Below are 56,103 nucleotides of genomic sequence, written 5' to 3'. Positions count from 1 at the left end.
CGTGCTGAGCCACGCGCCGCTGCCCGATCTGCGGTCGGCGCCACGCAGCGTCGGTGCAGGCGCACCGCCGGCATGGACCGTCACGTTCTGAACGGCGGGCCCGCGCGCGCCTGCCATTTCCGCTAGAAACTGATCGTCGCGGTGATCGTATCGCTGTAGTTGCCGGGCGCGGGTGTGGTCTGCGCCGGCACCGCGCCGTACACGGTCACGACCTGCGACGTACCCGTGCCGACGCCCGTGACGGTCGAACTGCCGCTCGTGCCGTCGCCCCACGCGATCGAGCGTGCGGCATCCGTATAAAGCCCGTAATTGATCGTGCCGCCACCGCCGCTGCGCTGCATCTGGCGCGCGGTCACGCTGCCGGTGCCGCCGCCGTTCAGCGCGATTTTCCACGCGTCGCCGTTCGTGCACTGCGCGGTGATCGAGCCGGTTGCCGTGAGCGCGCCGGACAGCACGCTCGCGGTGCCGAAGCTGACGTTCGTCGCACTGATGTTGCAGTTGTTGATCACGTTCGCCGTTGCGCTGAACGGGAAGGTGCCGTTCGACGTCGTCAACGACGCGCAGGTCGGCGCACCGAGCAGGTAGAACCCCGCGTTGATCGATGTCGTGTTGCCGCCGAACGTCTGCGAATAGGTCGTCGTGTTGTTGCCCGTCGTCGGCACGGTCGGCTGGTTCGACGTGATCTGTCCGTAGATCGTGACCGTCGCGCTTGCGCTCGTGCCGAGCGCGGGTTTGACGAGCGTGACGGACGCGGGCGTCGTGCCGGAATACACGGAGCCCCATGCGACCGAATGGGCGGCATCCAGGTACAGGTCGTACTGCATCGCGTTGGTGCCGTTGACGAGGCTGCGCGGGCTCGTGCCGCCGAGATTCAGGCAGACGAGCACGTTCGGCGTCAGCGTGATGGCCGACCACGTGCACGTGATGCTGACGGTGCCGGTCGCGGCGACCGATGCGCGCGAGATCGGGCTGACCGAGCCGAAGCTCACCGTCGACGCGGTGGCCGTGCACGATTCGGCCTGCGCGTGACGCGGCACGCCGCACCACGCGGCGAGCGCCAGGACGAGCAGCAGCACGACCCTCATGGCGCCGCCCGGCAGGTGAGCGGGCCGACGGTCGGCAGCGTGCCGTTGCCGGGTGCGGTGAATGCGAATTCCGCGGTGCAGCGTTGCGTGCCGTAGTCGATCACGAGATGGTTGTCGTCCTTCAGCCCGTCGATGAACGTGAGCCCGTCGTAGCCGACGATCGTGTCCGCGCCGCTTTCGGCGTGATGCACGCGCGCGCCGGCCGGCAGCGGATTCCCGGCAGCGTCGCGCAGGATCACCGATGCCGCGCGGTAGCGCGACACGCCGAAATGCGCGACGACGCCCGATTGCGCCTGCGGCACGATCGTCATCGACGTGCGGGCGATCCGCGCATCGGCCGGCAGCTTCATCGAATCGATCGCCACCTGGTTGTTCTGGTACGCGTTCAGGTCGGGCACGAGCAGATGCCCCGCGCGATCGGTCGTGCCGATCACGCGGTTCTCGTGCAGCACCGGGATGCCCGCGACGCCGTCGGTCGACACCAGTGCGAAGCCGTCGTCGATACGGCGCGACAACTGCAGGCTGCTGTCCATCAACACGAGTGCGCCGCTGACGTCGAGCGACGCGCCGGTCTGCCGGTCGATGTTCTGCGCAGCCGCGATGACCTCGCCCGCACGGCCGAGATAGCGCAACTGCGCCTGCCGGTAGGGCACCGCGCCCGTGCCGCCGGTCTGCACGCCCCAGCCCCAGCCGCCGTCGTAGTCGGGCGGACGGCTCGCGTCGACGCTGTAGTTCGACTGGCCGCGCTGGCGACCGACGGTCGCGTTGATCGACGTGTTGCGGCCGAGCCCGATGTTCAGCGACACGAAGGCGCCGCTCGCGCCCTGCTGCGCGAAATCGCGGTACGCGCTGACGCTGACCGATGCGAGATCGCCGAAGCTCAGCGTGTACGACACGGTACCGATCCGCGCACTCGGGCCTTGCGGCAGCCGGTAGCCGATATAGCTGAGCGACAGGGTCTGACGGTGCATGAACGGCAGCGCGAGCGTCGCCTGGTCGGTTGCCGACGGCACCGGTGCGCCGTCGCGCGATGCCAGATCGCCGTAGCGGCCGAATGCACGGATCGTCTGCGCGTTGATCGAGAAGCGCGGTTCGATCAGCTGGTAGCCGACGCTCACCTGCGTGCCCGGATAGCGGCCGACGCTGCCCGCGACCGCGCCGCTCACGACGCCCGCGTAGCCGAGCCGCATCAGCGCGCCGACGCCGGCATTGAGCACGCCGCCGGTCGCTTCTGCATGCCCCTCGACGGTCAGCGCGTCGCTGACGCCGCGCCGCATCGAGCCGCTGACGGCCGGCCGCGCGTCGTAGTCGAACGACTGCAGCGCATAGTTGCGGCGCAGGAAGCCGGCTTCGAACGAATAGCTCGACAGCCCGGCCGAGAGCATGCGCGTATCGACGTAGAGCGGCACCGACGTCGCGACCGTGCGCCCGAGCGCGTCGCGGGTGATGACGGTCGCCTGGCCGGCGCCGGTGATGCCCGGCACGTCGTGGATGATGAACGGGCCGCTCGGCACGTTGCCGGTGTATTGCCGCACGTTGTTGATGTACAGGTCGACCGCCGACGGCACCGCGGCGGAGCCTGCGAGCGACGGAATCGGGAACGTCACGAGGTCCGGCCGCAGCGCGAAGTTGCTGCGCCACTGGAAGCCGCCGAAGCGCACCGAGCGCGTCCACGCGAGCGATCCCGAGATCGCGTCGCCGATCTGCGTCGTGCTCGGCCGCGCCGGGTCCGAGCGGCTCCACGACGTATCGAAGCGCGTGTAGCGCCGCTGGCCGTTGTAGAAATACGCGGTGCCGGTGGTGTTGAACACGCCGTTCGGATCGAAGTAGCGTACGTCGGTGTAGAGCGAGAACTGCCGGTCGCCGATCGTCTGCGCGTACGCCTCGTAGTTGATCGCGAGCCCGCGCGACGCGGTGGCCGCCTGCGTGGCCGGTAATGCGCGGCTGTCGACCGCGTACGGGCGGCGCAACGTGTCGGTCATCTGCAGATCGACGCTCTGGCGCGCGGCGTCGTAGCGATAATGCAGGCCGGGAATCGTGTCGAGCTCGACCGTCGCCGCGTCGGCGATGCCGAGCCGGTCGGTCGCGAAGCCGATCGTGCGCAGGTCGGCGCCGGTCGCGGACAGGTGGCCGTCGCGTTCGCGGAAATGCGCGAGCAGCGCCGTATTTTCGCCGTTGACGCTGACTTCGAGGATCACGTCGTGCGTGCTGTCGGTCATCACGAGTGCCGCCGGTTCGTCCGCGCGAGCACCGCCGGGCACGAGCAGGCGGCCAGCCACGACGGCCGCGAGCACGATGCGCCGGGTGCGTCGCGACGTTCCGCGTCCGTTGGCCAGGAGCGCGCCGGCGCGTGGCGAAGGGGAAGAGGCCGGGCGGCGCACCGGCGGGCTAGCCCGGCGGCTCCACCGCGACGATCGCGCTGGCCGGCTGCGAATTGACGGCCGCTCGCACCGTGATCTTGCCGCCGAGCGTGACACCGGCCGGCAGCGGCACGCTCCACTGGCCCGTGCGGCCGGCGAGCGCATAGCCGAGCAGCCCGTGCGTGAGCGGGTACGCATGGCCGTCGCCGGTCACGAGCTCGACCGATGCCAGCTGCGCGCGCCGCGCGCCACCGTTGCGCACGCGCAGCACCCAGCCGCCGTTGCTGCGCGCGAGCGCCCAGTCGAGCTGCGGCGCCCCGTTGGTCGGCGGTTCGACGAATACCGGAATCGAATAGCGCAGCCGGATCGACACGCCGTTGGTCGGCGCCTCGCCGGGCTGCGGCAGTTCGTCGATCAGCAGCCGGTAGCTCTGCTCGATGCCGGCCGTCGTGCGCGATGCGCGCACGACGCGGATCAGCTGTTCGGACTGCGTGCCGACCTCGATCAGCGGCGGGCTCGCGACGAGATCCTGCGTGGGCGTCAGCGTGTCCTGGCCGTCGGCCTGGTCCCACCGGAACACGCGCACCTGTCCGTAGACGGGCCGCTCGCCCGGATTGCGCAGCGTGATGCCGGTGGCCGTGTCGTCGGTGCCGAATTCGATCGTGACGGGGGAAATCTGCAGCGACGCGGCGTGCGCGGCGCCGGCCGCGCACAGCAGCGCGGCGAGCGTTCGACGTAATGCGGTCATGCGATGCGGCGCCGGTCAGAAGTAGACGGTTGCGGTGACGGTCGTCTGATAGGTGTCCGGCTTCGGCGTGGCTTGCGCGGGCACCTGGCCGTAGACGGTCAGCGCCTGCGCGGCGCCCGAGCCGGTGCCGGCCACGGTGTTCGTGCCTTGCGTGTTGCCCCAGATCGTCGTGCGCCCGGCGTCCTGGTACAGCTGGAAGCCGACGGTCGTCGTCGTGTTGCCGGTCGACGTACCGGCCATCAGGCGGCTCGCGACGCTCGACCCCGTGACCGTACCGGCATCGAGGCCGACGTTGTACGGCGTCGTGTTGGTGCAGGTGACGCTGACGGTCGTCTGCTGGTTGATCGCGGTAGCCAGCACGCCGTTGGTCCCGAAGGCCAGCGGGTTCGCGGCGATCGTGCAGTTCGGCTGCAGCGTCAGCGTGACGTTGAACGTGGCGGTCGCAGTGCCGTTCGAATAGGTAGCGGCGTCGGCGGCGGGCGTCGAAAGGCCGATTGACAGCGCGAGCGACAACGTCGTTGAAGCGATGGCGACTTTCACCCTGATCCCTCATCGGTCGGTTTTTTCATTGGATTTATGCCGCGCTCCGCGTGCCGCAGCATGGTAAATGCTGATACGAATCGATGAGTCTTTCAATCTTAAAGTTTGGCTGTTTCATTTTGTTACAGTTTGATCGAATAATGATTGAATAAAGCCGGAAAATGTTGCGCTTTTCGATTTTGTCACGCGCAAGCAGGGCGGAATATTTTCCGGTGGTGCGGAAATTGCAGCGTGGTTCGTGCGGGGTGCGACTCGATTTTTCCGATTGGCGTAGTGAATTGGATCGACTGGTGCGAAATGAATAATTAATGCGTGTCGCGAAATGAAAATGATGAAAAGTGAATCAATTCGGAGGACTGAGTCGATCTCGGAAATGCGTTAAGGAATTCAATTCGAGCGTTGAAGGAGGGTGGCGATTGGCGGGATTTTCTCCGATTTAGGAATCGACGAATCCGGACTGACGGCTTAAAAAGAAAACGGCCGCATTGCGCGGCCGTGGGAGTCGGTACGTCGAATTGCCTGGCTTGCGATTACGAATTCGCGGCGGCCGGTGCGCGGCGGCGTTGCACGATCTGCAGCATGACGAGCGCAAGTCCGGCCGCGGCGATCAGCCCGCCGACGAGCGGCACGGCCGTGTAGCCGAAGCCTGCCGAGATCGCTGCACCGCCGGCAGCCGCGCCAACCGCATTGCCGAGGTTGAACGCACCGATGTTGACGGCGGACGCGAGGCCCGGTGCTTCGTGGGCGGCGCGCATCACGCGCATCTGCAGTGGCGGCACGACCGCGAACGTGGCGACACCCCACACGAGCAGCGTGACGGCGGCGCCGGCATGCGTGCTGGCGAGCAGCGGGAACGCAGCCATCGTCGCGATCAGCAGCAGCAGGAAGCCGATCAGCGTGCCGTCGAGCGAACGGTCGGCGAGGCGGCCGCCCGCGATGTTGCCGATCGAGAAGCCGACGCCGATCAGCACGAGCATCGCGGTCACGAAGCCGGGCGTCGCGCCGGTCAGGTGTTCGAGCGTCGGTGCGACATACGTGTAGAGCGTGAACATCGCGCCGGCGCCGAGCACCGTCGTCCCGAGCGCGCCGAGCACGACAGGGCGCGTCAGCACCGAAAGTTCGGCGCGCAGATTGGGCATCTTGCCGGGTTCGCCCTTCGGCAGCGCGGCGAACAGGCCGGTGATCGCGATCAGGCCGAGGCCCGCGGTTGCCGCGAACGACATCCGCCAGCCGATGATCTGGCCGAGCCAGGTCGCGGCCGGCACGCCGCCGACGTTCGCGATCGTCAGGCCCATGAACATCGTCGCGACCGCGCTCGCCTGCTTTTCACGCGGCACGAGGCTGGCCGCGACCACCGAGCCGAGCCCGAAGAACGCGCCGTGGTTGAGGCTCGTCACGAGGCGTGCGAGCAGCAGTGTCGTGTAGTCCGGTGCGACGGCCGACAGCAGGTTGCCGATCGTGAAGATCGACATCAGCGCGATCAGCGCCGAGCGGCGCGACCAGCGCGCGAGCAGCAACGTCATCAGCGGCGCGCCGACCATCACGCCGATCGCATACGCGCTGATCAGCATGCCGGCTTGCGGAATTGACACGTGCACGCCGTCGGCGATCACGGGCAGCAGGCCCATCGGCGAGAACTCGGTCGTGCCGATGCCGAACGCACCGGCGGCGAGCGCCAGCAGCGGCAGCGCGGCGCTGCCGCCCGGGCGGGAAGGAGAGGAAGTCGTGTTGTTCACGCGATGGGCTCCTGTAATCGAGGGACAACGGCACGGGACCGTTGAGGACAGGGCGAAGTGTGCCTGCATTACTTTTGTGGAAAAAGCCGCATGCGGGCGAAATTATCTTGATTTCATGTCAACAATACAGAGCGCGGGCGGCATGCCTGCGGAGCCCGTGGGCGTTGCGCCGGCGGGGCGGGCGAACGACGGTGCCTTTTGTGAAAGGCATTGGTAAGGCAGAAGCCGGGTTCTCGGGCCGCGAGCCGCGATTCGGCGACGGTTAGCGGCGGACGGGGCGTTCGGCACGGCACGCCGGACGTTGTCCGGGGGGCGGCCATGCGGCGACATGCAGCCGGGTGATTCCGACCCGTCGCCCTGGCGCCTTCCATCACATGAAACAGGTATCGCGCAACGGCCGGAAACCCTTTGCCGGCAACGCACAAGCGCAAAAAAGCCCCGACCACAGGGGGACCGTGGCCGGGGCGGAAACGCATCCTCTCTTTGGCACGAGGGTTGGATGCGGGCGCAGTATATTTCGGCCCGCGACAATTCGAATCGGCGTTAAACGGCCGTTTTTGGTGCCAATTTAAGAATTCCGGTGCTGCGGCATGAGTCGTCGGGCTTTTGAAAGATTTTTCGCCGGCACGGCAGCCTCGTTTAGCGCGCTGAAGCAGCCGAAACGACGCATCGGCAGAGCGTGGATTCAACGCATCGGCCGGTGGTGCGGATTGCGCCGCCTGACCGGACGCCGGACGCCGGACGCCGGGCGCCCCGTCGCCCGGTACCCGATCAGCCCGCCTCGCCGGCCGCATCGCGCACGGCCGCGAGAAATCGCGCGACGATCGGCGACGGTGCCGCCGCCGCGCCGTCGAACACGAATTCGATGTCGAAGCGGCTCGCGAGCTCGTCGAGCGCGACGAGCCTGACCGTGTGCGGGCAGGTCGGCGACGCGCTTTCCGGCACGAACGCGCAGCCCATCCCGGCCGCGACGAGGCCGATCAGCGTCGGGATGTCGCTGCCGACCTGCGCGATGCGCGGCGTGAAGCCGGCCTGCTGGCACTGCGTCATCAGGAACCGGTGGTGCGCGGCCGAGCGCTGCGCGTCGAACCAGACGAACGGTTCGTCCGCGACGTCGGCCAGCGTGCGCGGCGCGTTGAAGCGGCCGCCCGGCGGCGCGGGCATCGCGAGCACGAAGCGGTCGCTCAGCAGCCGCACGCCCGACAGGTGCGGCGCCTCGTCGCGACGCCACGCCATGATCCCGGCGTCGAGCTGGCCGCGGATCAGCGCGCTCGCCTGTTCGGCCGACAGCATCGGCGCGATCGACAGCTTCACGTCCGGGCATGCGTCGCGAAACGCCTTGAGCACGTTCGCGACGATCGGCAGCGGCAGGCAGTTCGGCAGCGCGCCGAGCCGCAGCTCGCCGAGCTGGCCGGCCGCGCTGCGCAACGCGCGTTCACGGCTGTCCTGCAGCGTCGCGAGCAGGCTGGTCGCATCCTTCAGGAAGCTCGCGCCGGCTGCCGTGAGCGTGACGCCCGTCGCGCGGCGGATCAGCAGCGGCGTGCCGATCGCGTCCTCGAGTTCGCGGATCTGCCGCGACAGCGCGGGTTGGACGATGCCGGCCGCACGGGCGCCGGCCATCACGCTGCCGGCTTGCGCGACGGCCACGAAGTAGCGCAGGTGACGCAGTTCGATCTGGCGCATACGGTGTTCGTCCGGGTTCGTTGATATACCTGTGGAGCATAGCAAACGCCATTCGATGGTATTGGAAAGCATGGCGGGCCTGCCGTACGATGACCGTCATTTCCGCATGCGCTTGCTCGCGAGTCGCATGCGCTTACTCCGTTTCCACTGCGCCCCGTCCCATGCCGCTTCATATCCCGACCCCTTATCTCCGCTCGCAAATCGCGTCCCGCCGGCTCGGCAGGACCATCCGGCTGAAGCTCGATGCGCTGCAGCCGTCGGGCTCGTTCAAGCTGCGCGGCATCGGCGCCGTCTGCGAAGCGCGGCACGCGGCCGGCGCGCGGCGATTCGTGTCGTCGTCGGGCGGTAACGCGGGCATCGCGGTCGCGTATTGCGGCCGCGAACTCGGCGTGCCGGTGCTCGTCGTCGTGCCGGAAAGCGCGTCGGCCCGCGCGCGCGAGCTGATTCGTGTCGAAGGCGCCGAGGTGGTCGTGCACGGCGCGAGCTGGGCCGAGGCGAACGCGTTTGCGCAGTCGGCGCTCGGCGAGCACGACGCGTTCGTTCACCCGTTCGACGATCCCGTGCTGTGGTGTGGCCACGCGACGATGATCGACGAGATGGCCGCGGCCGGCCCGAAGCCCGGTGCGGTCGTGCTCGCGGTCGGCGGCGGCGGGCTGCTGTGCGGCGTGCTCGAAGGGCTGGCGCGCAACGGCTGGCACGACGTGCCGGTCGTCGCGGCCGAAACGGAAGGCGCCGACTGTTATGCGCGGTCGGTCGCGCAAGGGCACCCCGTCGAACTGGCCGCGATCGCGAGCATCGCGACGTCGCTCGGCGCGAAGCGGCCGTGCGATGCGGCGGTCGAATGGGCGACGCGGCACGAGATCCATCCCGTCGTCGTGTCCGATGCGCAGGCGGTGGCGGCGTCACTGCAGTTTGTCGACGAACACCGGATCGTCGTCGAACCCGCGTGCGGTGCGGCGCTGGCAGCGCTCGAGCGGCCCGTGCCGGTGCTCGAGGCGGCGTCGGACATCGCGGTGATCGTCTGCGGCGGCGTGACGGCGTCCGTCGAGCATCTGCAGACGCTGCGCGCGACATTGCGGTAAGGCGGGGGAACCGGCGGGTAGCGCGGTCACGCCCTCGGATGGCGGAAGCTGCTGCGGTGAACGACGTGGAAGGTGTGCGTTTCGTCGCGCCGAGCCGTGTGCGGCCGGCCGCGACGATACTGGCGTTCGGTCAGTTCGCCGCCGGTGCGCTCGCGCCGGATGGCGCCGACGATGCGACAGGGTTGGCCGTGGCCGGCGCGGGCGATGCGCTCGACGGTGCGGATGCCGATGCGGGTGCGGAGGTGGCGGATGCAGGCGCGGGCACGGCCGATGCCGGTTTGGCAGCGGCCGGAACCGAAACGGAGGATGCCGATGCCGCGGCGGCAGGCGTTGCCGCCGGGCTGGAAGCCGATGCAGGCGCGGAGACCGGCGCGGCGGCCGAAGCCGATGCAGGCGCGGAAACCGGCGTGACAGTCGAAGCCGATGCAGGCGCGGAAGCCGGCGCGGCGGCCGAAGCCGGTGCAGGCACGGAACCGGAAGTCGCCGCCGGCGCAGCAGCCGACTGCGAACCAGATGCCGCTACCGGCGTGGCAGCCCGCATCGCAGCCGGTACGGCGACAGCCGACGCCGCGCCAGGCACGGCATTCGCACCCGACTCGGGCGCGATACCGGGCACCGACAGCGGTACGGGCGCCGCAGGCGGCGTCGGCACGACCGGCGTCGTCATCTTCATCGGTTCGCCTTGCGGCGTCGGCGCGGGTTCGGGCAGCGGCGTGACGGCTTCCTTCTCGGCAGCCTTCACGGTTGCGCGATCGCGGCGCGCCGGGTCGATCTTCAGGAAATGGTCGACGAGATTGAAGAAGCGTTCATAGAACACGCCGGCCGGAATGGTCTCGCTCGCGGTCTTGACGAGCGCATCGTCGCTGGACCCGATCGGCAGCGACAGCGAGCCGAACACACTCAAGCCGACGCTGGCCGACGTATTCGACTTCTTCAGCGTGTAGCGGTCCTGCACGGCGTTCACGTACGCGATGCTCGACGTGCCGTCGGCATTCGCCTCCGCGCACACGACGTGAAATTCGATCACGACGTGCATGTCATTGTTCGGCTGGAAGTTCTTGCTGCCGTCGACCGCGTCATTGCGTGATGACGACACCACATAACCCTGGCTCAGCAGTGCGCGCCGCGCGGCCTCGCAGGTCGCGTCGGATTTCGAGTGGAACGTATGCGCATACGGGCTGCTGGTCGCGTCGAACTGTTCCTGCTGGTAGATCGGCTTGGGCGGCGACGAGCACGCCGTCAGCACGGTCGCGGCCGCGAGCGCGCACGAAACGGAAAACAGGCGAAATCGGTTGTGCATGGCGTCTTTCAGAAGGCTTGGCGAGAGGCCGCGCAACGGCGGCGCCTGGATGAGGCGTGCGGCAATCTCGTAAGGCCGGGGCGTCATTATAGTTTCGTTTGATGTCGCGCTCGCTTCAGTCGGCCGGCGCAACGCGCGCCGCGGCCAGCAATTGCGACGTCAGCGGATGATGCTCGCCGCGCCGCGAGCGGATCGCGTGGATCTCTTCGGTCACGTCGCCCGCGCGCCCCAGGCGCCGCAGCCCGCGCAGCAGCGACGCATCGTTCGCGCCAAGTTCGCTCAGCGGAAACACGCCGAGGCCGCGCGCCGCGAACACGGCCATCAGCGCGCTGTCCTCGAATTCGCCGGCCACGCGCGGCACGATCCGCTCGCCTTCCAGCCACAGGTCCAGGCGTGCGCGCAGCGCCGAGTGCGCGGTCGGCAGCAGCACGGGCAGGTCGGCCAGGCAATGCGGAAAGCGCTGCCGTGCGGCCGGCGTGACGAGCGCCGCGGGCCCGTACCAGTCGACCGGCGACGCGACGAGCCGCTCGCTCGTCACGCGCAGGTTCGACCCCGACGGCGCCCCCTGGCCGGCCAGCACGAGATCGAGGTGATGCAGCGCGAGTTCCGCCAGCAGCGCATCGTGCTCGCCCTCGTGGCACAGCAGTCGCAGCGTGGGCGTGTCGAGCACGGGCGCAAGGATCGCGTGCGCGGCGAGCTTCGAAATGCCGTCGGCGAGCCCGACCGCGAGCCTCACGGTCGGCTGGCTGGCCGCCGCGCGCACTTCGTCGGGAATCAGCCGCCCCATCTCGAAGATGACCTCCGCACGCGCAAACGCGGCCTGGCCCGCGTCGGTCATCGTGACGCCGCGCCCCGCCGGGCGCAGTAATTGGTGCCCGAGCGACTTCTCGAGTTCGCGCACCTGCGCGCTGATCGTCTGCACGGCCATGTCGAGCCGCCCGGCCGCGCGCGCGAAGCCGCCTTCCTTCACGACGACCCAGAAGTAGTACAGATGTCGGAAATTGAGCATCGGATCGATATATCGTAAAAACCGAACCTAAAATCAGATTCTCTCTGATTTTTCCGAAGTTCGGGGCGGCATATCATCTGGCTTTCCACTTTCGTATCGGCCCATTTCATGGACTACCTGCTGACGCTTGCCGCCGACCCCGCCGTCTGGGCCGCGCTCCTGACGCTCGTCGTGATGGAAGTCGTGCTCGGCATCGACAACCTGATCTTCATCTCGATCCTCAGCAACAAGCTGCCCGAAGCGCAGCGCGCCCGCACGCAGCGCCTCGGCATCGCGCTCGCGCTGGTGATGCGCCTGGCGCTGCTCGGCAGCGTCGCGTGGATCGCGAGCCTCACCGAACCCGTGTTCACGCTGTTCGACCATGCGTTCTCGTGGCGCGACATGATCCTGCTGTCCGGCGGCCTGTTCCTCGTGTGGAAGGCGACCACCGAGATCCATCACCATGTGTCGCACGATAGCGACGGCGCGGGCGGGGCGGGCGGTGCGGCCGGCCTGACGGTGTGGGCCGCGATCGGCCAGATCGTGATGCTCGACATCGTGTTCTCGATCGACAGCATCGTGACCGCGATCGGCATGACCGAGCACATTCCGATCATGTTCGTCGCCGTGATCGTCGCCGTGGCCGTGATGCTGTTCGCTGCACAGCCGCTTGCACGCTTCATCGACCGCAACCCGACGATCGTGATGCTGGCGCTGTCGTTCCTGGTCGTGATCGGCATGACGCTGATCGCCGAAGGTTTCGGTTCGCACGTGCCGAAGGGTTACATCTACGCGGCAATGGCGTTCTCGGCGTTCGTCGAGGGCATGAACATGCTGGCGCGGCGTGCGAAGGCGAGGCGCGCGGCACACGTGGAAGGCGACTGAGCTACCGCGCGTGACGCCGGCTGCCGCGGCGGCCGGCCCGCGCGCCTCATACGGAATCCAGACGAAATTCGCCCGAAAAGGAGAAACGCGATGAAATGCCCTGTCTGCAAGACGCCCGACCTGCTGATGGCCGAGCGCCAGTCGATCGAGATCGACTACTGCCCGACGTGCCGCGGCGTGTGGCTCGATCGCGGCGAGCTCGACAAGCTGATCGCCCGCGAAACCGGCGATGCGCCGGCCCGCCGCGACGATGCGCCGGCTCAGCACAATGCACAGGCGCCGCGCGGTCGCGACGATGGCTGGGGGCGCGACGGCCGCTCGCACGACGATCGTTACCGGCACGACGGTCAGCGTCGCAAGAAGTCGGTGTTCGACCTGTTCGATTTCGATTGAATCCGGATACGGCGTGCCTGCACGGGCGCCGGCCGAATCAGGAAGAAAGCCTCGCCCGGCATCGCGCCGGGCGGGGCTTTTTCTTGTGTGTCGCGTTGCGTCGCGACACGCGCCAACGCTTACGCGTTGCCGGCCGTGACGTCGATACGGCGCGGGCGCGTTTCTTCGCGGCGCGGAATCGTCAGCGTCAGCACGCCGTCGCGCAGGTTCGCGTCGATTCGCGACGTGTCGAGGTCGGGACTCAGCACGAATGTGCGTGCATAGCGTGTCGCGCGCACTTCGGCATGCCGCACGCGCAGGTCGGACGGCGTGTCGACGTGTGTGGCGGCTTCGATCGTCAGCGTGTTGTCGTGCACCTTCACGTCGAGGTTCTCGCGCGGCACGCCGGGCAGGTCGGCCCGCAGCGTGACGCCGCGATTGTTCTCGACGATGTCGACGGTCGGCGTGATCGCGGGCCGGCGCGCGGCCTCGGCGGCGGCAGGGTGAACGGTATTCGTTTGGCGTTCGGCCAGGGTCGGGTTCGTATTCATGTCGGTATCCTGAAGATTACTGAACGGTGATCGCACGCGGCTTCGAGGCTTCGCGCCGGCCGACGCGTATCAGCAGGCAGCCGTTTTCGTAGCGCGCGCTGACCTGGTCGGGATCCGCGTCGCGCGGCAGTTCGACGACGCGGCGGAACGCGCCGTGAAAGCGCTCCTGCGCGTAGGTGCGTACGTTTTCGTCTTCGCCTTCGGCACGCGGCGCCGGTTTGCGCTCGCCGCTGATCGTCAGCAAGTCCTTGTCGATCGACACGTCGAAGTCGCCCGCGGCCATGCCGGGTGCGAACGCAACGATCTCGATGGCTTCGTCGGTGGCGCCGACGTTGAGTGCCGGGAACGCGCCATGCCGCACCGCACGGATGCCGGTCGGGCGTTCGCCGAGCAGATTGGCCACTTGCCGCTGCACGCGGGCGAAATCGTCGAACAAGTCGTTGCCGAAATGGATACCGCTCATGTTGGTCCTCCTGAACAGGGAACGCGGGAGACGTGACGGCGCGACGCCTGCGGCGGGCGCGACGGGTGGCTCCACTGGATCGAAACGGGGGCAGTGCAACGTATGAAGCACGGCCCGACGACGCGTAATTAGTGGCCGCCATCACGCATTTCAAGAGGGAATCTGCAATCTGCGTCAACGCATGCGCGCAGGATTCGATGCGACAATCGCCGCGAGATATCTGCAGACCAACCACACGGGACAACCATGGATATTCGACGTATCGCGATCGTCGGCGCCGGCGTGATCGGCGCGAGCTGGGCGGCTTTCTATCTGACGCAGGGTTTCGACGTCGTCGCGACCGATCCGGCGCCGCAAGCCGACGCGCGACTGCGCGACGCGCTGGCCGCGTTTCTCGGCGAGCGGGCCGCCGAACTATCTGCGCGACTGTCATTCGACGCCGATCTCGTGCGCGCGCTCGACGGCGTCGACTTCGTGCAGGAGAACGGCCCCGAACGGCTGGACCTGAAGCGTGCGCTGTACCGCCAGATGGACGACGTGCTGCCCGCGCACGTTCCGATCGCATCGAGCTCGTCGGGCCTGAAGATGTCCGAGATCCAGACCGCATGCGCGAAGCATCCGGAGCGCTGCCTGATCGCGCATCCGTTCAATCCGCCGCACCTGATTCCGCTCGTCGAGCTGGTCGGCGGCGACGCGACCGGCCAGGACGTGATCGCGCGCGTGAAGGCGTTCTACGATGCGCTCGGCAAGCAGACGATCGTCCTCAACAAGGAGATGACCGGCCACGTCGCGAACCGGCTCGCGGCCGCGCTGTTCCGCGAGGTATATCACCTCGTCGGCGAAGGCGTCGTGAGTGTCGCCGACGCGGACAAGGCCGTCGCATGGGGGCCCGGCCTGCGCTGGGGGCTGATGGGGCAATGCCTGACCTATCACCTCGGCGGTGGCGCGGGCGGGATCGCGCACTTCCTCGAACACCTGTCGGGGCCGATCACGAGCTGGTGGGACGACCTCGGCACGCCTTCGTTCGATCCGGACGTCGATCGCAAGCTGAACGACGAATTGCGCGCGATCCAGGGCGAGCACTCGATGCAGGAGCTGGCGGCCGAGCGCGACCGTTTGCTCGTCGAGCTGATCGACGCGCGGCGGCGCAGCTTCCTGCCGTGAGCGCGCCGCGGCGGAGCGTTTCGGTCGGGCCGCGATCGGTCGGGCCGCGCTCGGCTACTGCTGCGCTGCCGTTTGCGGTACCTGCGGCGTCTGGGCAAGCCACGAGGGGCTCGCGGCCTGCACGAGTTCACGGTTGCGCGCACGCGTCGCGGCATTCGGCGGGTAGTTGCCGTCGTTCGTCGGCAGTTCGCCGTCGAGATAGGCCTGCTTGAGCTGGGCGATGACTTCCGCGCGCGTCAGGCCCTGGTCAGGCGCGGCGGTATCGGTCTGGGCAAAGGCGGGGGACAGCAGGGCGGCTGCAGCGGTCGCGACGACGAATCGCATGACGTTCATGGCGTGCTCCGATCAAGGGGACGGGACACCGGATGCGCGCGGCGGCTGGCCGTGCGTTCCGATGGGCCCCATTGTCGCGAGCGGGTGCTGCGCGGACGATGACGCGTTCCGGGCAAAGCTGTCAGGTGCGGGCGCGGCCGTGCATGCAAGCGGCGCGCCCGGTGCGGTTACAACTCGGCCGCCGCCGTGATCAGCGTCGCTTCGAGCGCGAGCGTCGAACGCGACGCGGCCGCCGGCCGGTCGATCACGTATTCGAGTTCGCCGAGTTCGGGCAGCCCCGCGTCGAGCCGCGCGAGCCCGGCCGGGATCACGTAGCCGGCGAACGCGCTGACGCCGAGCCCCGCGCTCGCGGCCGCACGCAACACCGCGACGCTGCTGCTGACCACCGCGATCCGGTATGGCCGCCCGACGGCCTCGAGGGATTCGAGCACGCGGCGACGAGACACGCTCGGTTCCGGATGCATCGCGAGCGGCAACACGGTTTCATGGCCGGTGATCCGCGATTCGGGGCCGGTGCACCAGTACAGCGGTTCGCTGCGGATCACGCGACCGCGCCGGCTGCCCGCGATGCGCTTCGCGAACACGAGATCGTGCCGGCCTTCGTCGAGCGCGTCGAACAGGTCGCCCGACAGCCCGGTCGAGATCGCGAGCTCGACCTCCGGATTGCGCTGCACGAAGCTTGCGAGCGCGGCCGTCAGGTGCGCCGACGCGAAATCTTCCGACATCGCGAGCCGCACCTTGCCCGACAGTGGCGGCCCGCACACCGACGTGACGGCTTCGTCCATCAGTTCGAGGATGCGCACCGCGTAGCGGAACAGCGCGTCGCCGTGCTGCGACAGGTGCACGTTGCGCGTGTCGCGCTCGAACAGCGGCCGGTCGAGCAGCTCCTCGAGGCGGCGGATATGCTGGCTGACGGTCGACTGCGACAGGCTCACGCGCTCGGACGCGGCGGTGAAGCTGCCGGACTGGGCGACGGCGACGAAGCTGCGCAGCAGCTCGGGCGGTAACGGACGCATTGCTAAATCCACTGAATCGGTTTCGACAACTTCATAAATGGCCGGATGGTGCGGCGCTAGTATCGGATCACGCGCCAGTGCGTGCCCGCAACGGGTGCACCGGACGCGTAGCCCGCGTCGTGCCGGCGGCTGCATCGTTCAGTCTACGGCATCCGGCGTCCGGCCCGAAACCGCATCATTCCATCGACCGCCCGAGAACAGGCCCGCCAGACGGGCCGCCGGGCCGCGGCGCACCGCCGCAGGAGACAAGTCCGCGCACGGGATCGGCGTGCGGGGCCGGTTCCTGTACGCGTCCGGCGCCCGTCACGAAGAGACTGGAGACGACTCATGATCATCTACGGAACCGCGCTGCTGGCGTTCTGCCACCTGGCCGGACTGTTTCTCGGCGACCTGCTGGGCAGCGCAATCGGCGTGAAGACCAACGTCGGCGGCGTCGGCATCGCGATGCTGCTGCTGATCTGCCTGCGCCTGTGGCTGCACCGGCGCGGCTGGATGCCGAAGGAAACCGAGGCCGGCGTCGGTTTCTGGGGCGCGATGTACATTCCCGTCGTCGTCGCGATGGCCGCGAACCAGAACGTCGTCGCCGCGCTGAAGGGCGGCCCCGTCGCGCTGCTCGCCGCCGTCGGCGCGGTTGCGATCTGCGCATGCTGCATCGCGGTACTCGTGCGCACCGGGCGCGACGACACGGCCTTCGCGGGCGTGCCGCAATTCGAAGAACAGTAACGGAGGCCGCCATGCTGCAGATGCTCGAAAAAACCGTCGCCCACAACGGGCTCGTCGCGTCGTTCGCGCTGGTCGGCCTGATCATGTGGCTGTCGTCGATCGCGTCCCGCAAGCTCACGTTCGGCCGCGTGCACGGCTCCGCGATCGCGATCGTGATCGGCCTCGCGCTCGCGTACGTCGGCGGCGCGTTCACCGGCGGCGAGAAGGGGATCGCCGACGTGCCGCTGTTTGCGGGCGTCGGCCTGATGGGCGGCGCGATGCTGCGCGATTTCGCGATCGTCGCGACCGCGTTCGAAGTGCAGCCGACCGAGGCGCGCAAGGCCGGGCTCGTCGGCGTCGTGTCGCTGCTGCTCGGCACCGTGCTGCCGTTCATCGTCGGCGCTTGCATCGCGCGGGCATTCGGCTACACCGACGCGGTCAGCATGACGACCATCGGCGCGGGTGCCGTCACCTACATCGTCGGGCCCGTCACCGGCGCGGCGATCGGCGCGAGTTCCGACGTGATCGCGCTGAGCATCGCGACCGGGCTCGTGAAGGCGATCATCGTGATGGTCGGTACGCCCGTCGCGGCGAACTTCATGGGCCTGAAGACGCCGCGTTCCGCGATGATCTTCGGCGGCCTCGCGGGCACCGTCAGCGGCGTGAGCGCGGGGCTCGCCGCGACCGACCGCCGGCTCGTCCCGTACGGCGCGCTGGTCGCGACCTTCCACACGGGTGTCGGCTGCCTGCTCGGGCCGTCGGTGCTGTACTTCGCGACGCGCGCGCTGGTCGGCGCGTAGCGCGCTGCGAGGCGGCCCGCGCGTGCGGGCCGCATCCATCGCGGTGTCCTCTGAGTCGCATTCGTCAACATCATCAATCGGCGGCGGCGTCAGGCTTAGAATGCCGCTGAACCATCGAAGCGGGAGAACTGTTCATGACGGGATGGAATCACGCGCGGCAGGCGCGCGATGCACGGCTCGCGGCCGGTGCGCGTTTCGCGCAAGGCAAGCGGGTCGATGCGCGCGACACCGTCGCGTTGCTCGAAGCGGTGCTGCGGCCCGGCGACCGCGTCTGCCTCGAAGGCGACAACCAGAAGCAGGCCGACCTGCTCGCGACGGCGCTCGCCGACGTCGACAGCGCGAAGATCCACGACCTGCACATGGTGCAGTCGGGCGTCGTGCTGCCCGAGCATCTCGACGTGTTCGAGCGCGGCATCGCGAAGCGTCTCGATTTCGCGTATTCGGGCCCGCAGTCGCAGCGCATCGCGAAGCTGCTGTTCGGCGGCAAGATCGCGCTCGGCGCGGTGCACACCTATCTCGAGCTGTTCGCGCGCTACTTCATCGACCTCACGCCGCAGGTCGCGCTGATCGCCGCGGTCAGCGCCGATCGCGAAGGCAACCTGTACACGGGCCCGAACACCGAAGACACGCCGACCGTCGTCGAAGCCACCGCGTTCAAGGACGGCGTCGTGATCGCGCAGGTCGACCGCATCGTCGACAAGGTGCCGCGCGTCGACATTCCCGGCGATCGCGTGCATTTCGTCGTCGAGGCCGGCCGGCCGTTCTATGTCGAGCCGCTGTTCACGCGCGATCCGGCCGCGATCACCGAAACGCAGATCCTCACCGCGATGCTCGCGATCAAGGGCATCTACGAGCCGTACGGCGTCAAGCGCCTGAATCACGGGATCGGCTTCAACACGGCCGCGATCGAGCTGCTGCTGCCGACCTACGGCGAGAAGCTCGGGCTGAAGGGCAAGGTCTGCTCGCACTGGGCGCTCAATCCGCACCCGACGCTGATTCCCGCGATCGAATCGGGCTGGGTCGAGCAAATCCATTGCTTCGGCTCGGAAGTCGGGATGGACGACTACATCCGTGCGCGTTCCGACATATGGTTCACGGGCCCCGACGGGTCGTTGCGCTCGAACCGCGCGTTCTGCCAGACGGCCGGCCTCTATGCGTGCGACATGTTCATCGGCTCGACGCTGCAGATCGACTTGTCCGGCCATTCGTCGACGGTCACGGCCGAGCGGATCGCAGGCTTCGGCGGCGCGCCGAACATGGGCAGCGACGCACGCGGCCGGCGGCATCCGAGCGAGCCGTGGCTGAAGGCCGGCGCGGAAGCCGACCCCGACACGCCGGCGGCGCTCAGGCGCGGCCGCAAGCTCGTCGTGCAGATCGGCGAGACGTTCGGCGACAAGAACGTGCCGATGTTCGTCGAGAAGCTCGACGCGCTGAAGCTCGCCGACAAGCTGCAGCTCGACCTCGCGCCGATCATGGTCTACGGCGACGACGTCACGCACATCGTCACCGAGGAAGGCATCGCGAACCTGCTGATGTGCCGCGACAAGGACGAACGCGAACACGCAATCCGCGGCGTCGCCGGCTATACGGAGATCGGCCGCGGCCGCGACCGGAAGATGGTCGAGCGGCTGCGCGAGCGTGGCGTGATCCGCCGCCCCGAGGATCTCGGCATCGATCCGCTCGACGCCGACCGCCGCTGGCTCGCCGCGCGTTCGATCAAGGATCTCGTGCACTGGTCGGGCGGCCTCTATGCGCCGCCGGCCCGGTTCCGCAACTGGTGAGGAAGAGGGCATGGAACAGTTGAACTATCGCTTCACCGCGCGCGAACGCGCGAAGGGCGAGCAGGCCGCGGCGCTCGTCGGCGTGGTCGCGTCCGGCAATCTCGAGGTGCTCGTCGAGCGCGTGCTGCCGGGCAACGAATGCGAGATCGACATCCGCACCGCGGCGGTCGGTTTCGGCGCGGTATGGCAGGCCGTCGTCACCGATTTCGTCGAACGGCGCACGCCGGGCGGCCTGAGGCTGTCGATCAACGACGGCGGCGCACGGCCCGACATGGTGTCGTTGCGGCTTGCCCAGGCCGTGCGCGCGATCGAGGGGGACGCATGATGAGCGACGTGATCCACGACGCACCGGCGTTCGTCGCGAACGGCGCGAGCTGGTACGAAGCATCGGCGCGGCAGCGCATCGACGGACTGCTCGACGCGGGCAGCTTTGGCGAATTCCTCGGGCCGGCCGAACGCGTGACGAGCCCGCACTTGCCGCTGTTCGACCTGCCGCAGCAGTTCGACGACGGGATGGTGGTCGGCCACGGCCGGCTCGACGGCCGGCCGGTGTTCGTCGCCGCGCAGGAGGGCCGCTTCATGGGCGGCGCGTTCGGCGAAGTGCACGGCGCGAAGCTCACCGGGCTGCTGCGCGCCGCGCGTGAAACCGGCGAGCCGGTGCTGATCCTGTTCGATACGGGCGGCGTGCGGCTGCAGGAAGCGAACGCGGGCGAACTCGCGATTGCCGAGATCATGCGTGCGCTGGTCGATGCGCGCGCGGCCGGCGTGCCGGTGATCGGGCTGATCGGCGGGCGCGCGGGTTGCTATGGCGGCGGCGGGTTGCTCGCTGCGTGCTGTTCGGCGCTTGCCGTGTCGGAGCAGGGGCGTATCAGCGTGTCGGGCCCCGAAGTGATCGAGACCAATCGCGGCGTCGAGGAATTCGATTCGAAGGATCGTGCGCTGATCTGGCGCACGATGGGCGGCAAGCACCGGCGGCTGATCGGCGGCGCCGATCGTTACGTGGCCGATACGCCCGATGCGTTCCGTGCGGCGGCGCTCGAGCTGATCGGCCGCGCGCCGGCGTTCGATGCGGCGATGCTGCGCGCGGAGCAGGCGCGCCTTGAAGCGCGTGTCGCACGATTCGGCGACTGCAAGGATGCGCGCGACGTGTGGCGCACGCTCGGGGCCGACCAGCCGGAAGCGATTCCGGGCATGCCCGACGACGAATTCGCCAAGCTCGCCGACCAGTTACAGGAGCCGCAGCATGACGCTCGATGAAGTACTGAATTCGCTGTTTCCCAAGGGGCATTCGATCGCGCGTAGTGGCGGGCTGCTGACGGGCCACGCGGAACTGGCCGGCACGCGCGTCGACGTGATCGGCGTCACCGACCGCTTGCCGTTCGGCATCGACGAAGCGCTGACGCTTGCATCGCGCGTGCTCGACACGATCGCGCGCGGCGGCGACACGCCGATCGTCGTGCTCGTCGACAGCGACAGCCAGCGGATGAGTAAGCGCGACGAACTGCTCGGCCTGAACGAAGGGCTGTCGCATCTCGCGAAGTGCCTGATGCACGCGGATCTCGCCGGACACCGGACGATCGGCCTGCTGTACGGCCACACGGCCGCCGGCGCGTTCATCGCGACCGCGCTCGCGACGCGCACGCTGCTTGCCGTGCCGGGCGCCGAGCCGGAGGTGATGGACCTGCCGTCGATGTCGCGCGTGACCAAGCTGTCGATCGACGTGCTGAAGGAGATGGCGCGTTCGACGCCGGTGTTCGCGCCGGGGCTCGACAATCTCGTGAAGATGGGCGCCGTCGACGCCGTGCTCGATCCGGCCCGCGCGCTCGACGCGCAGGTCGGCGAATGGCTCGGCAAGCCGGCCGACCGCATCGACCGGCGCGCGGCGCGCGGCCGGCCGGTTGCGACCGACGTCGCGCAGCGCGTCGAGGCACTCGCGCGTGCCGCACGCTGAGTTGCCGCTGCGCCGCCACACGCTCGTCACGCTGACGGCGGCCGGGTGGCGCGCGGCCTTCGCGCGCGACCCTGCGCTCGCGGGCGATCCGCTCGTGCGCGCCTGGGCCGAACGCGGCTGGCCGCTGATCGTGCGCCGTGCGTCGCCCGATGAAGCCGACGCCGGCCGCGTGCCGCTCGGCCTGCCGCTGCCACCTTCCGCGGGCAAGCGGCGCATCGCGCTGAACGCAGCCGCAGATGCGCTCGAGACGGTCGGCCCGCTACCGACGCTGGCCGACGTGCTCGCCGCAGCGCCCGACGCATGGCACGCGCCGTTGCGCGAGCTCGACGCGCTCGGCGCGCGCTGCGGCGTGCAGGGTCGTGTGTTCGGCAGCCTCGCCTGGCAGGCGTTGACGGGCGAGCCGTACCTGGGCCCGTCGTCCGATCTCGACATCGTGTTTCCGTTGCCGGAGGCCGCGTCGCTCGCGCCGCTGCTCGACGGCCTCGCGGCGATTGACGCGCGTGCGCCGATGCGCATCGACGGCGAATTGCTGCGCGCCGACGGCGCGGGCGTCAACTGGCGCGAACTGCACGCGCGGTTGCCCGAAGTCGCGGTCAAGACCGCGATCGCCGTCGAATTGATGGCGGCCGACGCATTCACCGGAGGCGCGCAATGAGCGCATGGGCTGCCTGCCGCGTACCGGCGCCATCCGATGCCGAGCGCATCGCCGCGCTGGCCGAACGCAGCCTCGTGCTCGAGATCGAGACCTACCCGAAGCCGGGGCTCGTCAGTCACGTCGACACCGGCAGTCACACCGACATGGATGCGGCGACGTTCGCGCGCAGCGCCGCCGTGCTGCGGCCTTACTTCGCCGAACTGGCCGACGCAGGCGAGCGCGATGCGGACATGGCCGTGCTGCGCAAGATCGGCCTGCGTGCCGAACACGCGATGCTCGCCGCGACCGGCGGCGTCAATACGCACCGCGGCGCGATCTTCGGGCTCGGGCTGTTGTGCGCGGCCGCGGGCCGGCGCACGATGCCGGGCGCAGTGCCGGACGGCACGACGCTCGGCGCGTTCGTCTCCGCCCGCTGGGGCACCGATATCCTTGGCGGCCCGCGTTTGCCCGACAGCCACGGCGAGCGTGCGAGCCGCCGCTACGGCGTCGGCGGCGCGCGTCGCGAAGCGGCCGACGGCTTCGCGACCGTGTACGCGGTTGGCTTGCCTGCGCTGCGCCGCGCGCAGCGCGATCTGCCCGGCGATCCCGAAGCCGCGCGCGTCGAAGCGTGCTTTGCGCTGATCGCCGCGCTCGACGACACGAATCTGTTGCACCGGGGCGGGCAGGGCGGCCTCGATTTCGCACGGGCGACCGCCCGTGAGTTCGTCGCACGCGGCGGCGTGCGGGCGCGCGACTGGCGGCTGCGTGCGGCTGCCGCGCACCGTGCGTTCGTCGCGCGCCGGCTGAGCCCCGGCGGCGCGGCTGACCTGCTTGCGATGAGCGTATTCGTCGATGCGCTCGAAGCCGACGGGAATTCGCAATGACGCTGGCCATCCTCTGCTCGGGACAGGGCGCGCAGCGCGCCGACATGTTCGACCTGACGGGCACGGTGCCGCAGGCCGAGGCCCTGTTCGCGCACGCGGGCCGGCTGCTTGGCGACGACCCGCGCACCTGGGTCCGGCAGGCCGGACCGGACGCGCTGCGCGAGAACCGCGCCGCGCAGATCCTCTGTACGGTCCAGGCGCTCGCGGCCGCCGCGCTGCTCGATGCGGCGTGGCCGCGCCGGCGTTGTGTCGCCGGCTACAGCGTCGGCGAAGTCGGTTCGTGGAGCGTCGCGGGGATGATCGCGCCGCATGACGCGCTCGACCTGGCCGACACGCGCGCCCGCGCGATGGATGCGGCGAGCGGCGGCGACGAGCGGATGGTGTTCGTGCGCGGCCTGACGCGCGCGCAGCTTGCGCAGCTGTGCGACGGTCGCGATGCGGCCATCGCGATCGCGAATCCCGGCGACGCGTTCGTCGTCGCGGGGCGGCAGGCCGATGTCGATGCAGTGGCCGACGACGCGGCCCGAGCCGGTGCGCTGCGCGTCGCGCCCGTGTGCGTGCGGATCGCGTCGCATACGGGCCGGCTCGCGGCGGCCGTGCCGGTGTTTCGCACGGCGCTCGCCGCCACGCATGTGCGGCGGCCACTGCCCGGCACGCGGCTGTTTTCGGGGATCGACGGCGCGTCGATGCTCGACGTCGACGCCGGCCTCGACAAGCTCGCGCGGCAGATCGCCGAGCCGGTCGAGTGGGCGGCCTGTCTCGCTGCCTGCGTGGAGGCCGGCGCGACGGCGTTTCTCGAACTCGGCCCCGGGCGCGCGCTGGCGGAGATGGCCGGTGGCGCGTACCCGGCGTTGCCGGCGCGCAGCCTCGCGGATTTCCGTTCCGTCGACGGCGTGACGAGCTGGCTCGCGCGCGTCGCGGCCGGCTGACCGACGGGCCGAAAAAACAGGCTGAAACACAGTCGTCAGGCCCTCGTTCCACACTGTGTGTTGCGCCGGCGCAGCAGCGTCGCAGCCGGTGCTTGCCACGCGAATTGGCATCGCTACAATGGCGCCCGCCATGAGACCAGCCGCCATCCTTCTCGCCGCGCTTTGCTGCGCGACGAGCGCCCACGCCAGCCAGATTCCGTCCGACGCCGCATCGGTCGGCACATACTTTTCGTATGACAATGCGGCGGCCGATGCGACCGTCGACCTGATCGAACAGGCACAGCGTCGCGTGCTGCTGGCCGGCTATACGCACGTGCCGCCGGCGGTCGCGAGCGCGTTGCGCGCGGCCCGCTCGCGCGGGGTCGAGGTCCGTGTCGTGCTCGTGCGCTCGCCGCGCGCGGGCCGGTACAGCGGCGCCGGCTATCTGAAATCCGCGGGCATCGACGTCGCGATCGATTCGCGGCATGGCGATCCGGCACCGCGCTTCGTGATCGTCGACGACAGCGTCGCGCTGACGACGCTGTCCGACGGCGCGGCCGCGCATGCGGAAACGGTGAGCGTGTTCCAGCGCGCGCCCGAGCTCGCGCAATCCTACGCACAATCGTTCTGGCGGCTTTACCGGCAGGCCGGCGGCCTCTGACCCTTTCCTTCGGCGTCGCGTCCGCCGGTGTGACCCTGCTTGCATCGGCGCGGCCGATGAACCATGCTCGTTGACAGGCGCCAGCGCGGGATTCGCGCATCCGGCGCAACGGCAGGGAGCCGATCTTGACCGAGTGTTTTGCCGATCGCGCCGATGCCGGCCGCCAGCTGGCCGACGCGTTGCGCGATTACGCGGGGCGCAGCGATGTCGTCGTGCTCGCGCTTCCGCGCGGCGGCGTGCCCGTCGCGTATCCGGTCGCCTGCGCACTGCGCGCGCCGCTCGACGTGCTGGTCGTGCGCAAGCTCGGCGTGCCGTTCGATCCCGAACTCGCAATGGGTGCGATCGCCACCGGCGGCGCGATGCATCTGCAGCGTTCGGTGATCCGCTCGATGGGCGTGTCGGATGCGCAGCTTGCCGACGTGATCGTGCGCGAGACGGCCGAGCTGCATCGTCGCGAAGCGCTGTATCGCGGCGCCATGCCGCCGCTGCCGGTCGACGGTCGCACCGCGATCGTCGTCGACGACGGCGTCGCGACCGGCGCGTCGATGCGCGTCGCGCTGCAGGCGCTGCGCGAGCGCCGCCCTGCACGTATCGTCGCGGCGGCGCCAGTTGCGCCGGCGAGCGCCCGGCACGCGTTCGACGATCTGGCCGACGCATTCGTCACGGTGTCGCAGCCGCTGCGGTTCTTCGGGATCAGCCAGTTCTACGTGCGCTTCGAGCAGACGAGCGACGACGAGGTGCGCACCCTGCTCGAAGCCGCGCGGCCCTGACGCCGCCTCACGGCCGCCTGGTGCGGCGCGGGCGCGGGCGCGGGCGGGCCGCTTCCGCCAGCGCGAACACGCGCTGCAGCGCTGGATGGACCTCGCCGCGCCAGCGTGGCCCTGTAAACAGCCCGTAGTGATCGCAATCGTCGATGTCGACGCGATGGCGCTCGCCGGCCGCGAGGCCGCGACAGAGGTCCAGCGCCGCATGCGTCTGGCCGGCGCCCGTGACCGCGTCGCATGCGCCTTCGACGGTCAGCAGCGCGACGCCGCGCAGCGCGGCCGGCTCGACGCGTGTGTCGCCAACGTTCCACGTGCCGGTCGCGAGGCACATGCGCTGGAACACGATGTCGACCGTGTCGAGGAAATAATCGGCCGGCATGTCGAGCAGCGCCGTGTATTCGCGCAGCGCGCGGCGCGCGCCGGCGAGCCCGGCCATGTCGAAGCGCGACGCGGCGAGCGCGTAGGCCTCGATCAGCGTCAGGAAACGCTGCGGATACAGCAGCGCGATTTCGCCCTGCTGCAGATAGGTCGGGAACACATGGCGCCCGTGCCCCGTGAAGCCGGGCGGCACGATGTCGATCAGGTGGCGGCGGCACCAGTCGAGCGAGCGGGCGGCGGCGGCCGTGCCGAGTGCGCTCGGATTCAGGCGCGCGTCGAGCGGGCCGCCGATCAGCGTGATGCTCGCAGGCGGTGCAAGGCCGCGAGCGGCGCGCAGCGCAAGCGCGCCGAGCGCCGGTACGGTCGCCTGGCACACGGCGACGACGTGCAGCGGCCGGTCGTCGTGCGCGAGCCCGTCGACGAAGCCGTCGAGCATCGCGACGTACTCGTCGAGCCCGAAGCGTCCCGCTGCGAGCGGCACGTCGCGCGCATTGCACCAGTCGGTCACGCAGACATCGCCGTCGGCGAGCAGCGTCTCGACGGTTTCCCGCATCATCACGGCCGCGTGCCCGGCGAGCGGCGCGCACAGCAGCACCGTGCGCCGCGCGTCGGCACGCGCGAAGCGCCGCAGGTTGCAGAACGGCGTGCGCGCGGCGATCCGCTCGTCGACGCCCGGCCGCCCGATGTCGAAGCCTGGCGGCCCGGCCGACGGCCCGAGCAGCGGTTCGAACAGGTCGTCGTAGCACGACGACGCGGCGTGCGGCAGCGTGGCCGCGGGCCACGCATCGAACGCGTGCCGCGTCGCCGCGCGCCAGGCGCGCATCCATTCCCGCTGCTGCTCGACGAGGGCATACCACATGGCGAACCTAGGGGCGGAAGGGGCGTGAATCTGCATTATGGTCACTGTGGCCGCGCAGCGGGAGCACGAATGCGCGACCGTCTGCTGCGCATCAACCCTGCGGGCACGCTAGCCGATGCCGCGCGACGCTGCTACAGTCGTCGGTCCCATTCCCCCGAAGCGGAGCGTTTGCGATGAAGCTGATCGGCATGCTGGATTCCCCGTTCGTCCGCCGCGTCGCCATTTCGGCGAAGCTGCTCGACCTGCCGTTCGAACACGAGTCGATCTCGGTGTTTCGTCATTTCGAGCAGTTCAGCACGTTCAATCCGGTCGTCAAGGCGCCGACGCTCGTGACCGACGACGGCTCGACGCTGATCGATTCGTCGCTGATCGTCGACTATCTCGATCATCGCGTTGCGCCCGAGCGGCGCCTGCTGCCCGACGCCGCCGATGCACGACTGCGCGTGCTCGTGCCGGTCGGGTTCGCGCTGGCGGCGGCCGAAAAGACCGTCCAGGTCGTCTACGAGCAGGCGCTGCGCCCGGCCGACAAGCAGCACGCACCGTGGATCGAACGCGTGCTGAGCCAGCTCGAAGGCGCGTACGGCGCACTGGAGCCGCTCGTCGCGGCGGCAAATGGCTGGTTCGGCGGCGCGCGGCTGCTGCAGTCCGACGTGACGGTCGCGGTCGCGTGGCGGTTCACGCAATTCATGGCGGCCGATTACCCGGTGCTCGCGCGGATCGATCCGGCCCGTTATCCGGCGCTGGCCGCCCATTCGGCGCGCGCGGAAGCGCTGCCGGCATTCGTCGAAACGCCGCTCGTCTAGGCCGGGCGGCGGGGCGTCAGGCTGCCGCGAACCGCTGTCGGCTGCTCGCCTGGCCTTGTCCGGCAAGCGTTTGCCGATTGTTCTCGGCGGCTGACAAGTGACTTCGCATTCGCGCGGTTTATCCGGGAGGCGCCGATCCCTAGAATCCACTCCATCGAATCACGCATTGCCAGATGGAGCCGATGATGAAAGCCCTGATCGAATCGAGCCTGTATCACCCGTCCGTGCTGTTGCCGCTTGCCGCGCTGACGCAGTTGATGGTCGAGCGCGATTTCAATCTCGGCCAGGTCGGGCTGATCGTCGCAGCTCGCGGCGCGCAGGCTGCCGTGTCGCGCTCGCGTGCGCTGATCTTCTGCCGTCATTGCGAAGCGCGCGCATGAAGGCGTCCGCATCGAAAGGATGAAAAAAGCCCGGCCGGCGCAAGCCGGTCGGGCGGATCGGGTTCGATCGGGCCCCGGCTTCGGCCGGGGCTTTTTCATGGGGCGACGCTCACGCGCGTGCCGGCGTCGCGACGCCGTACATGTCCGGCGCATCGTCCTCTTCGCGCAGCTTGCGCGCGAGCTGGTGCGCCTCACGGCGCGTCGCGACGGCCGGCGGCGAGCCCTTCAGCGGCTGGCGCGCGGTTTCGGCGAGTGCGATCACCGACACGATGCCGATCACGGCGGCGCCCATCATGTAGTACGCGGGCATCATCAGGTTGTGCGTCACGTCGACGAGCCACGCGGTCACCAGCGGCGTCGTGCCGCCGAACAGCGATACCGACACGTTGAAGCCGATCGCGAGCGCGCCGTAGCGGATCTCGGTCGGGAACAACGCCGGCAGCGCCGACGGCATCACGCCGGTGAAGCACGACAGCAGCACGCCGAGGATCAGCAGGCCGCCGAACACCGACGCCGTGGTGCCGGCGTGAATCAGCATCATCGACGGGATCGACAGCACCAGCAGGCCGACACAGCCGGCGAGCATCACGGGCTTGCGGCCGACCTTGTCCGACAGGCGGCCGGCATACAGCGTCATCGGCATCATCAGCACCATCACGATCAGCACGAGCACGAGGCTGTGCGATTCGTCGAAGTGCAACGTCGACGACATGAAGCTCGGCAGGTACGACAGCACCATGTAGTCGGTCACGTTGAAGATCAGGACGAGGCCGACGCACAGCAGCAGCGCACGCCAGTTGCGCAGCAGCGTTTCGCGGAAACGCGTCTTCGGCACGGCCTTGTCCTGCGCTTCGCGCTCTTCGGCCTGGCGCTTGAACGCGGGCGTTTCCTCGAGCTTCATCCGGATGTAGAGACCGATCAGCCCGAGCGGGCCGGCGATCAGGAACGGCACGCGCCAGCCCCACGACAGCAGCGCTTCCTGCGACAGCGACGCGGTGAGCAGCGCGACGACGCCGGCGCCCATCACGTAACCGATCAGCGTGCCGAATTCGAGGAAGCTGCCCATGAAGCCGCGGCGCTTGTCGGTCGAGAATTCGGCGATGAAGGTGGCGGCGCCGCCGTATTCACCGCCAGTCGAGAAGCCCTGCACGAGGCGGGCGACCAGCAGCAGCACGGGCGCCATGATGCCGATCGACGCATAGCTGGGGATCAGGCCGATCGCGAAGGTGCCGACGGCCATCATGATCATCGTCGCGGCGAGCACGCGCTGGCGGCCGATGCGGTCGCCGAGCGGGCCGAACACCATGCCGCCGAGCGGGCGCACGAGGAACGCGGCCGCGAACGTGCCGAAGGTCGCGAGCAACTGCGCGGACGGGCTGCTGGACGGGAAGAACACCTTGCCGAGCGTGACGGCGATGTAGCTGTAGACGCCGAAGTCGAACCATTCCATCGCATTGCCGATGGCCATCGCGCTGACGGCGCGCTTGAGCAGGCTCTGGTCGACGACGGTAATGTCATCCGCAGCGAGCGGGGCCTCGCCGGACGGCGAAGCGGAGGAAGAAGCAGCGGTCGGGCTGACGTGTGTTGCGGTCAAGGTCATGCACTCCTTTGACTGCGCCGGAACGGGCGGGCCGTCCGACACGGTTTGCCGGCGAGCGCGATGTCGGATGCAGCGCGTCGAGGCAAACCATTAAGCACTTACTGCACAAAAGGCGGTAAAAGGCCGTCAGGGGCTGCGTCGACGCGGGCCCGATGGGCCGTCGCGACAGTGCGCTCATGAAGAATGGGCCGCGTGATGCAGGCGGCAGATGCCGGTGCGGACGGTGTGTCCGGCGTTCCGGCAATGCCCCGGAGGGGCAACGAAACGAGAAAAGCGGGCCTGTCGGGCGGGCTTTCCTGTGGGTGTAATTTCGGTCGAAAGGCCGGCCACGCAACGCGTGGACAGACTTCCTTCGAAATTGAATAGACAGGGATTGAATGTCGAAACAGGCGACATGATAGCACGATGACGGATGATCGCGCAAATTGCCGGGAGAGGCCCGCCTGGTGGGGCGTTCGGCAAGGCCTGCTCGGGTATGATCGGCGGCGCACGGCGGGGCCGTGCCGCGCCCGGTGGCGGGGGCTGAATTCACGAGGAACCGGATGACCGAACTGATCAGGATCGCGGCGTTGTTCGCCGCTACGGCGCTGGCCGAAATCGTCGGCTGCTACCTGCCGTGGCTCGTGCTGAAGGACGGGCGCCCGGCCTGGCTGCTGGTGCCGGCCGCGCTGTCGCTCGCGCTGTTCGCTTGGCTGCTGACGCTGCACCCGAGCGCGGCCGGGCGCACGTATGCCGCGTACGGCGGCGTCTACATCGCAGTGGCGCTGGTCTGGTTGCGGGTGGTGGACGGCGTTGCGCTGACCCGCTGGGACGTGGCCGGCGCGGTGCTCGCGCTCGGCGGGATGGCCGTCATCGCGCTGCAGCCGCGCGTGTAGGCGCGGCCGCAGTGCGAGTCGTGGGCGTCAGTTCGTTTCGGCGGCGCCCGCGTCGGCCGACTTGCGCCACACGCAGGTGCCCTTGACCGACTTGTCGAGCTCGTCGAGCTGCGCCTGATGCGCGGCGAGTTCGTCGTCGCTCGCGGCCACCACGGCCAGATCGAGCGCGGCGAGCGACACGCGCTGACCGTTCGCCGTGCCGCCGTCGGCGCCGCCGTCGTCGAGCATGTCGATCACGAGGCTGTCCTGGCCGCGCGTCATCGCGAGATACACCTCGGCGAGCAGCTCCGAGTCGAGCAGTGCGCCGTGCAGTGTCCGGTGTGCGTTGCTGATGCCGAAGCGGTCGCACAGCGCGTCGAGCGAGTTGCGCTTGCCGGGGAACATCTGCTTGGCCTGCACGAGCGTGTCGATCACACCGCCGCACTGTTCGGTGAACGGCGGCTGGCCGAGCCGCGCGAATTCGGCGTCGAGGAAGCCAAGGTCGAACGGTGCGTTGTGGATGATCAGCTCCGCGTCCTTCACGAAGTCGCGGATCTGGTTGGCGACTTCCGCAAATTTCGGCTTGTCGCTGAGGAATTCGGTCGTGAGGCCGTGCACCGCCAGTGCACCCGGGTCGCTGTCGCGCTCGGGGTTCACGTAGAAGTGCAGGTTGTTGCCGGTGAGCCGCCGGTTCAGCAGCTCGACGCAGCCGATTTCGATGAGGCGGTCGCCCGTGCGGGCGTTCAGGCCGGTGGTTTCGGTATCGAGAATGATCTGGCGCATGTCGGGGAAAGCAAGGAAAACAGGGGAGCGGCCGGCGATCAGGCCGTGAGCGATTCGACGCCGCGATTCGCGAGCGCGTCCGCGCGCTCGTTTTCGGGATGGCCCGCGTGACCCTTGACCCAGCGCCACTCGACTTCATGCTGCGCGACGAGCGCGTCGAGCCGTTTCCACAGGTCGGCGTTCTTCACGGGCGTCTTCGCCGCGGTGATCCAGCCTTTCTTCTTCCAGCCGTGGATCCACTCGCTGATGCCTTTCTGCACGTATTGCGAGTCGGTATGCACGACCACCTGGCACGGCCGCTTCAGCGCTTCGAGCGCGGCGATCACGCCCATCAGCTCCATGCGGTTGTTGGTCGTGTTCGGCTCGCCGCCGAACAGCTCCTTCTCCTGGTCGCCGTAGCGCATCAGTGCGCCCCAGCCGCCGGGGCCGGGGTTGCCCTTGCAGGCGCCGTCGGTATAGATGTCGATGGTATCGGTAGTCATGAATGTTCTTGATGGGTGGTCGGGGAGGCCGCCGGCGTCAGGCCCGGTGCGAGCACGGGCTTCTTCATCTTGATCTGGCCGACGAGACGCATGCCGCGCACGCGCTTGACGGCCGTCACCATGTAGACGGCGCCGAAGATCGGCCACCAGCGGTCGCCGGCGGCCTCCATGAAGCCGTAGCGGGTCAGCCACTTGTCGGTGACGAGCGGCGGCCGGTAGCAGCCGAAGCGGCCGCGTTCGAGATCGAAACCTAGCAGCTTGATCCAGTCCTTGAGCCGGATGAACGCGATCTGGTCACGCGTGGCCGGCACGAAAGGGTGGTTGGCCATGCGCCCGAACGATTGCCGCATGCCCCACAGGCTGAGCGAATTGAAGCCGGTGATCACGAGCTGGCCTTCCGGCATCAGCACGCGCTCGGCCTCGCGCAGCAGGCGGTGCGGGTCGGACGTGAATTCGAGCGTGTGCGGCATCACGATCAGGTCGACGCTCTGCGACTCGAACGGCAGGTCGAGCAGGTCGCACCAGGTCGTGCTGCGATCGGCGGGCGCGTGCTCCGGCGTGTGCGCTTCGCGTGCCCACGGGTACTGGTACGGCGCGCTTGCGCCGCTCGCCGGGTCGAGCACGAGGCCGCGATACGGCATGCGGTTCTCGCGCAGCGCGTCGAGCTGCGGCAAGCCGAGCTGCAACGCGTGGAACCCGAAGACGTCGGACACGATCCGGTCGAGCTGCGCCTGCTCCCAGCCCAGCACGTAGCGGCCGGGAGGCGAGTCGGTCCAGGCGGGCCAGTCTATAATTTGACGGTCAGACATAACGATGATTGCGCGCCCATGAACGAGCTGGAATACGTGCCGGTTCCGGCATTCGAAGACAACTATATCTGGCTCGTCTCGGACGGCCGCGATGCAATCGCCGTCGATCCGGGTGAAGCCGCGCCCGTACGCCGGGTTCTTGCCGAACGAGGCTGGCGGTTGACCGCTATTTTACTCACGCACCACCACGCCGACCACGTCGGCGGTGTCGATGCGCTGCGCAATAGCCAACCGGCCGATGTGCCGCTCGCCGTTTACGGCCCCGCGGCCGAGGCGATCGGCGTGGTCACGCGGCCGCTGACGGGCGGCGATCGCGTGACGCTCGACGCACCGGCCGTCGCATTCGACGTGCTCGACGTGCCCGGTCACACGCGCGGCCACATCGCCTATTTCCAGGCGGCCGGGCCGCGCAACGCGGCGCCGCACGTGTTCTGCGGCGACACGCTGTTCTCGTGCGGCTGCGGCCGCCTGTTCGAAGGCACGCCCGCGCAGATGCTCGCGTCGCTCGACGCGCTCGCGGCGCTGCCGGGCGACACGCGCGTGCATTGTGCACACGAATACACGCTGTCCAATATTCGCTTCGCGCTCGCATGCGAGCCCGGCAATGCGGCGCTCGCCGCGTGGCGCGACGAAGCACAGGCGCTGCGCGCGCGGGGCGTGCCGACGCTGCCCACTACGATTGCTCACGAGCGTGCCGTTAACCCGTTCATGCGGGCCGACAGCGCGGCGATTCATGCCACGCTCGAGGCCGAGCTGCACGAAACAGTGCCGGATCGTCTGGCGGCATTCACGCTGATGCGCGAGTGGAAAAACCGGTTCCGATGACGATTTCCGGAGGACTCCAAAGCTCAAGCGGTGTCTGTAAAAATTGCTCCAAATGTAGGATTTCGCTGAGTTTTCGGTGTTTTTATTGACGTGAAGCACGCACTTCCGTAGTATCGCCTGCAATTTCCAGCCGTCGGAAGCCGAGATTTTCATGCGACTTATATTGAGTGCGATGGTGGTCCTGCTACTCGCCGCTTGTGCGAGCCAGGCCCCTGTCGCCAACAACGCCGCCGATTCGCAGGCGACGTCCAACTACCTCCGTAAATCAGCCACCGCGAAAGAAACTGTCGATGTCGACAAGCAATCCGTCGGCGACCTGACCAGTGCCGACTCCGATCTGTGGGGGCGCATTCGCCGCGGCTTCCAGATGCCCGACCTGCAGAGCGACCTCGTCGACATGCAGACGACCTGGTACACGCAGCGTCCCGATTACGTGCAGCGCATGACCGAGCGCTCGCAGAAGTACCTGTATCACATCGTCGAGGAGCTCGAGGCGCGTCACATGCCGACCGAGCTCGCGCTGCTGCCGTTCATCGAGTCGGCGTACAACCCGCAGGCGCTGTCGGTCGCGAAGGCGGCCGGCATGTGGCAGTTCATGCCCGGCACCGGCCGCACGTACAACCTGAAGCGCAACATGTGGCAGGACGAGCGCCGCGACGTGCTCGCGTCGACGAGCGCCGCGCTCGACTACCTGTCGCGCCTGCATGACATGTTCGGCGACTGGTATCTGGCGCTGGCCGCGTACAACTGGGGCGAGGGCAACGTGCAGCGCGCGATCGCGCGCAACCAGGCGGCCGGTCTGCCGACCGACTACCAAAGCCTGCGGATGCCGAACGAGACACGCAACTACGTGCCGAAGCTGCAGGCGGTGAAGAACATCATCGCGAGCCCGCAGCAGTATGGCCTGACGCTGCCGGAGATCCCGAACCACCCGTATTTCGTGACGGTCACGACGTCGCGCGACATCGACGTCGCGGTGGCGGCAAAGCTCGCGAACCTGCCGCTCGACGAATTCCGCTCGCTGAACCCGTCGTTCTCGAAGCCGGTGATCCTCGGCGCGACGGAGCCGCAGATCCTGCTGCCGTTCGACAATGCGTCGGCGTTCGAGAAGAACCTGAAGGCCTACAACGGCCAACTGTCGACGTGGACCACCTATACGGTCAGCGAGCGTGCGCGCCCGGCCGCGATCGCCGAGAAGATCGGCGTCGACGCCGATACGCTGATGTCGGTCAACAAGATTCCGGCCGGCATGCGCCTGAAGCCGGGCTCGACGATCGTCGTGCCGCGCGGCGATGACGACGACGAGGACATCAGCGCCGACGTCGCCGAGAACGGCGCGCTTGCGATGGAACCCGATGTACCCGACACCCGCAAGATGCTGATCCGCGTGCGCCGCAAGCAGTCGATGGCGGCGATCGCCGGCCGCTACGGCGTGTCGGTCGGCCAGCTCAAGGCGTGGAACCGCACGCACCGCGATCTCGCGATGCCGGGTCAGGCGCTCGTGCTGCACGTGCCGGTCGGCCGTTCGGTGCCGGCGGAGCCCGGTCCGGAACGGATCGCGACGTCGGCCGGCGGGGCGCACATCGAGCGTGCGAGCCTCGCGGTGGGCGGCAAGTCGCACGGCGCGAAGCGCGGTGCGGCGAAGCCGGCCGCCAAATCGGCGAAGGCGGCGCCTGCGAAGGCTGCTCCGGCCAAGGCCGCTGCGCACAAGGGCAAGAAGAAGTAACGCAGTCGCGAGCGCATCGCGCGGCCTGCCCGGTTCGTGCGATTGCGTTATCATCCGACGAAATGCGACGAAACGCCGTCACCGAGGTGACGGCGTTTTTGTTTGTGCGCGGCGCGGGGGCGCTGCCGTGACTGTCTTCATATAACAAGGGGAAGTGATGTCGTCGGTGCAGGTGAGGGTGCTCGCGCTGTTTTCGGTCGGGTATTTCGTGTCGTATGTGTTCCGCGGCGTCAATCTGGGCTTCGCGCCGTTCGTCACGCATGAGCTCGGGCTGTCGGCCGCCGATCTCGGCCTGCTGACCAGTCTCTATTTCCTCGGCTTCGCGGGCGCGCAGATTCCGGCCGGTGTGATGCTCGACCACTTCGGCCCGCGCCGCGTGACGGCCGGCATGCTGTTGTTCGCGGCCGCCGGCGCGGCCGTGTTCGGCGCCGCGCATAGCCTCGGCACGATGATGGCCGGCCGGCTGCTGATCGGTGTCGGCGTATCGGTGTGTCTCGGCGCGGCGTTCAAGGCGCTCGCGCAGCATTTCCCGGTCGGCCGGCTGCCGCTCGTCAACGGTCTGGTGATGGCCGTCGGCGGCCTCGGTGGCGTGATGGTCGGCTCGCCGCTGACCTGGCTGCTCGGCTGGACGAGCTGGCGCGCGATCTGTTTCGGCCTCGCGGTGCTGACGGTGGTCGTCGCGGCGTCGATCGGCTTCGGCGCGCCCGAAGCGACGCAGGCGCGCCACCAGGGCGGGATCGTCAGCCAGTTCAAGGGCACCTGGCACATCCTGAGCAGTCGCGCGTTCTGGAAGATCTCGTCGTTTTCCGTCGTCACGCAGGGCGTGTTCTACGCGATGCAGTCGCTATGGGTCGGGCCGTACCTGCGCGATGTCGCGGGGTTCGATGCGCCGCATGCCGCGCGTCTCGTGTCGGTGCTCGGCTTCGCGATGATGGCCGGCTGCGTCGGCTTCGGCGCGGCGGCGCGCGTGCTCGAGCGGCGCGGCGTGTCGGTCTACGCGTTCTGCGGCGTCGGGATGGCGCTGTTCGTCGCGACGCAGGTCGCGATCGTCGCGGGCGTGCCGCTGCCGCCGGCTCTGTTGTGGGCGGCTTACGGGATATTCGGTGGCGTCGGCATCCTGACCTACGCGGTGATGGCCGGACACTTCCCCGCCCATCTGATCGGCCGCGCGAACACGACGCTCACGCTCGTGATCTTCCTGCTGATCTTCGCGTTCCAGATCGGCGTCGGCGCGGTGCTGTCGCACTGGCCGGCGGTCGACGGGCGTTATCCTGCCGCCGCGCACTTCACCGCATGGGGTGTGCTGCTCGCGCTGCAGCTTGCGAGCGCGGTCTGGTACGTGTGGCCCGCGCGCGGCGCTGGCCAAGCGCACTGATCCGGCGGTACGCTGACGGGTAGGGCGGCCGCGGAAACGGGGCCGCAGCACGTTGCGCCGCGCGTCGCGTGCACGATCGGACGGCCATATCGATTGAAGATAGGGCCATTTTCAGGCTATAATTTGAAAGTTTGTGCTGATCAACCTCGCACCCTAGCGCCTACCTCATTCATCCCGTTCATCCGCCGCACGCCGCCTGCCGGGCGATGCCGCGAAGCCTCGTGCGCCACGCGCCGGGTTCGCGGCTCGACAACGCAGACCGCGTCCAGCAAGCGACCACGCGCGCCCACGCAGCGCGGCGCTCGCGCGGCAGGGTAAACAGGTCGGCAGCAGGGTGTTCCCCAAGGAGCCTCCCGTGTTGCCGTCTTTTACTCCCGCCTTGCTTGCACTCGCCGACGGCACGGTCTTTCGTGGTTATTCGATCGGGGCCGAAGGCCACACGATCGGCGAAGTCGTGTTCAATACCGCGATCACCGGCTATCAGGAAATCCTGACTGATCCGAGCTACTCGCGCCAGATCGTCACGCTCACCTATCCGCATATCGGCAACGTCGGCGTCAACGCCGAAGACGTCGAAGCCACGAAAGTCCATGCCGCCGGCCTGATCATCCGTGATCTGCCCACGCTCGCATCGAACTTCCGCATGGACCGCACGCTCGGCGACTACCTGCGCGACGAAGGCGTCGTCGCGATCGCCGGCATCGATACCCGCAAGCTGACCCGCATCCTGCGCGACAAGGGCGCGCAGAACGGCTGCATCCTGACGGGCTCGGACGACGAAGCGCAGGCGATCGAGCTCGCGCGCTCGTTCCCGGGCCTCGCGGGCATGGATCTCGCGAAAGTCGTGTCGACCACGAAGCCGTTCGAATGGAAGCAGACCGAATGGCGCCTCGAAGGCGGCTACGGCATGCAGGAAGCGCCGAAGTACCGCGTCGTCGCCTACGATTTCGGCGTCAAGTACAACATCCTGCGCATGCTCGCGGAGCGTGGCTGCCACGTGACGGTGCTGCCGGCACAGGCGAGCGCGGAAGATGCGCTCGCGCTGAATCCGGACGGCATCTTCCTGTCGAACGGCCCCGGCGATCCGGAGCCGTGCGATTACGCGATCGCGGCCACGAAGCAGTTCATCGAGCGTGGCGTGCCGACCTTCGGCATCTGCCTCGGCCACCAGATCATGGGCCTCGCGGTCGGCGCGAAGACGCTGAAGATGAAGACGGGCCACCACGGTGCGAACCATCCGGTGAAGGATCTGGGCGACGGTCGTGTCGTGATCACGTCGCAGAACCACGGCTTCGCGGTCGACGCCGATTCGCTGCCGGCCAACGCGCGCGTGACGCACGTGTCGCTGTTCGACGGCACGCTGCAAGGCTTCGAGCTGACCGACAAGCCGGCCTTCTGCTTCCAGGGCCACCCGGAAGCGTCGCCCGGCCCGCACGACATCGGCTACCTGTTCGACCGTTTCACCGCGCTGATGGACGCGGCGAAGCAGCGCAACGCTTAAGTCACTGACGCAACCGAAGGACGGGAGATTCACATCATGTTCGGCCACGCACTCGGCATCACGGATATCTGGACCTACGTGTTCGGCGTGATTTTCATCATCCTGCTGCCGGGGCCGAACTCGATGTACGTGCTGTCGCTCGCGGCGCAGCGCGGCGTGAAGGCCGGCTATCGCGCGGCCTGCGGCGTATTCGTCGGCGATACGGTGCTGATGGTGCTGTCCGCCGCGGGCGTCGCGTCGCTGCTGAAGGCGAACCCGCTGCTGTTCTCCGTCGTCAAGTACGGCGGCGCCGCGTATCTGCTCTACATCGGCACGGGCATGCTGCGCAGCGCGTGGCAGAAGCTGCGCGCGCCGGCGAATGCGCCGGCCGAGACAGCGCCCGCGGTGGACGGCGAGCGGCCGTTCCGCAAGGCGCTGATCGTGAGCCTGCTGAATCCGAAGGCGATCCTGTTCTTCATCTCGTTCTTCATCCAGTTCGTCGACCCGGCATTTCCGCATCCCGCGCTGTCGTTCGTCGTGCTCGGGGCGATCGCGCAATGCGCGAGCTTCCTGTACCTGAGCACGCTGATCTTCGCGGGCGCGCGGCTCGCCGAGCATTTTCGCCGCCGCCGCAAGCTTGCGGCAGGCGCGGCGAGCAGCGTGGGCGGCCTGTTCATCGGTTTCTCGGTGAAGCTTGCGCTCGCGACCATGAGCTGAGCGCTGCCGGCCGACCCACGACAACGATTACTTATTGAATTCACAAGCCATGCCAAAACGCACAGACATCAAGAGCATCCTCATCATCGGCGCCGGCCCGATCATCATCGGCCAGGCGTGCGAGTTCGACTATTCGGGCGCGCAGGCTTGCAAGGCGTTGCGTGAGGAGGGCTACAAGGTCGTTCTCGTCAACAGCAACCCGGCGACGATCATGACCGACCCGAACACGGCCGACGTGACCTACATCGAGCCGATCACGTGGGAAGTCGTCGCACGCATCATCGAGAAGGAGCGCCCGGACGCGATCCTGCCGACGATGGGCGGCCAGACCGCGCTGAACTGCGCGCTCGACCTGCACCACCACGGCGTGCTCGAAAAGTTCGGCGTCGAGCTGATCGGCGCATCGCCGGAAGCGATCGACAAGGCGGAAGACCGCCAGAAGTTCAAGGAAGCGATGACCAAGATCGGTCTCGGTTCCGCGAAGTCGGGCATCGCGCACTCGATGGAAGAGGCGACCAAGGTGCAAGCCGAGATCATGGCTGAGACGGGCGGCAGCGGCTACCCGGTCGTGATCCGTCCGTCGTTCACGCTCGGCGGCTCGGGCGGCGGCATTGCATACAACCGCGAAGAGTTCGAGGAGATCTGCAAGCGCGGTCTGGATCTCTCGCCCACGCGCGAGCTGCTGATCGAAGAGTCGCTGCTCGGCTGGAAGGAATACGAGATGGAAGTCGTGCGCGACCGCGCCGACAACTGCATCATCGTCTGCTCGATCGAAAACCTCGACCCGATGGGCGTGCACACCGGCGACTCGATCACGGTCGCACCGGCGCAGACGCTCACCGACAAGGAATACCAGATCCTGCGTAACGCATCGCTCGCGGTGCTGCGCGAGATCGGCGTCGACACGGGCGGCTCGAACGTGCAGTTCTCGATCAACCCGAAGGACGGCCGCATGGTCGTCATCGAAATGAACCCGCGCGTGTCGCGTTCGTCGGCGCTCGCGTCGAAGGCGACGGGCTTCCCGATCGCGAAGGTTGCCGCGAAGCTGGCGGTCGGCTACACGCTCGACGAGCTGAAGAACGAAATCACCGGCGGCCAGACGCCGGCATCGTTCGAGCCGACGATCGACTACGTCGTCACGAAGATCCCGCGCTTCGCGTTCGAGAAATTCCGCGAAGCCGATTCGCGCCTGACGACGCAGATGAAGTCGGTCGGCGAAGTGATGGCGATCGGCCGCACGTTCCAGGAATCGTTCCAGAAGGCGCTGCGCGGCCTCGAAGTGGGCGTCGACGGTCTCGACGAGAAGTCGACCAACCGCGATGAAATCGCGATCGAGATCCACGAGCCGGGCCCGGACCGCATCTGGTATGTCGGCGATGCATTCCGCATCGGCATGACGGCCGCGGAAATCTTCGCGGAAACCGCGATCGACCCGTGGTTCCTCGAGCAGATCGAGCAGATCATCCTGAAGGAAAAGGCGCTGTCGGGCCGTACGCTCGCGTCGCTGTCGTTCGACGAGCTGCGCTACGTGAAGCAGAGCGGTTTCTCCGACCGCCGCCTCGCGAAGCTGCTCGGCACGACGCCGGAAGACGTCCGCAAGCGCCGCGTCGAACTGAACGTGCGCCCGGTCTACAAGCGCGTCGACACCTGCGCAGCCGAGTTCGCGACGAAAACGGCGTACATGTACTCGACCTACGAGGAAGAGTGCGAGGCGCAGCCGACCACGAACAAGAAGATCATGGTGCTGGGCGGCGGCCCGAACCGGATCGGCCAGGGTATCGAGTTCGACTACTGCTGCGTGCACGCGGCGCTCGCGATGCGCGAGGACGGTTACGAAACGATCATGGTCAACTGCAACCCGGAAACGGTGTCGACCGACTACGACACGTCCGATCGCCTGTACTTCGAACCGCTGACGCTCGAAGACGTGCTCGAAATCGTCGACAAGGAAAAGCCGGTCGGCGTGATCGTCCAGTACGGTGGCCAGACGCCGCTGAAGCTCGCGCTCGATCTCGAAGCGCACGGTGTGCCGATCGTCGGCACGTCGCCGGACATGATCGACGCGGCCGAAGACCGCGAACGGTTCCAGAAGCTGCTGCAGGACCTCGGCCTGCGCCAGCCGCCGAACCGCACCGCGCGCGCGGAAGACGAAGCGCTCAAGCTCGCCGAGGAAATCGGCTATCCGCTGGTCGTGCGTCCGTCGTACGTGCTGGGCGGCCGCGCGATGGAAATCGTCCACGAGCCGCGTGACCTCGAGCGCTACATGCGCGAGGCCGTGAAGGTGTCGAACGATTCGCCGGTGCTGCTCGACCGCTTCCTGAACGACGCGATCGAGTGCGACGTCGACTGCATCTGCGACGGCGAAGCCGTGTTCATCGGCGGCGTGATGGAGCACATCGAGCAGGCGGGCGTTCACTCGGGCGACTCGGCATGCTCGCTGCCGCCGTACTCGCTGTCGAAGGAAACCGTCGCCGAGCTGAAGCGCCAGACGGGCGCGATGGCGAAGGCGCTGAACGTGGTCGGCCTGATGAACGTGCAGTTCGCGATCCAGCAGGTGCCGCAGGCGGACGGTTCGAAGCTGGACATCATCTACGTGCTGGAAGTGAACCCGCGCGCGTCGCGCACGGTGCCGTACGTGTCGAAGGCGACCAGCCTGCCGCTCGCGAAGATCGCGGCGCGCGCGATGGTCGGCCAGAAGCTCGCGCAGCAGGGCGTGACGAAGGAAGTCGAGCCGCCGTACTTCAGCGTGAAGGAAGCGGTGTTCCCGTTCGTCAAGTTCCCGACCGTCGATCCGGTCCTCGGGCCTGAGATGCGTTCGACCGGCGAAGTGATGGGCGTCGGCCAGACGTTCGGCGAAGCGCTGTTCAAGTCGCAGCTCGCGGCCGGTTCGCGCCTGCCGGAGTCGGGCACGGTGCTGCTGACCGTGATGGATGCCGACAAGCCGAAGGCCGTCGAAGTCGCGCGCATGCTGCACGACCTCGGCTACCCGATCGTCGCGACGAAGGGCACGGCTGCCGCGATCGAAGCGGCCGGCGTGCCGGTGAAGGTCGTGAACAAGGTGAAGGATGGCCGTCCGCACATCGTCGACATGATCAAGAACGGCGAGATCGCCCTCGTGTTCACGACGGTCGACGAGACGCGCCAGGCGATCGCCGATTCGCGTTCGATCCGCATGAGCGCGCAGGCGCACAAGGTCACGTACTACACGACCATGTCCGGCGCGCGCGCGGCCGTCGAAGGCTTGCGCTACCTGAAGGATCTGGAAGTCTATGATTTACAAGGTCTTCACGCTCGCCTAAACTAAGCAGTCAGTTACCTGTCGAAGCAACACGTGCCGCGATTAGGCGGTGTTTCCAGTGCATCGGAAGCGCGCTTAATCGCGGTGATTTTTTTTAAAGCCGTTTTTAGCGATTGAGCCGTTTATGAGCACCATTCCGTTGACAAAGCGTGGCGCAGGGCAACTGCGCGATGAATTGCAGCGCCTCAAGTCCGTCGAGCGGCCGGCCGTGATCAACGCGATCGCGGAGGCCCGCGCACAGGGCGATCTGTCCGAAAACGCCGAATACGATGCCGCGAAGGAAAAGCAGGGCTTCATCGAGGGTCGCATCGCGGAACTCGAATCGAAGCTGTCCGCCGCGCAAGTCATCGATCCCACGGTGCTCGACGCCGATGGCCGCGTGGTGTTTGCCGCGACCGTCGAACTCGAGGATCTCGAATCGGGCGACACCGTCAAGTACCAGATCGTTGGCGACGATGAAGCCGATATCGATCACGGCCTGATCTCGGTCAGCTCGCCGATCGCGCGCGCACTGATCGGCAAGTCCGAAGGCGACGTCGCGGCCGTGCAGGCGCCGAGCGGCGTGCGCGAGTACGAAATCATCTCGGTCAGCTACGTCTGAAGCGGGGCGACGTGATGCCGCATCGCGTGTTCCGTCTGCTGTCGGCCGTGTGGGTCGGCAGCCTGCTGACGATCGGGTATGCGGTCGCGCCCGTATTGTTCAAGACGCTGGAGCGGATGACGGCCGGTTCGGTCGCCGCCCAGCTGTTCCGTATCGAGGCGATCCTCGGTGTCGTATGCGGCGTGCTGCTGCTCGCGTTGTCGAACCAGCAGGTTCGGCGCGGCAGCAGCGAATATCGCCGCGTGCGCTGGGTCATCGCCGCGATGGTCGTGTGTGTGCTGGTCGGGTATTTTGCGCTGCAGCCGTTCATGAACGCGCTGCGGGTGGCCGCGATGGATGCGGGCACCGATATCGCAAACTCGCCGTATGCGAGCCGCTTCGGGATGCTGCACGGCGTCTCGAGCGTGTTCTACCTCGTCGAGAGCGTGCTGGGGCTGATGCTGATCTGGCGTCTGCCGGCGCGCGACGCCTGACGCGCGTGCCGCGCAGGCCCGGTCGATGCCGGGCCCGCGGGCAGGGAAGCGGTACGGCGTAGCCGTGCCGCCCCGATGCTTACTTGTCCTGGAACGGACGCTTCGTGCTGGCCTGGCGCTTCTTGGCGCGCTTCACGTTGCCGCCCGCCGTCACGCGCTCGTTGCCGCGCACGACGACCTTCGTCGGCTTCGGGCGACGCACGGGGCTTGCGTTCGGCGACACCTTGACGACCTTGACGGTGCGCGGTGCACGGCCTTTCTTGTCGTCGACGGCTTCGGCCGCGCTCGGCAGCGTGCCGGCACGACGGCCGCGGGCCGGGGCCGCTGCGGCGGCTTCGGGCTTCCAGATCACCAGCAGCTTGCCGATGTGCTGGATCGGCGCCGCGCTCAGGCGGTCGCAGATCTCGTCGTAGATCGCGACGCGCTCGTCGCGTTCGTCGCCGAACACGCGGATCTTGATCAATTGGTGCGCGTTGAGGTGCACCTTGATTTCTTTCAGCACGGCGTCGGTCAGCCCTTCGGCGCCGATCAGCACGACGGGCTTGAGCGCATGGGCCTGGGAGCGCAGCGCGGAGCGCTCGGCGGGAGAAAGCGAAAGGGCGGGCATGGAAATGTCGAAATCTAAATAAGGGCGCGCTGACTGAATGGCGATCGCGGGAAGTTACCGCGTCAGTCGTGCGCCGAAACCACGTAAAATCGCGGCTTGGGCCTCAAAAGGGGCCGCAGCCGCGCGAAGAAGACGCGTATTATCCGCTAAAAGCGCGGCTTCACGAAGCAAATGGCAGCAATCTCTCTCTCGAATGGCAAAAAACCGCTTCAACCAGCACTGGCTGCACGACCACATCAACGACCCGTACGTCAAAATGGCGCAACGGGAGGGCTATCGCGCGCGTGCCGCGTACAAGCTGAAGGAAATCGACGAGCAGGACAAGCTGATCCGTCCGGGCCAGGTGATCGTCGATCTCGGCGCGACGCCGGGCAGCTGGAGCCAGTATGCCCGCAACAAGCTCGCGCTGGGCAAGAAGCGTGACGCGGAGCGCGAAGGCGGCATCGACGGCACGATCGTGGCGCTCGACATCCTGCCGATGGAGCCGATCGCCGACGTCCACTTCCTCCAGGGCGACTTCCGCGAGGACGCCGTCCTTCACCAACTCGAAGAAGTGCTCGAAGGGCGCTCGGTGGACCTTGTTATTTCCGACATGGCCCCCAACCTCTCCGGCGTGGCCTCGGCGGACGCGGCGCGCATCGAGCATCTGTGCGATCTGGCGCTCGAATTCGCGCAGAATCATCTGAAGCCGGATGGTGCGCTGCTCGTGAAGTGCTTTCACGGCAGCGGCTACAGCCAGATCGTCGAGAAATTCAAGCAGCAGTTTAAGACTGTCGCGCCGCGCAAGCCGAAGGCGTCCCGCGACAAATCGTCCGAAACGTTCATTTTGGGTCGGCATCTGAAGCATCCGCGGTGACGCGGAGCGGGATACCGCAAACGGGCTCCGGCCCTTGCCAGACAAGCGAAGCGCTATCGCGGCGGTTGTCAATGCTTATGGCGAGGGTGGTCGGACTGGATTAGAATGACCGAGGGGCGCCGCAAGGAAAATGTAGGCGCTCGTCTACGAGTGAAGGAGTGGTGCTTTGAACAACAATATGTTTTCGAAGGCAGCGGTGTGGCTGGTGATCGCACTGGTGCTGTTTACGGTGTTCAAGCAGTTCGACAAGCCCCGCGTCCAGGAAGGCGTGTCCTATTCGCAGTTCATGGACGACGCCAAGAACGGCAAGGTCAAGAACGTCATCGTTCAGGGGCGCAACCTCACCGTCACTCCGGCTGATGGCCAGAAATACCAGATCGTGTCGCCCGGCGACATCTGGATGGTCGGCGATCTGATGAAGTACGGCGTGCAAGTCAGCGGCAAGGCCGACGACGAGCCGAACGCGCTGATGTCCGCGCTGTACTACCTCGGGCCGACGATCCTGATCATTGTGTTCTGGTTCTACATGATGAGGCAGATGCAGGGGGGCGGCAAAGGCGGCGCGTTCTCGTTCGGCAAATCGCGTGCGCGGCTGATCGACGAGAACAACAACGCGGTGAACTTCTCCGACGTCGCGGGCTGCGACGAAGCAAAGGAAGAAGTGTCCGAGCTCGTCGACTTCCTGCGTGATCCGCAGAAATTCCAGAAGCTGGGCGGTCGCATTCCGCGCGGCGTGCTGCTCGTCGGCCCGCCGGGTACCGGCAAGACGCTGCTGGCCCGTGCGATCGCGGGTGAAGCGAAGGTGCCGTTCTTCAGCATCTCGGGTTCGGACTTCGTCGAAATGTTCGTCGGCGTCGGCGCGGCCCGTGTGCGCGACATGTTCGAGCAGGCGAAGAAGCACGCACCGTGTATCGTGTTCATCGACGAAATCGACGCGGTCGGTCGCCATCGCGGCGCCGGCATGGGCGGCGGCAACGACGAGCGCGAACAGACGCTGAACCAGATGCTCGTCGAGATGGACGGCTTCGAGGCGAACTCGGGCGTGATCGTGATCGCCGCGACCAACCGTTCCGACGTGCTCGACAAGGCGCTGCTGCGTCCGGGCCGTTTCGACCGCCAGGTCTACGTCGGTCTGCCGGACATCCGCGGCCGCGAACAGATCATGCGCGTGCACCTGCGCAAGGTACCGATCTCGAACGACGTCGATGCGGCAGTCATCGCGCGCGGCACGCCGGGCTTCTCGGGCGCCGATCTCGCGAACCTCGTGAACGAAGCTGCACTGTTCGCCGCACGTCGTGGCAAGCGTATCGTCGAGATGCAGGATTTCGAGGATGCGAAGGACAAGATCTTCATGGGTCCGGAACGCAAGTCGGCCGTGATCCGCGAAGAGGCGAAGCGCGCAACCGCTTACCACGAGTCGGGCCATGCGGTGATCGCGAAGCTGCTGCCGAAGGCCGACCCGGTGCACAAGGTCACGATCATTCCGCGCGGCCGTGCGCTGGGTGTCACGTGGCAGCTGCCGGAGCATGACAACGAGACGTACTCGAAGGACTACCTGATGGACCGCCTCGCGATCCTGTTCGGTGGCCGGGTGGCGGAAGAGTTGTTCATGAACCTCGTCAGCACCGGCGCGTCGGACGACTTCAACAAGGCAACGCAGACGGCGCGTGCGATGGTCGCCCGGTTCGGCATGACCGACGCACTCGGGCCGATGGTCTATGTCGACGACGAGAACGACGCATCGCCGTTCGGCCGTGGCTTCACGCGCACGATTTCGGAAGCGACGCAGCAGAAGGTCGACTCGGAAATCCGCCGCGTGCTCGACGAACAGTACGGCCTTGCGCGCCGCCTGCTCGACGAGAACCGCGACAAGGTCGAAGCGATGACGGCTGCACTGATGGAGTGGGAGACGATCGACGCCGATCAGATCAACGACATCATGGAAGGTCGTCCGCCGCGTTCGCCGAAGAGCTCGCCGGCTGTCGGCGGCGATTCGTCGGGCGGTGGCAGCAGCGCCGAGGTCAAGCCCGGCAACGCGCCGGCTCCGGCTTCGCCGGCGGCGTAATCTCTCCGCTTTAGCACCGTTCACGGGCTGGTGTGGCTTCACACCGGCCCGTTTTGCATTCATCCACGCCAGTCGCTCGTGTCCGATTCCGCAGTTTCCCCGTCCATTCCCGCGCCACTTCAGTGCGGCCGCTTCGAGCTGACGTTCGAACGCCCGCTCGTGATGGGCATCCTCAACGCCACGCCCGATTCGTTCTCCGATGGTGGCCGCTTCCTCGCGCGCGACGATGCACTGCGCCAGGCCGAGCGGATGATCGCCGAAGGCGCGGACCTCCTCGACATCGGCGGCGAATCGACGCGCCCCGGCGCGCCGCCCGTGCCGCTCGACGAGGAGCTCGCACGCGTGATCCCGCTTGTCGAGGCGTTGCGGCCGCTGAACGTGCCGCTGTCGATCGACACCTACAAGCCGGCCGTGATGCGCGCGGCGCTGGCCGCCGGCGCGGATCTGATCAACGACATCTGGGGGTTCCGCCAGCCGGGCGCGATCGACGCGGTGCGCGAGGGCAACAGCGGGCTGTGCGCGATGCACATGCTCGGCGAGCCGCAGACGATGCAGGTTGGCGAGCCGGATTACGGCGACGTCGTGACCGACGTGCGCGACTTTCTCGCCGCGCGCGCACAGGCGCTGCGCGACGCGGGCATTGCGCCGGAACGGATTTGCGTCGATCCCGGTTTCGGGTTCGGCAAGGCGGTCGTCGACGACAACTACGCGCTGCTGGCCGCATTGCCGGACACGGCGCCTGCGCGGCCCGACGGGCGTGCGTATCCGATTCTCGCGGGCATGTCGCGCAAGTCGATGCTCGGCGCGGTGATCGGCGGCAAGCCGCCGATGGAGCGCGTCGCGGCGAGCGTGGCGGCCGCGTTGTGCGCGGTCGAGCGCGGTGCCGCGATCGTGCGCGTGCATGACGTCGCGGCGACGGTCGATGCGCTGAAAATATGGAATGCCGTGCGCGAAGCCGCGCGGCAACGATAAGTCAGAAGACGAAGGAGGAAGATTCGCTATGGGACGTCGATATTTCGGCACGGACGGCATTCGCGGTACGGTGGGCGAGGCGCCCATCACACCGGATTTCGTATTGCGTCTCGGCTATGCGGCCGGCAAGGTGCTGGCAGGTTCGGCCGACGTCGCGGCGGGCTCGCGTCCGACCGTGCTGATCGGCAAGGACACGCGCGTATCGGGCTACATGCTCGAAGCCGCGCTCGAGGCCGGCTTCTCGGCGGCGGGCGTCGACGTGATGCTGGCCGGCCCGATGCCCACGCCGGGCGTCGCGTACCTGACGCGCGCACTGCGCCTGTCGGCCGGCGTCGTGATCAGTGCGTCGCACAACCCGTATCACGACAACGGGATCAAGTTTTTCTCGGCTGACGGCAACAAGCTGCCGGACGACACCGAAGCCGCGATCGAAGCGTGGCTCGACAAGCCGCTCGAATGCGCGTCGTCCGACGGCCTCGGCAAGGCGCGCCGCCTCGACGACGCGGCAGGCCGCTACATCGAGTTCTGCAAGAGCACGTTCCCGGCGGCGTTCGACCTGCGCGGGCTGAAGCTCGTGATCGATTGCGCGCACGGTGCCGCGTACCAGATCGCACCGCACGTATTCCACGAGCTCGGCGCGGACGTGATCCCGATCGGCGTCGCGCCGAACGGCTTCAACATCAACGACGGCGTCGGTGCGACCGCGCCGGACGCGCTGGTGCGCGCGGTGCGCGCCAACCACGCCGATCTCGGCATTGCGCTCGACGGCGACGCGGACCGCCTGCAGGTCGTCGATTCGACCGGGCGCCTGTACAACGGCGACGAGCTCCTCTACGTGCTCGTGAAGGACCGGATCGCGACCGACGGCAAGGTCGACGGCGCGGTCGGCACGCTGATGACGAACCTCGCGGTCGAAGTCGCGTTGCAGCGCGAGGGCGTGAAGTTCGTCCGTGCCGCGGTCGGCGACCGCTACGTGCTCGAGCAGTTGCGTGAAAACGGCTGGCAGCTCGGCGCGGAAGGGTCGGGCCACATCCTGTCGCTCGACCGGCACTCGACCGGCGACGGCATCGTGTCGGCGCTGCTCGTGCTGGCCGCGCTGAAGCGCAGCGGCCGTACGCTCGCGCAGATGCTCGATGGCGTCACGCTGTTCCCGCAGAAGCTGATCAACGTGCGGATGAAGCCGGGCGCCGACTGGAAGGGAAGCGCATCGATTCGCGCGGCGATCGACGCGGCGGAAGCCGCGCTCGCCGGCAGCGGCCGCGTACTGATCCGCGCATCGGGCACCGAGCCCGTGCTGCGCGTGATGGTCGAGGCGCAGCAGGCAGCCGATGCAGTGCGCCATGCGGAGACGATCGCCGACGCAGTGCGCGCTGCGACAACCTGACGCAAGGTGGCGGCGCGGGGCGGTCCTTTCGCCCGCGCGCCGGCGTTCCGATGAATGGACAGGCGGCGCCTTCGGGGCGCCGTCATTTCGTCAGACGCAAAGGTTTGCGATATCCATGGGAGCGCGTTTTCGCACACGCATTCCTTCTACCCAATAAACCCTCCGACCCCGGATATCCGGCCCGCTGCCGACAGGGGCTTCACCTCCCGCCGGCGCTGCGCTACGATCCGCCGGCACACCCGCGAAACGGGTGTCCGCCACGTCCTTGCCAGGCAGGCAATTCTTGCCGCCATCGCCGTTCCGGTGCCGCCCGGGCGCCACTCGCACCGCCCTCGCTATTCCCTTTCAACCAGTCATGTTACTGTCACGCCAGTTTCATCGATTGTCACATTACCGTCATGAGGAGCCCCTAACCTTCGCGGTGCCGTAGTCATCCGCTCACACACTGGAGGTCTCATGAAATTGATGCAAACCGCGATTGCCGGCCTGGCTGGCGCGCTTTTCGCCGTCGCCGCCCACGCTGCCGACATCACGGGCGCAGGCAGCACGTTCGCGATGCCGATCTATACGAAATGGGCTGCCGACTACCAGCAGTCCGGCGGTTCGAAGGTCAACTACCAAGGTATCGGCTCGTCGGGCGGCCTGAAGCAGATCGTCGCGAAGACGGTCGATTTTGCCGGTTCGGACGCTCCGCTGAAGGATGAAGAGCTCGCGAAGGAAGGCCTGTTCCAGTTCCCGACGGTGGTCGGCGGCGTGGTGCCGGTCGTCAACGTGCCGGGCGTGAAGGCCGGTGAACTGACGCTGTCGGGCCCGCTGCTCGGCGACATCTACCTCGGCAAGATCAAGAAGTGGAACGACCCGGCGATCGCCGCGCTGAACCCGAAGGTCAAGCTGCCGGATACGGACATCGCCGTGGTTCGCCGCGCTGACGGTTCGGGCACCAGCTTCATCTGGACGAACTACCTGTCGAAGGTCAACGACGAGTGGAAGTCGAAGATCGGCGAAGGCACGACGGTCAACTGGCCGACGGGCACGGGCGGCAAGGGCAACGACGGCGTCGCGGCCTTCGTGCAACGCCTGCCGGGCGCGATCGGCTACGTCGAATGGGCGTACGCGAAGAAGAACAACATGGTCTACACGGCCCTGAAGAACTCGACGGGCACGGTGGTCGAGCCGAAGACGGAAACGTTCAAGGCCGCTGCTGCCGGCGCGAACTGGTCGAAGTCGTTCTACCAGATCCTGACGAACCAGCCGGGCAAGGAAGCATGGCCGGTCGTCGGCGCGACGTTCGTGCTGCTGCACGCGAAGCAGGACAAGCCGGAGCAGGGCGCCGAAACGCTGAAGTTCTTCAGCTGGGCGTTCAAGAACGGCGAGAAGGCTGCTGACAGCCTCGACTACATCTCGCTGCCGTCGGCAGTCGAAGTGGAAATCCGCAAGCAGTGGAAGGCGAAGGTGACGGACGCTTCGGGCAAGGCAGTCGCCGCCGAGTAAGCAATGCAGCGGTTCGCTGCCCGGCCGCGCCGGTCGGGCAGTGTGTGCGGTAAAGCCGGGCGTTATGGCGCCCGGCAATCAAAAGCAGGCACCCATGTCTGATATTTCCTACACGTCCTCCCGATCGCCAGACGGTGCGCAGCACGCGCCGAGCCGTCTCGGGGATGTCCTGTTCGGCGGCCTCGCTCGGCTCGCCGCGATCGTGACCCTGCTGTTGCTGGGCGGGATCATCGTTTCCCTGATCATTGCGTCGATGCCGACCATCCAGAAGTTCGGCCTCGGCTTCCTGTTTCAATCCGAGTGGGATCCCAACTCGGACGCCTACGGCGCACTCGTGCCGATCTACGGCACGATCGTGACGTCGATCATCGCGCTCGCCATCGCGGTGCCCGTCAGCTTCGGCATCGCACTGTTCCTCACCGAATTGTCGCCCGTCTGGCTGCGCCGCCCGCTCGGCATCGCGATCGAGCTGCTCGCCGCGATTCCGTCGATCGTGTACGGCATGTGGGGCCTGCTCGTGTTCGCGCCGATCTTCGCCGAATACTTCCAGAAGCCGATCGGCCGCCTGTTCAAGGACGTCTGGGTGCTCGGTCCGCTGACGGCGGGCCCGCCGATCGGCATCGGCATCCTCGCGGCCGGCGTGATCCTCGCGATCATGATCATCCCGTACATCGCATCGGTGATGCGCGACGTGTTCGAAGTCACGCCCGTGCTGCTGAAGGAATCCGCGTACGGGATCGGCTGCACGACCTGGGAAGTGATGTGGAAGGTCGTGCTGCCCTATACGAAGACCGGCGTGATCGGCGGCGTGATGCTCGGCCTCGGCCGCGCGCTCGGCGAGACGATGGCCGTGACCTTCGTGATCGGCAACACCAACCTGCTCGACAGCGTGTCGCTGTTCGCACCGGGCAACAGCATCACTTCGGCGCTCGCGAACGAATTCGCCGAGGCGCAGCCGGGCCTGCATACGTCCGCGCTGATGGAACTGGGCCTGATCCTGTTCGTGATCACGTTCGTCGTGCTGTCCATCTCCAAACTGCTGCTGCTTCGTCTCGAGAAGGGAGAGGGCAAGAAATGAGCGAGCCCATCATGAATTTCCCGGGGCCGAGCGGTGCCGCGCTCGAAGCGATGCGCAACCGCCTGCAGCGCAAGCGCAAGGCCATCAACGCGATCGCGCTCGCCGCGGCGCTCGGTGCGATGGCATTCGGCCTGCTGTGGCTCGTGTGGATTCTCTACACGACGATTCACCTCGGTATCGGCGGCCTGTCGCTGCAACTGTTCACCGAATCGACGCCGGCACCGAACACGGAAGGCGGCGGTCTCGCGAACGCGATCGTCGGCAGCTTGCTGTTGTGCGGCTTCGGCACGCTGGTCGGTACGCCGATCGGCATTCTCGCGGGCGTCTATCTCGCCGAATACGGCCAGAAGAACCTGTTGGCGAGCACGATCCGCTTCATCAACGACATCCTGCTGTCGGCGCCGTCGATCGTCATCGGCCTGTTCGTGTACGCGATCGTCGTGGCGAAGTCGGGGCGCTTCTCGGGTTGGGCCGGCGTCATCGCGCTCGCCCTGCTGCAGATTCCGATCGTGATCCGCACGACCGAGAACATGCTGAAGCTCGTGCCGAATGCGCTGCGCGAAGCGGCCTTCGCGCTGGGTACGCCGAAGTGGCGGATGGTGCTGAAGATCACGCTGCGTGCGTCGGTCGGCGGGATCGTGACGGGCGTGCTGCTCGCGGTCGCCCGGATTGCCGGCGAAACGGCGCCGCTGCTGTTCACGGCACTGTCGAACCAGTTCTTCTCGTGGGACATGAGCCAGCCGATGGCGAACCTGCCCGTCACGATCTACAAGTTCGCGATGAGCCCGTTCGCGGAATGGCAGTCGCTCGCATGGGCGGGCGTGTTCCTGATTACGCTCGGGGTGCTCGGACTCAACGTCCTGGCGCGCTCGATCTTCTCGAAAAAGTAACGGCGGAGCAATCCGATGAATATGGCAGAGAGCCACCTGAATCCTGTCGAGCGCACCGCTGCGCCCGCCGGCACGCATGACGCGGCGAACGATCGCCCGCTCGCGCCGCTGAACGCGAAGATCGAGGTCAACAACCTCAACTTCTTCTACAACAAGTTCCACGCGCTGAAGAACATCAACCTGCGCATTCCGGACGGCAAGGTGACCGCGTTCATCGGCCCGTCGGGTTGCGGCAAGTCGACGCTGCTGCGCACGTTCAACAAGATGTTCGCGCTCTATCCGGAGCAGCGCGCCGAAGGCGAAATCCTGATGGACGGCGAGAACCTGCTGACGACGAAGCGCGACATCTCGCTGCTGCGCGCGCGGATCGGCATGGTGTTCCAGAAGCCGACCCCGTTCCCGATGTCGATCTACGACAACATCGCGTTCGGCGTGAAGATGTTCGAAAAGCTCACGCGTTCGGAAATGGACGACCGCGTCGAGTGGGCGCTCACGAAGGCCGCGCTGTGGAACGAAGTAAAGGACAAGCTGGGCCAGAGCGGCTACGGCCTGTCGGGCGGCCAGCAGCAGCGTCTGTGCATCGCGCGCGGCATTGCAATCCGTCCGGAAGTGCTGCTGCTCGACGAGCCGTGCTCGGCGCTCGACCCGATCTCGACGGGCCGCATCGAAGAGCTGATCGCGGAGCTGAAGAGCGACTACACGGTCGTGATCGTCACGCACAACATGCAGCAGGCCGCACGCTGCTCGGATTACACGGCCTACATGTACCTGGGCGAGCTGATCGAATTCGGCGAAACCGAAAAGATCTTCATCAAGCCGGTGCGCAAGGAAACGGAAGACTACATCACCGGCCGTTTCGGCTGATGACGGAGAACAACAGCCATGTCGGATAAACATCTGTCGAGCCAGTTCGACGCGGACCTGAATGCCGTGTCGTCGAAAGTGCTGGAAATGGGCGGGCTCGTCGAGTCGCAGATCGTCGGCGCGATGTACGCGCTGAACGAATTCGATCGCGAGACGGCCGAGAAGGTGATCGCGGCCGAGGAAACGCTGAACGCGATGGAAGTCGACATCGACCAGGAGTGCGGCAACATCATCGCGCGGAGGCAGCCTGCCGCGCGTGACCTGCGTCTTTTGATGTCGATTTCGAAAACGATTACGAACCTCGAGCGCGCCGGCGACGAGGCCGAGAAGATCGCGAAGCGCGTGCGCCGCCTGGTCGACGAGCCGGCCGCGCGCACGGTCAATATCGCCGAGATCAAGGTGTCGGGCGAGATGGCCGTGACGATCCTGCGCCGCGCGCTCGACGCGTTTGCACGCCTCGACACGGTCGCGGCCGCGCAGATCGTCAAGGACGACAAGGAGATCGACCTGGAATTCCGCGCGTTCGTGCGCAAGCTCGTGTCGTACATGCAGGAAGATCCGCGCACGATCTCGGTCGGTCTCGAGTACCTGTTCATTGCGAAGGCAATCGAGCGGATCGGCGACCACGCGAAGAACATCGCCGAGTTCATCATCTACATCGTGAAGGGCACGGACGTGCGGCACCAGCCGCGCGACACGCTCGACCGTGAAGCCAACAGTTAACACGACCCAGCACAGGAAAAAAAGAGGTGCCGATGCCCAGCAACATTCTCGTCGTTGAAGATGAGCCCGCGATTTCCGAACTGATCTCGGTGAATCTCCAGCACGCCGGTCACTGCCCGATCCGTGCGTACAACGCCGAACAGGCGCAGAACCTGATCAGCGACGTGCTGCCCGATCTCGTGCTGCTCGACTGGATGCTGCCGGGCAAGTCCGGTATCGCGTTCGCGCGCGACCTGCGCAACAACGAACGGACCAAACACATCCCGATCATCATGCTGACTGCTCGCGGCGACGAGCAGGACAAGGTGCTCGGCCTCGAAATCGGCGCGGACGACTACGTGACGAAGCCGTTCTCGCCGAAGGAACTGATGGCGCGGATCAAGGCCGTGCTGCGCCGCCGCGCGCCGCAGCTGACCGAGGACGTCGTGTCGATCAACGGTCTGCGCCTCGACCCGGCCACGCATCGCGTCGCCGCGCACGGCGACGGCAGCGAGATCAAGCTCGATCTCGGCCCGACCGAGTTCCGCCTGCTGCATTTCTTCATGACGCATCCGGAACGCGTGCACAGCCGAACGCAACTGCTCGACCAGGTGTGGGGCGACCATGTGTTCGTCGAGGAGCGTACCGTCGACGTGCACATCAAACGATTGCGTGCGGCCTTGAAACCGGCCGGTTGCGATGCGATGATCGAGACCGTGCGCGGCAGCGGCTACCGGCTCGCCAAGCACGCGTAACGTATTCGGGCGTGCCGTGTGCCGCGGCATGCCGTTCATTCTTTCGGACGCTGAATCATGAACATCATCTGGGCGCGCTTTCTGGTGTCGCTCGTGCTGCTCGTGCTGATCGGCGTATTGGTCGGCGTCTTCGCCGGCCCGACCGCGGGCCTCGTGTTCGTGGTCGTGATGCTGATCGCGCAGGGCTTTTTCAGCACCTTCCATACGCAGCGTCTGTGGCGCCTGCTCGACGCGCCGGTCTACGGCGAAGTGCCGAGCGCGCCGGGCATCTGGGGCGAGATCTACTATCGCCTGCACAAGCTCGCGAAGCAGTGGCATGCGCAGGTGCGGCAGGTCGAGCAACAGCATTCGCGCTTCATCCAGGCGATCCAGGCGTCGCCGAACGGCGTCGCGATGCTCGACGACCACGACCAGATCGAGTGGTGCAACGCGATCGCCGAGGTTCATTTCGGCCTCGATGCGAAGCGCGACCTGCGCCAGCACATCACGAACCTGGTGCGCCATCCCGACTTCGTCCGCTACCTGAATGCGCAGCACTACGACGAGACGCTCATGATGCGCGGCATGGGCGACTCGCGGCAGAACGTGCTGGCCGTGCAGGTGTTTCCGTACGGCGAGAACCGCAAGCTGCTGCTCACGCAAGACATCACCGAGCTCGAGCGCACCGACGCGATGCGCCGCGACTTCGTCGCGAACGTGTCGCACGAGCTGAAGACGCCGCTCACCGTGCTGTCGGGCTTCCTCGAGACGATGCGCGAGCTGCCGCTGAACGAGGAAGACCGCGCGCGCTATCTCGAGATGATGGAGCAGCAGGCCTCGCGGATGCGGCACATCGTGACCGACCTGCTGGTGCTCGCGAAGCTGGAAGGCGAGAGCAAGCCGCCGCTCGATCGCGCGATCGACATGCGCGCGGTGTTCGATCATCTGAAGGAGGACGCGCGGACGCTGTCGAACGGGCATCACGACATCGCGTTCACGATCGACGAGACGCTCGGCGTCACGGGTGCGCAGACGGAGCTGTTCAGCGCCTTCGCGAATCTCGTCACGAACGCGATCCGCTATACGCCGGAAGGCGGCAAGATCGTCGTCACGTGGCGGCGCGAGGGTGCGCAGGGCGTGTTTTCCGTCACGGACAGCGGCTTCGGCATTCCGGCTGCCGATCTGCCGCGGCTCACCGAGCGTTTCTATCGCGTCGACCGCAGTCGTTCGCGCGACACGGGGGGGACCGGGCTCGGGCTCGCGATCGTCAAGCACGTGCTGCAGCGGCACGACGCGCACCTGTATGTGCAGAGCGAGGAAGGGCGCGGCAGCACGTTCACCGCGCGGTTCCCGGGCTCGCGCATCATCGCGATCCGGCCGGCCGCGTACGAGGCGTGATCGCGTAGCGGCCTGTCCGGTCAATAACAAAGCGCAGCCCGCGGGCTGCGCTTTTTTGTTGGCGGGGCGGCGCGCGACCGGCGCGCCGCGTCCGCTTTACGAGCAGAACTTCGCGAGCAGTCCGAGTTGCGCGTTACGGATCGTCTTGCCGGAGCGGCGGCGGCGGTAGTGGCCGTCGCTGTGCATCTGCCACGCCGACTGGTTGTCGCCGAGGCACACCGACAGGCC

57 protein-coding genes (2 of these 57 running past the window's edge) are annotated in these 56,103 nt (G+C 67.5%); 38 read left to right on the top strand and 19 right to left on the bottom strand.

The genetic code is table 11. The annotated features are described in order from the left end of the window. Nucleotides 1–91, top strand: partial view of a hypothetical protein gene (locus U5809_RS11895; protein WP_322086650.1) — the 3' end only. It extends 197 nt beyond the left edge of the window; the window shows 91 of its 288 coding nt (coding positions 198–288); its start codon lies off the left edge, out of view; the stop codon is at nt 89–91. Between the two features lie 31 nt (nt 92–122). Here the strand turns inward: U5809_RS11895 and U5809_RS11890 are convergent, their stop codons facing one another. The 6 genes from U5809_RS11890 to U5809_RS11865 form a co-directional block, all read right to left on the bottom strand. After that, complete coding sequence (locus U5809_RS11890) at nt 123–1,085, bottom strand: spore coat U domain-containing protein (RefSeq protein WP_322086649.1); 963 nt, start codon at nt 1,083–1,085, stop codon at nt 123–125. Then, nucleotides 1,082–3,466: a fimbria/pilus outer membrane usher protein gene (locus U5809_RS11885; protein WP_322086648.1), complete on the bottom strand. Its 2,385-nt coding sequence runs from the start codon at nt 3,464–3,466 to the stop codon at nt 1,082–1,084. The genes U5809_RS11890 and U5809_RS11885 overlap by 4 nt, the downstream gene beginning before the upstream one ends. Before the next feature lie 7 nt (nt 3,467–3,473). Further along, nucleotides 3,474–4,193, bottom strand: coding sequence for a molecular chaperone (locus U5809_RS11880; protein WP_322086647.1), 720 nt, complete (start codon nt 4,191–4,193; stop codon nt 3,474–3,476). 15 nt (nt 4,194–4,208) lie between these two features. After that, nucleotides 4,209–4,694: a spore coat U domain-containing protein gene (locus U5809_RS11875; RefSeq protein ID WP_415877943.1), complete on the bottom strand. Its 486-nt coding sequence runs from the start codon at nt 4,692–4,694 to the stop codon at nt 4,209–4,211. Between the two features lie 569 nt (nt 4,695–5,263). Next, entirely contained in the window at nt 5,264–6,469 is a 1,206-nt protein-coding gene (locus tag U5809_RS11870) for an MFS transporter (protein WP_322086646.1), read from the bottom strand. 771 nt (nt 6,470–7,240) lie between these two features. Further along, a complete protein-coding gene (locus tag U5809_RS11865; protein WP_322086645.1) occupies nt 7,241–8,152 on the bottom strand; it encodes a LysR family transcriptional regulator in 912 nt (303 codons plus the stop codon). Nucleotides 8,153–8,313: 161 nt separating this feature from the next. Here U5809_RS11865 and U5809_RS11860 point away from each other — a divergent pair, with 161 nt between their 5' ends. Beyond that, nucleotides 8,314–9,234, top strand: coding sequence for a pyridoxal-phosphate dependent enzyme (locus tag U5809_RS11860; RefSeq protein ID WP_322086644.1), 921 nt, complete (start codon nt 8,314–8,316; stop codon nt 9,232–9,234). A gap of 130 nt (nt 9,235–9,364) precedes the next feature. On the opposite strand, the gene U5809_RS11855 is transcribed toward U5809_RS11860, so the two are convergent. Continuing rightward, nucleotides 9,365–10,534, bottom strand: a complete 1,170-nt coding sequence (locus U5809_RS11855) for a DUF2242 domain-containing protein (RefSeq protein WP_322086779.1) — start codon at nt 10,532–10,534, stop codon at nt 9,365–9,367. 115 nt (nt 10,535–10,649) lie between these two features. Then, entirely contained in the window at nt 10,650–11,543 is an 894-nt protein-coding gene (locus tag U5809_RS11850) for a LysR family transcriptional regulator (RefSeq protein ID WP_176046969.1), read from the bottom strand. Between the two features lie 108 nt (nt 11,544–11,651). On the opposite strand from U5809_RS11850, the gene U5809_RS11845 reads away from it, so the two are divergent. Next, nucleotides 11,652–12,407 (top strand): TerC family protein, encoded by a 756-nt coding sequence (locus U5809_RS11845; protein ID WP_322086643.1) that lies wholly within the window; start codon nt 11,652–11,654, stop codon nt 12,405–12,407. 90 nt (nt 12,408–12,497) lie between these two features. After that, nucleotides 12,498–12,800 (top strand): zf-TFIIB domain-containing protein, encoded by a 303-nt coding sequence (locus U5809_RS11840; RefSeq protein ID WP_322086642.1) that lies wholly within the window; start codon nt 12,498–12,500, stop codon nt 12,798–12,800. 119 nt (nt 12,801–12,919) lie between these two features. Here the strand turns inward: U5809_RS11840 and U5809_RS11835 are convergent, their stop codons facing one another. Then, nucleotides 12,920–13,330, bottom strand: coding sequence for an Hsp20/alpha crystallin family protein (locus tag U5809_RS11835; RefSeq protein WP_322086641.1), 411 nt, complete (start codon nt 13,328–13,330; stop codon nt 12,920–12,922). Between the two features lie 16 nt (nt 13,331–13,346). Further along, on the bottom strand, nt 13,347–13,793 hold the full coding sequence (locus U5809_RS11830; protein WP_322086640.1) for an Hsp20/alpha crystallin family protein: 447 nt from the start codon (nt 13,791–13,793) through the stop codon (nt 13,347–13,349). Between the two features lie 246 nt (nt 13,794–14,039). Between U5809_RS11830 and U5809_RS11825 the strand changes: the two genes are divergently transcribed. Next, complete coding sequence (locus U5809_RS11825; protein ID WP_322086639.1) at nt 14,040–14,957, top strand: 3-hydroxyacyl-CoA dehydrogenase NAD-binding domain-containing protein; 918 nt, start codon at nt 14,040–14,042, stop codon at nt 14,955–14,957. A 54-nt stretch (nt 14,958–15,011) separates the two neighbouring features. On the opposite strand, the gene U5809_RS11820 is transcribed toward U5809_RS11825, so the two are convergent. Together U5809_RS11820 and U5809_RS11815 are read right to left on the bottom strand one after the other, a co-directional pair. Then, on the bottom strand, nt 15,012–15,290 hold the full coding sequence (locus tag U5809_RS11820) for a DUF4148 domain-containing protein (protein ID WP_322086638.1): 279 nt from the start codon (nt 15,288–15,290) through the stop codon (nt 15,012–15,014). A 167-nt stretch (nt 15,291–15,457) separates the two neighbouring features. After that, the gene (locus U5809_RS11815; RefSeq protein ID WP_282507164.1) at nt 15,458–16,306 is read right to left on the bottom strand and encodes a LysR substrate-binding domain-containing protein; all 849 of its coding nucleotides are present in this window, start codon (nt 16,304–16,306) and stop codon (nt 15,458–15,460) included. 327 nt (nt 16,307–16,633) lie between these two features. Between U5809_RS11815 and madL the strand changes: the two genes are divergently transcribed. The 11 genes from madL (at nt 16,634) to U5809_RS11760 (ending at nt 25,397) form a co-directional block, all read left to right on the top strand. Further along, the gene (gene madL, locus U5809_RS11810) at nt 16,634–17,029 is read left to right on the top strand and encodes a malonate transporter subunit MadL (protein ID WP_059235074.1); all 396 of its coding nucleotides are present in this window, start codon (nt 16,634–16,636) and stop codon (nt 17,027–17,029) included. 11 nt (nt 17,030–17,040) lie between these two features. Further along, nucleotides 17,041–17,808, top strand: a complete 768-nt coding sequence (madM, locus tag U5809_RS11805) for a malonate transporter subunit MadM (protein WP_176046978.1) — start codon at nt 17,041–17,043, stop codon at nt 17,806–17,808. 134 nt (nt 17,809–17,942) lie between these two features. Continuing rightward, nucleotides 17,943–19,589 (top strand): malonate decarboxylase subunit alpha, encoded by a 1,647-nt coding sequence (gene mdcA / locus U5809_RS11800; protein ID WP_322086637.1) that lies wholly within the window; start codon nt 17,943–17,945, stop codon nt 19,587–19,589. 10 nt (nt 19,590–19,599) lie between these two features. Further along, a complete protein-coding gene (gene mdcC / locus U5809_RS11795; protein ID WP_322086636.1) occupies nt 19,600–19,914 on the top strand; it encodes a malonate decarboxylase acyl carrier protein in 315 nt (104 codons plus the stop codon). After that, the gene (locus tag U5809_RS11790) at nt 19,911–20,846 is read left to right on the top strand and encodes a biotin-independent malonate decarboxylase subunit beta (protein ID WP_322086635.1); all 936 of its coding nucleotides are present in this window, start codon (nt 19,911–19,913) and stop codon (nt 20,844–20,846) included. Before mdcC ends, U5809_RS11790 begins: the two co-directional genes overlap by 4 nt. Next, nucleotides 20,833–21,540, top strand: coding sequence for a biotin-independent malonate decarboxylase subunit gamma (gene mdcE, locus U5809_RS11785; protein ID WP_322086634.1), 708 nt, complete (start codon nt 20,833–20,835; stop codon nt 21,538–21,540). The genes U5809_RS11790 and mdcE overlap by 14 nt, the downstream gene beginning before the upstream one ends. Continuing rightward, entirely contained in the window at nt 21,527–22,195 is a 669-nt protein-coding gene (mdcG, locus tag U5809_RS11780; protein ID WP_322086633.1) for a malonate decarboxylase holo-[acyl-carrier-protein] synthase, read from the top strand. The genes mdcE and mdcG overlap by 14 nt, the downstream gene beginning before the upstream one ends. Then, nucleotides 22,192–23,058, top strand: coding sequence for a triphosphoribosyl-dephospho-CoA synthase MdcB (gene mdcB, locus U5809_RS11775; RefSeq protein ID WP_322086632.1), 867 nt, complete (start codon nt 22,192–22,194; stop codon nt 23,056–23,058). Before mdcG ends, mdcB begins: the two co-directional genes overlap by 4 nt. Further along, nucleotides 23,055–23,987 carry an acyltransferase domain-containing protein gene (locus U5809_RS11770; protein WP_322086631.1) on the top strand — a complete coding sequence of 311 codons (933 nt, stop codon included), beginning with the start codon at nt 23,055–23,057 and terminating at the stop codon, nt 23,985–23,987. Before mdcB ends, U5809_RS11770 begins: the two co-directional genes overlap by 4 nt. A 118-nt stretch (nt 23,988–24,105) precedes the next feature. Continuing rightward, complete coding sequence (locus U5809_RS11765) at nt 24,106–24,627, top strand: phospholipase D-like domain-containing protein (protein WP_322086630.1); 522 nt, start codon at nt 24,106–24,108, stop codon at nt 24,625–24,627. A gap of 125 nt (nt 24,628–24,752) precedes the next feature. Beyond that, nucleotides 24,753–25,397 (top strand): phosphoribosyltransferase, encoded by a 645-nt coding sequence (locus tag U5809_RS11760; RefSeq protein WP_322086629.1) that lies wholly within the window; start codon nt 24,753–24,755, stop codon nt 25,395–25,397. Nucleotides 25,398–25,404: 7 nt separating this feature from the next. Here U5809_RS11760 and U5809_RS11755 read toward each other — a convergent pair whose 3' ends face one another. Next, the gene (locus U5809_RS11755; RefSeq protein WP_322086628.1) at nt 25,405–26,628 is read right to left on the bottom strand and encodes a polyhydroxyalkanoate depolymerase; all 1,224 of its coding nucleotides are present in this window, start codon (nt 26,626–26,628) and stop codon (nt 25,405–25,407) included. A 173-nt stretch (nt 26,629–26,801) separates the two neighbouring features. Here U5809_RS11755 and U5809_RS11750 point away from each other — a divergent pair, with 173 nt between their 5' ends. Continuing rightward, on the top strand, nt 26,802–27,431 hold the full coding sequence (locus U5809_RS11750; protein WP_322086627.1) for a glutathione S-transferase: 630 nt from the start codon (nt 26,802–26,804) through the stop codon (nt 27,429–27,431). 173 nt (nt 27,432–27,604) lie between these two features. Next, on the top strand, nt 27,605–27,811 hold the full coding sequence (locus tag U5809_RS11745) for a hypothetical protein (protein ID WP_282507174.1): 207 nt from the start codon (nt 27,605–27,607) through the stop codon (nt 27,809–27,811). A 109-nt stretch (nt 27,812–27,920) separates the two neighbouring features. Here the strand turns inward: U5809_RS11745 and proP are convergent, their stop codons facing one another. Continuing rightward, nucleotides 27,921–29,411, bottom strand: coding sequence for a glycine betaine/L-proline transporter ProP (gene proP / locus U5809_RS11740; protein WP_322086626.1), 1,491 nt, complete (start codon nt 29,409–29,411; stop codon nt 27,921–27,923). 542 nt (nt 29,412–29,953) lie between these two features. Here proP and U5809_RS11735 point away from each other — a divergent pair. After that, on the top strand, nt 29,954–30,286 hold the full coding sequence (locus U5809_RS11735; protein WP_282507176.1) for a YnfA family protein: 333 nt from the start codon (nt 29,954–29,956) through the stop codon (nt 30,284–30,286). A gap of 27 nt (nt 30,287–30,313) precedes the next feature. Here U5809_RS11735 and dnaQ read toward each other — a convergent pair whose 3' ends face one another. Genes dnaQ through U5809_RS11720 form a run of 3 tightly spaced genes read right to left on the bottom strand, consistent with a single transcriptional unit; the run spans nt 30,314 to nt 32,339 of the window. Further along, a complete protein-coding gene (gene dnaQ / locus U5809_RS11730; protein WP_322086625.1) occupies nt 30,314–31,048 on the bottom strand; it encodes a DNA polymerase III subunit epsilon in 735 nt (244 codons plus the stop codon). A gap of 38 nt (nt 31,049–31,086) precedes the next feature. Then, nucleotides 31,087–31,530 (bottom strand): ribonuclease HI, encoded by a 444-nt coding sequence (gene rnhA, locus U5809_RS11725; RefSeq protein ID WP_176046993.1) that lies wholly within the window; start codon nt 31,528–31,530, stop codon nt 31,087–31,089. Further along, nucleotides 31,527–32,339 (bottom strand): class I SAM-dependent methyltransferase, encoded by an 813-nt coding sequence (locus U5809_RS11720; RefSeq protein ID WP_322086624.1) that lies wholly within the window; start codon nt 32,337–32,339, stop codon nt 31,527–31,529. The genes rnhA and U5809_RS11720 overlap by 4 nt, the downstream gene beginning before the upstream one ends. An 18-nt stretch (nt 32,340–32,357) precedes the next feature. On the opposite strand from U5809_RS11720, the gene gloB reads away from it, so the two are divergent. From gloB to U5809_RS11680, 8 genes are all read left to right on the top strand, one after another. Then, complete coding sequence (gloB, locus tag U5809_RS11715; protein ID WP_322086623.1) at nt 32,358–33,164, top strand: hydroxyacylglutathione hydrolase; 807 nt, start codon at nt 32,358–32,360, stop codon at nt 33,162–33,164. 151 nt (nt 33,165–33,315) lie between these two features. Further along, entirely contained in the window at nt 33,316–34,890 is a 1,575-nt protein-coding gene (locus tag U5809_RS11710) for a transglycosylase SLT domain-containing protein (RefSeq protein ID WP_322086622.1), read from the top strand. Between the two features lie 157 nt (nt 34,891–35,047). Then, nucleotides 35,048–36,265 (top strand): MFS transporter, encoded by a 1,218-nt coding sequence (locus U5809_RS11705; protein ID WP_322086621.1) that lies wholly within the window; start codon nt 35,048–35,050, stop codon nt 36,263–36,265. A gap of 355 nt (nt 36,266–36,620) precedes the next feature. Continuing rightward, the gene (gene carA, locus U5809_RS11700; protein WP_322086620.1) at nt 36,621–37,766 is read left to right on the top strand and encodes a glutamine-hydrolyzing carbamoyl-phosphate synthase small subunit; all 1,146 of its coding nucleotides are present in this window, start codon (nt 36,621–36,623) and stop codon (nt 37,764–37,766) included. A 36-nt stretch (nt 37,767–37,802) separates the two neighbouring features. Then, nucleotides 37,803–38,462 (top strand): leucine efflux protein LeuE, encoded by a 660-nt coding sequence (gene leuE, locus U5809_RS11695; protein ID WP_282507182.1) that lies wholly within the window; start codon nt 37,803–37,805, stop codon nt 38,460–38,462. 49 nt (nt 38,463–38,511) lie between these two features. Next, nucleotides 38,512–41,766 carry a carbamoyl-phosphate synthase large subunit gene (gene carB, locus U5809_RS11690; protein WP_322086619.1) on the top strand — a complete coding sequence of 1,085 codons (3,255 nt, stop codon included), beginning with the start codon at nt 38,512–38,514 and terminating at the stop codon, nt 41,764–41,766. 118 nt (nt 41,767–41,884) lie between these two features. Then, a complete protein-coding gene (greA, locus tag U5809_RS11685) occupies nt 41,885–42,361 on the top strand; it encodes a transcription elongation factor GreA (protein WP_059235025.1) in 477 nt (158 codons plus the stop codon). A 14-nt stretch (nt 42,362–42,375) separates the two neighbouring features. Beyond that, nucleotides 42,376–42,834 (top strand): DUF4149 domain-containing protein, encoded by a 459-nt coding sequence (locus U5809_RS11680; protein ID WP_322086778.1) that lies wholly within the window; start codon nt 42,376–42,378, stop codon nt 42,832–42,834. Nucleotides 42,835–42,913: 79 nt separating this feature from the next. Here U5809_RS11680 and U5809_RS11675 read toward each other — a convergent pair whose 3' ends face one another. Then, nucleotides 42,914–43,441 carry a YhbY family RNA-binding protein gene (locus tag U5809_RS11675; protein WP_282507183.1) on the bottom strand — a complete coding sequence of 176 codons (528 nt, stop codon included), beginning with the start codon at nt 43,439–43,441 and terminating at the stop codon, nt 42,914–42,916. A 193-nt stretch (nt 43,442–43,634) separates the two neighbouring features. Here U5809_RS11675 and U5809_RS11670 point away from each other — a divergent pair, with 193 nt between their 5' ends. From U5809_RS11670 to phoR, 11 genes are all read left to right on the top strand, one after another. Next, a complete protein-coding gene (locus tag U5809_RS11670) occupies nt 43,635–44,297 on the top strand; it encodes an RlmE family RNA methyltransferase (protein ID WP_176047001.1) in 663 nt (220 codons plus the stop codon). A 166-nt stretch (nt 44,298–44,463) separates the two neighbouring features. Further along, nucleotides 44,464–46,362 (top strand): ATP-dependent zinc metalloprotease FtsH, encoded by a 1,899-nt coding sequence (gene ftsH, locus U5809_RS11665; protein ID WP_174951848.1) that lies wholly within the window; start codon nt 44,464–44,466, stop codon nt 46,360–46,362. Between the two features lie 30 nt (nt 46,363–46,392). Further along, entirely contained in the window at nt 46,393–47,334 is a 942-nt protein-coding gene (folP, locus tag U5809_RS11660; RefSeq protein ID WP_282507185.1) for a dihydropteroate synthase, read from the top strand. Between the two features lie 28 nt (nt 47,335–47,362). After that, entirely contained in the window at nt 47,363–48,718 is a 1,356-nt protein-coding gene (gene glmM, locus U5809_RS11655) for a phosphoglucosamine mutase (RefSeq protein ID WP_176047003.1), read from the top strand. A gap of 456 nt (nt 48,719–49,174) precedes the next feature. Beyond that, nucleotides 49,175–50,209 (top strand): phosphate ABC transporter substrate-binding protein PstS, encoded by a 1,035-nt coding sequence (pstS, locus tag U5809_RS11650; protein ID WP_176047004.1) that lies wholly within the window; start codon nt 49,175–49,177, stop codon nt 50,207–50,209. Between the two features lie 94 nt (nt 50,210–50,303). Then, a complete protein-coding gene (gene pstC, locus U5809_RS11645; protein WP_322086618.1) occupies nt 50,304–51,287 on the top strand; it encodes a phosphate ABC transporter permease PstC in 984 nt (327 codons plus the stop codon). After that, entirely contained in the window at nt 51,284–52,177 is an 894-nt protein-coding gene (pstA, locus tag U5809_RS11640) for a phosphate ABC transporter permease PstA (RefSeq protein WP_176047006.1), read from the top strand. The genes pstC and pstA overlap by 4 nt, the downstream gene beginning before the upstream one ends. 15 nt (nt 52,178–52,192) lie before the next feature. Further along, on the top strand, nt 52,193–53,041 hold the full coding sequence (pstB, locus tag U5809_RS11635) for a phosphate ABC transporter ATP-binding protein PstB (protein ID WP_034186662.1): 849 nt from the start codon (nt 52,193–52,195) through the stop codon (nt 53,039–53,041). 18 nt (nt 53,042–53,059) lie between these two features. Beyond that, on the top strand, nt 53,060–53,764 hold the full coding sequence (gene phoU, locus U5809_RS11630) for a phosphate signaling complex protein PhoU (protein WP_176047007.1): 705 nt from the start codon (nt 53,060–53,062) through the stop codon (nt 53,762–53,764). 32 nt (nt 53,765–53,796) lie between these two features. After that, nucleotides 53,797–54,498 (top strand): phosphate regulon transcriptional regulator PhoB, encoded by a 702-nt coding sequence (gene phoB, locus U5809_RS11625; RefSeq protein WP_006750313.1) that lies wholly within the window; start codon nt 53,797–53,799, stop codon nt 54,496–54,498. Between the two features lie 57 nt (nt 54,499–54,555). Next, nucleotides 54,556–55,875 carry a phosphate regulon sensor histidine kinase PhoR gene (phoR, locus tag U5809_RS11620; RefSeq protein WP_322086617.1) on the top strand — a complete coding sequence of 440 codons (1,320 nt, stop codon included), beginning with the start codon at nt 54,556–54,558 and terminating at the stop codon, nt 55,873–55,875. A gap of 96 nt (nt 55,876–55,971) precedes the next feature. Here the strand turns inward: phoR and ppk1 are convergent, their stop codons facing one another. Further along, nucleotides 55,972–56,103, bottom strand: partial view of a polyphosphate kinase 1 gene (gene ppk1 / locus U5809_RS11615; protein ID WP_322086616.1) — the 3' end only. 1,932 nt of this gene lie beyond the right edge of the window; the window shows 132 of its 2,064 coding nt (coding positions 1,933–2,064); the start codon falls outside the window, past its right edge — the gene reads right to left on this strand; its stop codon occupies nt 55,972–55,974.

This window comes from Burkholderia sp. BCC1999 (assembly GCF_905339975.1).
Taxonomy (GTDB): domain Bacteria; phylum Pseudomonadota; class Gammaproteobacteria; order Burkholderiales; family Burkholderiaceae; genus Burkholderia.
This window is presented reverse-complemented; position numbering and strand designations above follow the sequence as displayed.

Coding starts and splice junctions, on each gene's coding strand:
- U5809_RS11890 (WP_322086649.1), bottom strand. CDS start 1,085: ATGAGGGTCGTGCTGCTGCTCGTCCTGGCGCTCGCCGCGTGGTGCGGC.
- U5809_RS11880 (WP_322086647.1), bottom strand. CDS start 4,193: ATGACCGCATTACGTCGAACGCTCGCCGCGCTGCTGTGCGCGGCCGGC.
- U5809_RS11865 (WP_322086645.1), bottom strand. CDS start 8,152: ATGCGCCAGATCGAACTGCGTCACCTGCGCTACTTCGTGGCCGTCGCG.
- U5809_RS11860 (WP_322086644.1), top strand. CDS start 8,314: ATGCCGCTTCATATCCCGACCCCTTATCTCCGCTCGCAAATCGCGTCC.
- U5809_RS11855 (WP_322086779.1), bottom strand. CDS start 10,534: ATGCACAACCGATTTCGCCTGTTTTCCGTTTCGTGCGCGCTCGCGGCC.
- U5809_RS11850 (WP_176046969.1), bottom strand. CDS start 11,543: ATGCTCAATTTCCGACATCTGTACTACTTCTGGGTCGTCGTGAAGGAA.
- U5809_RS11845 (WP_322086643.1), top strand. CDS start 11,652: ATGGACTACCTGCTGACGCTTGCCGCCGACCCCGCCGTCTGGGCCGCG.
- U5809_RS11840 (WP_322086642.1), top strand. CDS start 12,498: ATGAAATGCCCTGTCTGCAAGACGCCCGACCTGCTGATGGCCGAGCGC.
- U5809_RS11835 (WP_322086641.1), bottom strand. CDS start 13,330: ATGAATACGAACCCGACCCTGGCCGAACGCCAAACGAATACCGTTCAC.
- U5809_RS11830 (WP_322086640.1), bottom strand. CDS start 13,793: ATGAGCGGTATCCATTTCGGCAACGACTTGTTCGACGATTTCGCCCGC.
- U5809_RS11825 (WP_322086639.1), top strand. CDS start 14,040: ATGGATATTCGACGTATCGCGATCGTCGGCGCCGGCGTGATCGGCGCG.
- U5809_RS11820 (WP_322086638.1), bottom strand. CDS start 15,290: ATGAACGTCATGCGATTCGTCGTCGCGACCGCTGCAGCCGCCCTGCTG.
- U5809_RS11815 (WP_282507164.1), bottom strand. CDS start 16,306: ATGCGTCCGTTACCGCCCGAGCTGCTGCGCAGCTTCGTCGCCGTCGCC.
- madL (WP_059235074.1), top strand. CDS start 16,634: ATGATCATCTACGGAACCGCGCTGCTGGCGTTCTGCCACCTGGCCGGA.
- madM (WP_176046978.1), top strand. CDS start 17,041: ATGCTGCAGATGCTCGAAAAAACCGTCGCCCACAACGGGCTCGTCGCG.
- mdcA (WP_322086637.1), top strand. CDS start 17,943: ATGACGGGATGGAATCACGCGCGGCAGGCGCGCGATGCACGGCTCGCG.
- mdcC (WP_322086636.1), top strand. CDS start 19,600: ATGGAACAGTTGAACTATCGCTTCACCGCGCGCGAACGCGCGAAGGGC.
- U5809_RS11790 (WP_322086635.1), top strand. CDS start 19,911: ATGATGAGCGACGTGATCCACGACGCACCGGCGTTCGTCGCGAACGGC.
- mdcE (WP_322086634.1), top strand. CDS start 20,833: ATGACGCTCGATGAAGTACTGAATTCGCTGTTTCCCAAGGGGCATTCG.
- mdcB (WP_322086632.1), top strand. CDS start 22,192: ATGAGCGCATGGGCTGCCTGCCGCGTACCGGCGCCATCCGATGCCGAG.
- U5809_RS11770 (WP_322086631.1), top strand. CDS start 23,055: ATGACGCTGGCCATCCTCTGCTCGGGACAGGGCGCGCAGCGCGCCGAC.
- U5809_RS11765 (WP_322086630.1), top strand. CDS start 24,106: ATGGCGCCCGCCATGAGACCAGCCGCCATCCTTCTCGCCGCGCTTTGC.
- U5809_RS11755 (WP_322086628.1), bottom strand. CDS start 26,628: ATGTGGTATGCCCTCGTCGAGCAGCAGCGGGAATGGATGCGCGCCTGG.
- U5809_RS11750 (WP_322086627.1), top strand. CDS start 26,802: ATGAAGCTGATCGGCATGCTGGATTCCCCGTTCGTCCGCCGCGTCGCC.
- U5809_RS11745 (WP_282507174.1), top strand. CDS start 27,605: ATGGAGCCGATGATGAAAGCCCTGATCGAATCGAGCCTGTATCACCCG.
- proP (WP_322086626.1), bottom strand. CDS start 29,411: ATGACCTTGACCGCAACACACGTCAGCCCGACCGCTGCTTCTTCCTCC.
- U5809_RS11735 (WP_282507176.1), top strand. CDS start 29,954: ATGACCGAACTGATCAGGATCGCGGCGTTGTTCGCCGCTACGGCGCTG.
- dnaQ (WP_322086625.1), bottom strand. CDS start 31,048: ATGCGCCAGATCATTCTCGATACCGAAACCACCGGCCTGAACGCCCGC.
- rnhA (WP_176046993.1), bottom strand. CDS start 31,530: ATGACTACCGATACCATCGACATCTATACCGACGGCGCCTGCAAGGGC.
- U5809_RS11720 (WP_322086624.1), bottom strand. CDS start 32,339: ATGTCTGACCGTCAAATTATAGACTGGCCCGCCTGGACCGACTCGCCT.
- gloB (WP_322086623.1), top strand. CDS start 32,358: ATGAACGAGCTGGAATACGTGCCGGTTCCGGCATTCGAAGACAACTAT.
- U5809_RS11710 (WP_322086622.1), top strand. CDS start 33,316: ATGCGACTTATATTGAGTGCGATGGTGGTCCTGCTACTCGCCGCTTGT.
- U5809_RS11705 (WP_322086621.1), top strand. CDS start 35,048: ATGTCGTCGGTGCAGGTGAGGGTGCTCGCGCTGTTTTCGGTCGGGTAT.
- leuE (WP_282507182.1), top strand. CDS start 37,803: ATGTTCGGCCACGCACTCGGCATCACGGATATCTGGACCTACGTGTTC.
- carB (WP_322086619.1), top strand. CDS start 38,512: ATGCCAAAACGCACAGACATCAAGAGCATCCTCATCATCGGCGCCGGC.
- greA (WP_059235025.1), top strand. CDS start 41,885: ATGAGCACCATTCCGTTGACAAAGCGTGGCGCAGGGCAACTGCGCGAT.
- U5809_RS11680 (WP_322086778.1), top strand. CDS start 42,376: ATGCCGCATCGCGTGTTCCGTCTGCTGTCGGCCGTGTGGGTCGGCAGC.
- U5809_RS11675 (WP_282507183.1), bottom strand. CDS start 43,441: ATGCCCGCCCTTTCGCTTTCTCCCGCCGAGCGCTCCGCGCTGCGCTCC.
- U5809_RS11670 (WP_176047001.1), top strand. CDS start 43,635: ATGGCAAAAAACCGCTTCAACCAGCACTGGCTGCACGACCACATCAAC.
- glmM (WP_176047003.1), top strand. CDS start 47,363: ATGGGACGTCGATATTTCGGCACGGACGGCATTCGCGGTACGGTGGGC.
- pstS (WP_176047004.1), top strand. CDS start 49,175: ATGAAATTGATGCAAACCGCGATTGCCGGCCTGGCTGGCGCGCTTTTC.
- pstC (WP_322086618.1), top strand. CDS start 50,304: ATGTCTGATATTTCCTACACGTCCTCCCGATCGCCAGACGGTGCGCAG.
- pstA (WP_176047006.1), top strand. CDS start 51,284: ATGAGCGAGCCCATCATGAATTTCCCGGGGCCGAGCGGTGCCGCGCTC.
- pstB (WP_034186662.1), top strand. CDS start 52,193: ATGAATATGGCAGAGAGCCACCTGAATCCTGTCGAGCGCACCGCTGCG.
- phoU (WP_176047007.1), top strand. CDS start 53,060: ATGTCGGATAAACATCTGTCGAGCCAGTTCGACGCGGACCTGAATGCC.
- phoB (WP_006750313.1), top strand. CDS start 53,797: ATGCCCAGCAACATTCTCGTCGTTGAAGATGAGCCCGCGATTTCCGAA.
- phoR (WP_322086617.1), top strand. CDS start 54,556: ATGAACATCATCTGGGCGCGCTTTCTGGTGTCGCTCGTGCTGCTCGTG.